This window comes from Aquamicrobium terrae, assembly GCF_040545735.1.
GTDB classification, from domain to species: domain Bacteria; phylum Pseudomonadota; class Alphaproteobacteria; order Rhizobiales; family Rhizobiaceae; genus Mesorhizobium; species Mesorhizobium terrae_A.
Genome location: NZ_JBEPML010000028.1, coordinates 1 through 54,332, shown reverse-complemented (window position 1 = coordinate 54,332; position 54,332 = coordinate 1). Strand labels below are relative to the sequence as shown.

The 54,332-nt window shown below is 60.9% G+C and carries 60 protein-coding genes and 5 pseudogenes (1 of these 65 running past the window's edge); 27 read left to right on the top strand and 38 right to left on the bottom strand.

The genetic code is table 11. The annotated features are described in order from the left end of the window. From ABID37_RS24855 to ABID37_RS24845, 3 genes and pseudogenes are all read right to left on the bottom strand, one after another. Positions 1 to 168, bottom strand: partial view of a type II toxin-antitoxin system HipA family toxin gene (locus ABID37_RS24855; protein WP_354199660.1) — the 5' portion only. The gene continues 1,161 nt to the left of window position 1, outside the view; only the first 168 of its 1,329 coding nucleotides appear in the window; its start codon is at positions 166 to 168; the stop codon falls past the left edge of the window. Continuing rightward, positions 168 to 422, bottom strand: a complete 255-nt coding sequence (locus ABID37_RS24850) for a helix-turn-helix domain-containing protein (RefSeq protein ID WP_354199659.1) — start codon at positions 420 to 422, stop codon at positions 168 to 170. Before ABID37_RS24850 ends, ABID37_RS24855 begins: the two co-directional genes overlap by 1 nt. A 340-nt stretch (positions 423 to 762) precedes the next feature. After that, positions 763 to 941 (bottom strand): annotated as a pseudogene (locus ABID37_RS24845) (IS6 family transposase); the annotation flags it as partial. A gap of 733 nt (positions 942 to 1,674) precedes the next feature. Between ABID37_RS24845 and ABID37_RS24840 the strand changes: the two are divergent. Both ABID37_RS24840 and ABID37_RS24835 read left to right on the top strand, forming a co-directional pair. After that, positions 1,675 to 1,950 carry a ribbon-helix-helix domain-containing protein gene (locus ABID37_RS24840; RefSeq protein WP_354199658.1) on the top strand — a complete coding sequence of 92 codons (276 nt, stop codon included), beginning with the start codon at positions 1,675 to 1,677 and terminating at the stop codon, positions 1,948 to 1,950. Continuing rightward, positions 1,934 to 2,290, top strand: coding sequence for a type II toxin-antitoxin system RelE/ParE family toxin (locus ABID37_RS24835; protein ID WP_354199657.1), 357 nt, complete (start codon positions 1,934 to 1,936; stop codon positions 2,288 to 2,290). The genes ABID37_RS24840 and ABID37_RS24835 overlap by 17 nt, the downstream gene beginning before the upstream one ends. 446 nt (positions 2,291 to 2,736) lie before the next feature. On the opposite strand, the gene ABID37_RS24830 is transcribed toward ABID37_RS24835, so the two are convergent. From ABID37_RS24830 to ABID37_RS24820, 3 genes are all read right to left on the bottom strand, one after another. Continuing rightward, the gene (locus ABID37_RS24830; RefSeq protein ID WP_354199656.1) at positions 2,737 to 2,922 is read right to left on the bottom strand and encodes a hypothetical protein; all 186 of its coding nucleotides are present in this window, start codon (positions 2,920 to 2,922) and stop codon (positions 2,737 to 2,739) included. Between the two features lie 3 nt (positions 2,923 to 2,925). Then, positions 2,926 to 3,699, bottom strand: a complete 774-nt coding sequence (locus ABID37_RS24825; RefSeq protein ID WP_354199655.1) for an IS110 family RNA-guided transposase — start codon at positions 3,697 to 3,699, stop codon at positions 2,926 to 2,928. A 352-nt stretch (positions 3,700 to 4,051) separates the two neighbouring features. Then, positions 4,052 to 4,891: an IclR family transcriptional regulator gene (locus ABID37_RS24820; RefSeq protein WP_354199654.1), complete on the bottom strand. Its 840-nt coding sequence runs from the start codon at positions 4,889 to 4,891 to the stop codon at positions 4,052 to 4,054. 47 nt (positions 4,892 to 4,938) lie between these two features. On the opposite strand from ABID37_RS24820, the gene ABID37_RS24815 reads away from it, so the two are divergent. From ABID37_RS24815 to ABID37_RS24790, 6 genes are all read left to right on the top strand, one after another. Beyond that, positions 4,939 to 6,483: a sulfatase gene (locus tag ABID37_RS24815; protein WP_354199653.1), complete on the top strand. Its 1,545-nt coding sequence runs from the start codon at positions 4,939 to 4,941 to the stop codon at positions 6,481 to 6,483. Then, on the top strand, positions 6,480 to 6,995 hold the full coding sequence (locus tag ABID37_RS24810; RefSeq protein ID WP_354199652.1) for a tripartite tricarboxylate transporter TctB family protein: 516 nt from the start codon (positions 6,480 to 6,482) through the stop codon (positions 6,993 to 6,995). The genes ABID37_RS24815 and ABID37_RS24810 overlap by 4 nt, the downstream gene beginning before the upstream one ends. A 17-nt stretch (positions 6,996 to 7,012) precedes the next feature. Beyond that, on the top strand, positions 7,013 to 8,506 hold the full coding sequence (locus ABID37_RS24805) for a tripartite tricarboxylate transporter permease (protein ID WP_354199651.1): 1,494 nt from the start codon (positions 7,013 to 7,015) through the stop codon (positions 8,504 to 8,506). Positions 8,507 to 8,528: 22 nt separating this feature from the next. Then, on the top strand, positions 8,529 to 9,479 hold the full coding sequence (locus tag ABID37_RS24800) for a Bug family tripartite tricarboxylate transporter substrate binding protein (protein ID WP_354199650.1): 951 nt from the start codon (positions 8,529 to 8,531) through the stop codon (positions 9,477 to 9,479). A gap of 83 nt (positions 9,480 to 9,562) precedes the next feature. Then, complete coding sequence (locus tag ABID37_RS24795; RefSeq protein WP_354199649.1) at positions 9,563 to 10,717, top strand: mandelate racemase/muconate lactonizing enzyme family protein; 1,155 nt, start codon at positions 9,563 to 9,565, stop codon at positions 10,715 to 10,717. Positions 10,718 to 10,727: 10 nt separating this feature from the next. Beyond that, positions 10,728 to 11,675, top strand: coding sequence for a D-2-hydroxyacid dehydrogenase (locus ABID37_RS24790; RefSeq protein WP_354199648.1), 948 nt, complete (start codon positions 10,728 to 10,730; stop codon positions 11,673 to 11,675). Between the two features lie 209 nt (positions 11,676 to 11,884). Here ABID37_RS24790 and ABID37_RS24785 read toward each other — a convergent pair whose 3' ends face one another. The 3 genes and pseudogenes from ABID37_RS24785 to ABID37_RS24775 all read right to left on the bottom strand — a co-directional run bounded on the left by ABID37_RS24785 (position 11,885) and on the right by ABID37_RS24775 (position 12,729). Next, the gene (locus tag ABID37_RS24785; RefSeq protein WP_354199647.1) at positions 11,885 to 12,130 is read right to left on the bottom strand and encodes a formylglycine-generating enzyme family protein; all 246 of its coding nucleotides are present in this window, start codon (positions 12,128 to 12,130) and stop codon (positions 11,885 to 11,887) included. Between the two features lie 102 nt (positions 12,131 to 12,232). After that, positions 12,233 to 12,433: pseudogene (locus ABID37_RS24780) on the bottom strand (DDE-type integrase/transposase/recombinase); the annotation flags it as partial. Positions 12,434 to 12,639: 206 nt separating this feature from the next. After that, a complete protein-coding gene (locus ABID37_RS24775; protein WP_354199665.1) occupies positions 12,640 to 12,729 on the bottom strand; it encodes a hypothetical protein in 90 nt (29 codons plus the stop codon). A 227-nt stretch (positions 12,730 to 12,956) separates the two neighbouring features. Between ABID37_RS24775 and ABID37_RS24770 the strand changes: the two genes are divergently transcribed. After that, complete coding sequence (locus ABID37_RS24770) at positions 12,957 to 13,772, top strand: IclR family transcriptional regulator (protein ID WP_354199646.1); 816 nt, start codon at positions 12,957 to 12,959, stop codon at positions 13,770 to 13,772. A 62-nt stretch (positions 13,773 to 13,834) separates the two neighbouring features. Here ABID37_RS24770 and ABID37_RS24765 read toward each other — a convergent pair whose 3' ends face one another. The 15 genes from ABID37_RS24765 to ABID37_RS24695 form a co-directional block, all read right to left on the bottom strand. Continuing rightward, the gene (locus ABID37_RS24765) at positions 13,835 to 15,505 is read right to left on the bottom strand and encodes a gamma-glutamyltransferase family protein (protein ID WP_354199645.1); all 1,671 of its coding nucleotides are present in this window, start codon (positions 15,503 to 15,505) and stop codon (positions 13,835 to 13,837) included. A gap of 24 nt (positions 15,506 to 15,529) precedes the next feature. After that, the gene (locus ABID37_RS24760) at positions 15,530 to 16,759 is read right to left on the bottom strand and encodes a CobW family GTP-binding protein (protein WP_354199644.1); all 1,230 of its coding nucleotides are present in this window, start codon (positions 16,757 to 16,759) and stop codon (positions 15,530 to 15,532) included. 4 nt (positions 16,760 to 16,763) lie between these two features. After that, positions 16,764 to 18,092 carry a metal-dependent hydrolase family protein gene (locus ABID37_RS24755; protein ID WP_354199643.1) on the bottom strand — a complete coding sequence of 443 codons (1,329 nt, stop codon included), beginning with the start codon at positions 18,090 to 18,092 and terminating at the stop codon, positions 16,764 to 16,766. 329 nt (positions 18,093 to 18,421) lie between these two features. Further along, positions 18,422 to 19,636, bottom strand: coding sequence for an acyl-CoA dehydrogenase family protein (locus ABID37_RS24750; protein WP_354199642.1), 1,215 nt, complete (start codon positions 19,634 to 19,636; stop codon positions 18,422 to 18,424). Continuing rightward, positions 19,633 to 21,090, bottom strand: coding sequence for an MmgE/PrpD family protein (locus tag ABID37_RS24745; protein ID WP_354199641.1), 1,458 nt, complete (start codon positions 21,088 to 21,090; stop codon positions 19,633 to 19,635). The genes ABID37_RS24750 and ABID37_RS24745 overlap by 4 nt, the downstream gene beginning before the upstream one ends. 21 nt (positions 21,091 to 21,111) lie before the next feature. Further along, the gene (locus ABID37_RS24740; RefSeq protein WP_354199640.1) at positions 21,112 to 21,954 is read right to left on the bottom strand and encodes an SDR family oxidoreductase; all 843 of its coding nucleotides are present in this window, start codon (positions 21,952 to 21,954) and stop codon (positions 21,112 to 21,114) included. Further along, positions 21,890 to 22,510, bottom strand: a complete 621-nt coding sequence (locus ABID37_RS24735; RefSeq protein ID WP_354199639.1) for a flavin reductase family protein — start codon at positions 22,508 to 22,510, stop codon at positions 21,890 to 21,892. Before ABID37_RS24735 ends, ABID37_RS24740 begins: the two co-directional genes overlap by 65 nt. Positions 22,511 to 22,557: 47 nt before the next feature. Beyond that, on the bottom strand, positions 22,558 to 23,511 hold the full coding sequence (locus ABID37_RS24730) for a Bug family tripartite tricarboxylate transporter substrate binding protein (protein WP_354199638.1): 954 nt from the start codon (positions 23,509 to 23,511) through the stop codon (positions 22,558 to 22,560). An 84-nt stretch (positions 23,512 to 23,595) separates the two neighbouring features. Continuing rightward, positions 23,596 to 25,101 (bottom strand): tripartite tricarboxylate transporter permease, encoded by a 1,506-nt coding sequence (locus tag ABID37_RS24725; RefSeq protein WP_354199637.1) that lies wholly within the window; start codon positions 25,099 to 25,101, stop codon positions 23,596 to 23,598. A 20-nt stretch (positions 25,102 to 25,121) separates the two neighbouring features. Continuing rightward, a complete protein-coding gene (locus ABID37_RS24720; protein WP_354199636.1) occupies positions 25,122 to 25,577 on the bottom strand; it encodes a tripartite tricarboxylate transporter TctB family protein in 456 nt (151 codons plus the stop codon). Positions 25,578 to 25,591: 14 nt separating this feature from the next. Then, complete coding sequence (locus ABID37_RS24715; RefSeq protein ID WP_354199635.1) at positions 25,592 to 26,992, bottom strand: MmgE/PrpD family protein; 1,401 nt, start codon at positions 26,990 to 26,992, stop codon at positions 25,592 to 25,594. Next, positions 26,992 to 27,966: a hydroxymethylglutaryl-CoA lyase gene (locus tag ABID37_RS24710; RefSeq protein ID WP_354199634.1), complete on the bottom strand. Its 975-nt coding sequence runs from the start codon at positions 27,964 to 27,966 to the stop codon at positions 26,992 to 26,994. The genes ABID37_RS24715 and ABID37_RS24710 overlap by 1 nt, the downstream gene beginning before the upstream one ends. Before the next feature lie 11 nt (positions 27,967 to 27,977). Beyond that, positions 27,978 to 28,472 carry a hotdog family protein gene (locus tag ABID37_RS24705; RefSeq protein WP_354199633.1) on the bottom strand — a complete coding sequence of 165 codons (495 nt, stop codon included), beginning with the start codon at positions 28,470 to 28,472 and terminating at the stop codon, positions 27,978 to 27,980. Then, entirely contained in the window at positions 28,469 to 29,008 is a 540-nt protein-coding gene (locus tag ABID37_RS24700; RefSeq protein WP_354199632.1) for an FAS1-like dehydratase domain-containing protein, read from the bottom strand. The genes ABID37_RS24705 and ABID37_RS24700 overlap by 4 nt, the downstream gene beginning before the upstream one ends. Further along, complete coding sequence (locus ABID37_RS24695; RefSeq protein WP_354199631.1) at positions 29,005 to 30,219, bottom strand: CaiB/BaiF CoA transferase family protein; 1,215 nt, start codon at positions 30,217 to 30,219, stop codon at positions 29,005 to 29,007. The genes ABID37_RS24700 and ABID37_RS24695 overlap by 4 nt, the downstream gene beginning before the upstream one ends. Positions 30,220 to 30,460: 241 nt before the next feature. Here ABID37_RS24695 and ABID37_RS24690 point away from each other — a divergent pair, with 241 nt between their 5' ends. The 8 genes from ABID37_RS24690 to ABID37_RS24660 all read left to right on the top strand — a co-directional run bounded on the left by ABID37_RS24690 (position 30,461) and on the right by ABID37_RS24660 (position 35,485). Further along, complete coding sequence (locus ABID37_RS24690; RefSeq protein WP_354199630.1) at positions 30,461 to 31,342, top strand: polysaccharide deacetylase family protein; 882 nt, start codon at positions 30,461 to 30,463, stop codon at positions 31,340 to 31,342. Between the two features lie 13 nt (positions 31,343 to 31,355). Further along, positions 31,356 to 32,135, top strand: coding sequence for an SDR family oxidoreductase (locus ABID37_RS24685; RefSeq protein ID WP_354199629.1), 780 nt, complete (start codon positions 31,356 to 31,358; stop codon positions 32,133 to 32,135). Positions 32,136 to 32,288: 153 nt separating this feature from the next. Further along, entirely contained in the window at positions 32,289 to 33,095 is an 807-nt protein-coding gene (locus ABID37_RS24680; RefSeq protein WP_354199628.1) for an IclR family transcriptional regulator, read from the top strand. 250 nt (positions 33,096 to 33,345) lie between these two features. Next, positions 33,346 to 34,131, top strand: coding sequence for an HpcH/HpaI aldolase family protein (locus ABID37_RS24675; RefSeq protein ID WP_354199627.1), 786 nt, complete (start codon positions 33,346 to 33,348; stop codon positions 34,129 to 34,131). Positions 34,132 to 34,198: 67 nt separating this feature from the next. Further along, on the top strand, positions 34,199 to 34,300 hold the full coding sequence (tnpB, locus tag ABID37_RS24670) for an IS66 family insertion sequence element accessory protein TnpB (protein WP_354199626.1): 102 nt from the start codon (positions 34,199 to 34,201) through the stop codon (positions 34,298 to 34,300). 152 nt (positions 34,301 to 34,452) lie between these two features. Then, a complete protein-coding gene (locus tag ABID37_RS24665; protein ID WP_354199625.1) occupies positions 34,453 to 34,584 on the top strand; it encodes a hypothetical protein in 132 nt (43 codons plus the stop codon). Continuing rightward, positions 34,545 to 34,712, top strand: a complete 168-nt coding sequence (locus tag ABID37_RS26275; RefSeq protein WP_435521634.1) for a DUF2026 family protein — start codon at positions 34,545 to 34,547, stop codon at positions 34,710 to 34,712. Before ABID37_RS24665 ends, ABID37_RS26275 begins: the two co-directional genes overlap by 40 nt. A gap of 203 nt (positions 34,713 to 34,915) precedes the next feature. Beyond that, on the top strand, positions 34,916 to 35,485 hold the full coding sequence (locus ABID37_RS24660; protein WP_354199624.1) for a hypothetical protein: 570 nt from the start codon (positions 34,916 to 34,918) through the stop codon (positions 35,483 to 35,485). A 99-nt stretch (positions 35,486 to 35,584) separates the two neighbouring features. Here ABID37_RS24660 and ABID37_RS24655 read toward each other — a convergent pair. Continuing rightward, positions 35,585 to 36,084: pseudogene (locus tag ABID37_RS24655) on the bottom strand (IS110 family transposase); the annotation flags it as partial. Positions 36,085 to 36,187: 103 nt separating this feature from the next. Here ABID37_RS24655 and ABID37_RS24650 point away from each other — a divergent pair. Beyond that, positions 36,188 to 36,325 (top strand): annotated as a pseudogene (locus ABID37_RS24650) (IS5/IS1182 family transposase); the annotation flags it as partial. A gap of 76 nt (positions 36,326 to 36,401) precedes the next feature. Here ABID37_RS24650 and ABID37_RS24645 read toward each other — a convergent pair. The 7 genes from ABID37_RS24645 to ABID37_RS24615 form a co-directional block, all read right to left on the bottom strand. Further along, the gene (locus ABID37_RS24645) at positions 36,402 to 36,845 is read right to left on the bottom strand and encodes a type II toxin-antitoxin system VapC family toxin (RefSeq protein ID WP_354199623.1); all 444 of its coding nucleotides are present in this window, start codon (positions 36,843 to 36,845) and stop codon (positions 36,402 to 36,404) included. Continuing rightward, positions 36,842 to 37,081 (bottom strand): FitA-like ribbon-helix-helix domain-containing protein, encoded by a 240-nt coding sequence (locus ABID37_RS24640; RefSeq protein WP_354199622.1) that lies wholly within the window; start codon positions 37,079 to 37,081, stop codon positions 36,842 to 36,844. Before ABID37_RS24640 ends, ABID37_RS24645 begins: the two co-directional genes overlap by 4 nt. Before the next feature lie 543 nt (positions 37,082 to 37,624). Continuing rightward, positions 37,625 to 38,332, bottom strand: coding sequence for an amino acid ABC transporter permease (locus ABID37_RS24635; RefSeq protein WP_354199621.1), 708 nt, complete (start codon positions 38,330 to 38,332; stop codon positions 37,625 to 37,627). Continuing rightward, entirely contained in the window at positions 38,329 to 39,114 is a 786-nt protein-coding gene (locus ABID37_RS24630; RefSeq protein WP_354199620.1) for an amino acid ABC transporter ATP-binding protein, read from the bottom strand. Before ABID37_RS24630 ends, ABID37_RS24635 begins: the two co-directional genes overlap by 4 nt. A 40-nt stretch (positions 39,115 to 39,154) precedes the next feature. After that, positions 39,155 to 39,937 (bottom strand): substrate-binding periplasmic protein, encoded by a 783-nt coding sequence (locus ABID37_RS24625; RefSeq protein ID WP_354199619.1) that lies wholly within the window; start codon positions 39,935 to 39,937, stop codon positions 39,155 to 39,157. After that, positions 39,918 to 42,011, bottom strand: coding sequence for a hydantoinase/oxoprolinase family protein (locus tag ABID37_RS24620; protein ID WP_354199618.1), 2,094 nt, complete (start codon positions 42,009 to 42,011; stop codon positions 39,918 to 39,920). The genes ABID37_RS24625 and ABID37_RS24620 overlap by 20 nt, the downstream gene beginning before the upstream one ends. A 2-nt stretch (positions 42,012 to 42,013) precedes the next feature. Further along, complete coding sequence (locus ABID37_RS24615; RefSeq protein ID WP_354199617.1) at positions 42,014 to 43,720, bottom strand: hydantoinase B/oxoprolinase family protein; 1,707 nt, start codon at positions 43,718 to 43,720, stop codon at positions 42,014 to 42,016. A gap of 81 nt (positions 43,721 to 43,801) precedes the next feature. Between ABID37_RS24615 and ABID37_RS24610 the strand changes: the two genes are divergently transcribed. The 6 genes from ABID37_RS24610 to ABID37_RS24585 all read left to right on the top strand — a co-directional run bounded on the left by ABID37_RS24610 (position 43,802) and on the right by ABID37_RS24585 (position 47,472). Then, positions 43,802 to 44,563, top strand: a complete 762-nt coding sequence (locus ABID37_RS24610; RefSeq protein WP_354199616.1) for an IclR family transcriptional regulator — start codon at positions 43,802 to 43,804, stop codon at positions 44,561 to 44,563. 685 nt (positions 44,564 to 45,248) lie between these two features. Further along, complete coding sequence (locus ABID37_RS24605; RefSeq protein ID WP_289896593.1) at positions 45,249 to 45,491, top strand: AbrB/MazE/SpoVT family DNA-binding domain-containing protein; 243 nt, start codon at positions 45,249 to 45,251, stop codon at positions 45,489 to 45,491. After that, the gene (mazF, locus tag ABID37_RS24600; protein WP_354199615.1) at positions 45,491 to 45,823 is read left to right on the top strand and encodes an endoribonuclease MazF; all 333 of its coding nucleotides are present in this window, start codon (positions 45,491 to 45,493) and stop codon (positions 45,821 to 45,823) included. The genes ABID37_RS24605 and mazF overlap by 1 nt, the downstream gene beginning before the upstream one ends. 10 nt (positions 45,824 to 45,833) lie before the next feature. After that, on the top strand, positions 45,834 to 46,181 hold the full coding sequence (locus ABID37_RS24595) for a recombinase family protein (protein ID WP_354199614.1): 348 nt from the start codon (positions 45,834 to 45,836) through the stop codon (positions 46,179 to 46,181). Beyond that, entirely contained in the window at positions 46,100 to 46,948 is an 849-nt protein-coding gene (locus tag ABID37_RS24590) for a recombinase family protein (RefSeq protein WP_354199613.1), read from the top strand. The genes ABID37_RS24595 and ABID37_RS24590 overlap by 82 nt, the downstream gene beginning before the upstream one ends. Before the next feature lie 38 nt (positions 46,949 to 46,986). Then, a complete protein-coding gene (locus ABID37_RS24585) occupies positions 46,987 to 47,472 on the top strand; it encodes a DNA resolvase (protein ID WP_354199612.1) in 486 nt (161 codons plus the stop codon). On the opposite strand, the pseudogene ABID37_RS24580 reads toward ABID37_RS24585, so the two are convergent. The 5 genes and pseudogenes from ABID37_RS24580 to ABID37_RS24560 form a co-directional block, all read right to left on the bottom strand. After that, a pseudogene (locus tag ABID37_RS24580) lies at positions 47,459 to 47,811 on the bottom strand (recombinase family protein); the annotation flags it as partial. The gene ABID37_RS24585 and the pseudogene ABID37_RS24580 sit on opposite strands and share 14 nt — an antisense overlap. Before the next feature lie 41 nt (positions 47,812 to 47,852). Continuing rightward, a complete protein-coding gene (locus ABID37_RS24575; RefSeq protein ID WP_354199611.1) occupies positions 47,853 to 48,185 on the bottom strand; it encodes a type II toxin-antitoxin system HicB family antitoxin in 333 nt (110 codons plus the stop codon). Continuing rightward, positions 48,182 to 48,607 (bottom strand): type II toxin-antitoxin system HicA family toxin, encoded by a 426-nt coding sequence (locus ABID37_RS24570; RefSeq protein ID WP_354199610.1) that lies wholly within the window; start codon positions 48,605 to 48,607, stop codon positions 48,182 to 48,184. Before ABID37_RS24570 ends, ABID37_RS24575 begins: the two co-directional genes overlap by 4 nt. Before the next feature lie 133 nt (positions 48,608 to 48,740). Then, positions 48,741 to 49,610 carry a hypothetical protein gene (locus tag ABID37_RS24565; protein ID WP_354199609.1) on the bottom strand — a complete coding sequence of 290 codons (870 nt, stop codon included), beginning with the start codon at positions 49,608 to 49,610 and terminating at the stop codon, positions 48,741 to 48,743. Positions 49,611 to 49,651: 41 nt separating this feature from the next. Beyond that, positions 49,652 to 50,134 (bottom strand): hypothetical protein, encoded by a 483-nt coding sequence (locus ABID37_RS24560; protein WP_354199608.1) that lies wholly within the window; start codon positions 50,132 to 50,134, stop codon positions 49,652 to 49,654. A gap of 452 nt (positions 50,135 to 50,586) precedes the next feature. Here ABID37_RS24560 and ABID37_RS24555 point away from each other — a divergent pair, with 452 nt between their 5' ends. After that, entirely contained in the window at positions 50,587 to 51,171 is a 585-nt protein-coding gene (locus ABID37_RS24555) for a helix-turn-helix domain-containing protein (RefSeq protein ID WP_354199607.1), read from the top strand. Beyond that, a complete protein-coding gene (locus ABID37_RS24550; RefSeq protein WP_354199606.1) occupies positions 51,164 to 52,396 on the top strand; it encodes a type II toxin-antitoxin system HipA family toxin in 1,233 nt (410 codons plus the stop codon). The genes ABID37_RS24555 and ABID37_RS24550 overlap by 8 nt, the downstream gene beginning before the upstream one ends. Before the next feature lie 564 nt (positions 52,397 to 52,960). Here the strand turns inward: ABID37_RS24550 and ABID37_RS24540 are convergent. Further along, complete coding sequence (locus ABID37_RS24540; RefSeq protein WP_354199605.1) at positions 52,961 to 53,215, bottom strand: type II toxin-antitoxin system ParD family antitoxin; 255 nt, start codon at positions 53,213 to 53,215, stop codon at positions 52,961 to 52,963. Positions 53,216 to 53,530: 315 nt separating this feature from the next. Between ABID37_RS24540 and ABID37_RS24535 the strand changes: the two genes are divergently transcribed. Next, complete coding sequence (locus tag ABID37_RS24535) at positions 53,531 to 54,241, top strand: transposase (protein ID WP_354199604.1); 711 nt, start codon at positions 53,531 to 53,533, stop codon at positions 54,239 to 54,241. The last annotated feature ends 91 nt before the right edge of the window (positions 54,242 to 54,332 follow it).

Sequence of the window (54,332 nt, the reverse complement as noted above, 5' to 3'; positions counted from 1 at the left end):
GTCTTCGCGCAGGGGCAGCGACAGCGACACCGGGAATGTGCCGCCCCAGTCCAGCCAGTCGCGTCCGTACTGGAAGTCGATTGCGCCTGTGGCCTCGCGGCGCAGCACACCGACATGGCGGCTGTTCAGGAAGACATTGAGAGGGACATGCGCCCGCTTGCGTGCCATCAGAACAAGTCCTCGATGTCGGCGGCGCTACCCTGGCTGCGCGGCCGGACGACCAGTTCCAGGTTGAGGGCTGAAAGGGCTTCCATCAGGGTGCGCAGCTGCACGGCGGGCTCTCCGGCTTCAAGGCGCGAGACCGTGCCCTGCCGCAGGTGAATTTGTTCGCCGAGCGCGCCCTGGCTCAGCCGCGCCTGCTTGCGCGCGCGGCGCAAGATAGCGCCTAGCTGTTTTTCTGTGCGGGCAATCTGTTCGCTCATGGTGGCCATCCAATGATGGATATACGCGATAGCGTATAGAATGTCAATATACGCGAATGCGTATAAGAATGAAATATACGCAAAGGCGTCTAAATAGTAAATATACGGGAGCGCGTATAGGAGGGAGCGTGTTCTCGCTGAATTTGTAGCGAGGGACCGGACCCAGCTTCAGCCCCTGCGTCCACAACAGGCCGTGGATCGTATTCTCGATTTTACAGCATTGCAGACATAAACTGGCGGCGGCCGATCAAGAGCGAGCGCACCATTTGAGATGCCCCGGCTCTTTACATGCACGGGTTTGAAGTGGCCGACGCGCATCAGGTTCTGTCGCCCGACGCCGTTATGCAGTGAGGATATCGAACTGCTGGGCGAGTGACGGTGCCGGATTGGAGACGAATCTTGCCTGTCGTTTGCGCATCATGTGGACAGGATTGTCGCGGCGCAGGCGGCTGACTTAAAGCCGAGCATGGGTTGGATCTGGCACTTGATGCCTCGATAATCCTACTCGATGCGGTTGTTATCAGGCATGTATAAGCGCGACGTACCAATCCGCATATCCGAAGCATTGACATAGCTCGTAGAACGCACCGAAGGCTCGCAGGAAACTGTTGAAGCAATCTGTTGCGAACATGTCGAACCGCTGCAAAATCTGAACATAGCAAGCCGTACAAGCAGCTTAATGCGAACAACCCTTGAACACCTGTGAGCAGGCGAGATCTCGTGATCGGAAATTCAGTGTGAACCGGATGCCAACTGCTCGAGGGTCACGCAGAGGTTGGCGACTTCCGGGGACGCCTTTTGATTAAGCACCCTGATTAGTCGCTCGTCGGCGGTGACGAACCGCCAGTTCCGGGCTGCCGCCAGACTGACGTAAATGCAGTCATAGGCCGGATGACCTATATCGACTGCCAGAACGGTTGCGGTTGCGAGTAATCCACGCATGCCGAATAGTTCAATGTCACTTTGTTCTAATAGCTTGGCAGCAAGCTTTGCCTCTTCGTGGTTGAGCTCACTCCGCTGAACTTTCTTCCAGAGGATGTTTGCGCATTCCACTGTGGAACACGATGCCGCTCCAACGCCCCCTTTACCCCAGCATCGTCATGTGAGCCTGGGATCAAGCAGCTAGGCCCTGCGCACTGTCCCAGCAGCAGGCCTGCCAGGACGGACAGCGCATGAGCCGGCCAACGAGACAATCATGATCACTTGCGTGATGCTACTGAGTAGTATATCGTGAGTCCGAAGGAGATCTGCGATGAGTGTCAAAGCATCAATCTCGTTAACGGAATCCCAGGACGCCTTTGTTCGCAGTCTTGTGGCCGAGGGACGGTTTTCCAGCGTGAGCGCAGCGATCCAGCATGGACTGGAGATGTTGCGTGATGAAACGGAAGCGCGACGATCGCACACTGAAGCATTGAAAATGCTGCTCGCCGAGCGGCGAGCTGGCAAATTCGTGAGCCTGGACGAAGGTCGCCGACGGACTTTGGCGATGATCGACAGGAAAAAGGCCGAGTATGGTCTTTCGGATTGAACGGTCTGAAGCTGCATCGGCCGATCTGGAGCTGATTTTCGATTTTCTCATCACTGCCGGGCTCGATTTTGGCGAGGATCGAGAGACGGCCTTTGAGCACGCATCAAATCGTGTTGGCGAGATCGAGCGAGCCATGGGGCGAATAGCAGATGCACCGTTTCAGGGCACGCTTCGTCCTGAACTTGGGGCAGGTATTCGCAACGTCACAAAACATCGGGCCGTCATCTATTTCGAAGTCTTGGAAGACAAGAGCCTGATCAGGGTTCTGGCTATATTCTTCGGCGGTCAGGATCACCAGCACCGCATGCTGGCAAGGATGCTGGGTGTCGGCAAAGCATGATCGCTCCCACGCAGGCAAGCGTTGCCGGCGGCGTGATGCTGTCGTCTTGCTTTTATCTTTTTGAGCCGTCCTGTCACTTGGCTTGAACAATCGCTGTTGATTTCCGCCGAGAGCTGATCCGGGATTGAGGGATTTTACCATTGAAAAGTGGCTCTGACTCACATTTGCTGCTGTTGCGGGCAACGCTTTGCTGATTCACTGAAGGATCAGCGCATGCGCCATCGATTTCAGCGCGCGAGGCTCGCGCCGGACGGCTTCATAGTGGACGGAGTGAAGGTTGTCGCGGAGGACGTTCAAATCCTGCTACGGTCGCGCCAACCCTTAGGAACTTGTCCAGACTGCGGGCGGCGGAATTGGCATGTCCAACTGCAAGGCATCAGCGACGCTGCAGGTAGAGGCAAGCAGGGGATACCACGCGATAGGCGTTCGTCCTCTAGCAACTGTGTTTACGCGATTGGGTTTGGTCGCCATGGTGTGCTGGTTTTGAGGATCGCATTTGCGATGATGACGAGCCTGCGCGCGATGGCGACGATGACGAGCTTGTGTGGCTTGCCGTGCGTCTTGAGGCGCTGCGCGACGGGCTTCAGAACTGGATTGTGACATGCCGCAGCCAGTGCGGCCTGGAACAGCACATGTCACAGCGCCCGCCGCCCCCCAGCGATTGCTCGCTTACCTCGCATCGTTCCACTGTCGTGTGGCACCGGAGCGAGGCCGGTCATGGCTGCGGCCTCACCCGATGTCATCCGGCCGAGTTCCGGCATTTCGGCGATCAGCATGGCTGCAGAGACCGGACCGATGCCGGGAATGGATCGCAGCAGCCTCGCCTTGGAGGCGGAACTCTCCTCCTGCGCGATGACGCTTTCGATGCGGCGCTCGAGTTCACCGATCTGGCTATCCAGGATGGTCGTGAGGGCATCATCCATGCCCTCGATATCCGCAAGGATGTCCTGCTTCTTTCGCGCTGCGATTTGTGCCGCAAGCCGCTTGCGCATGTCGACGGTCTGGGCCCTGCGTGTGGTCAAAGTCCTGAGAACACGCAAGTTCTCGCTCGGCAGCGAGCGTCCGGCATCTGGCCGGAACAGCATGAAGCGGGCAATAAGCTCTGCATCGATCCGGTCTGTCTTGGCGCGCGTGCCCCGGGAAAGGGCAAAGGCCTTGATCTGCGCCGGAGGCAATTGCCTCGCGTCGATCCCCGCCGCAACGAGCTTGGCCCAGAGTACCCATTCCTGACCACCCGTCGCTTCGAAGCCAACCTTGACAGGACCTGGCATCTCTCGGATCGCTAGGATCAGCTGTTCGTGACCGTCTGCCGAGTTCGCCAGTCGGAACCTCTTCTGGCCGGGAAAATCCAACCCGTCCAGCCAGTCGCGGGATACGTCTATACCGACCACGGTCGTTGCTGCTATCATCTCACTCTCTCTTCCTTATGGTTCGCGGTCCCGGAAACGAGCCGCCGTCAACTGTTCGAGACGGTAAGGAGAGGCGGGATCAGCCTGCTAGAAAACGTGGTCAGGCCACAAGATGTTCAGCGCTGCATTCCACCCCGTCGCCGGTCCTGGCCGGGATCGGTGACGGGGCATTTATAACAAGGCCGAGACTGAACACTTAGGTTGTACCGGCGTGAGCCAGACGAGAGTAGCCGATATGAAGTCGGGTTATACTCTACCACAGGACGCCGGCTGTGGCCCTTTCGGCCGCGTCGTCTGCCCTCTCGGAACGTAGCCTTCAAGCCGTAGGAACATCAGACGCAAATTCTGGCTTTCACGCTTCCCCTACGCTACGCAACCTCCCTCCGAGAGCGGCAGTTGCCGCCGCAGCAGCTTCGCGCACCATCGGGGCAAATGCTTCAAGCTGGTCGCGCGAAACGCGGAAAACGGGCGCAGTGATGCTGATTCCGGCCACCGGATGGCCGCGGAAATCGAAGATCGGCGCGGCCACGCAATGCACCCCCTGCTGGTGCTCCTCACGATCGAAGGCGCTGCCGCTCGCCCGCACGGCCTTGAACTCGTCCGCCATCCGGGCCGGGGTGACGATGGTAGCCGGGGTGAAGCGCACAAAGGAAAGGCCTGCCAAAAGATCGGTGCGGGCCCGCTCGGGCAGAAAGGCAGCCATCGCCTTGCCCACCGAAGTGCAATGCACCGGCCCGCGCTTGCCGATCGCCGAATAGAGTCGTACCGGATGCTCGCTCTCGACCTTGTCGAGATAGACGACCTCGCGGTCGACCAGCGTCGCCAGATGTACCGCCTCGCCCACCCGCGCCGCCAGTTCCCGTAGCGGCCCGCTTGCCGCCGCCCGCACGTCGGAGCGCTCCCAACTAAGGCGCGCCAGCTCCATGAGCCCGATTCCGGGCACGAAACCCTGCCCGGTGATATCCCGCGCAACCAGCCCGCGCGCCGTTAGCAGTATCAGGATGCGGTGTAGCGTGCTACGCGGCATCCCGGTGGAAGCCATCAGGTCTGCAAAACCCTGCGGCGCGTCGGCCCCAGCCACCATCCGAAGCACGTCGAGCCCCTTTTCCAGCGCCGCGGTACCGGTAGACGTGCTGCCACCTCTGCGGCCAACGCGCTTGACATCTGGGCTGTCTTGTTCGAATGTTTCCATATAATGGATTTATATCCCATATGTTGGGAATATCAAGAGGGGCTGTCGTGAAAGCGGTTTTCGTCCTGTACGATTCCCTCAATCGCCATGCGCTGGGCTGTTACGGCGGCGGCATGGAGACGCGGAATTTCGATCGGCTGGCGGCGCGTTCGGTGCGCTTCGACAATCACTATGTCGGCTCGCTCCCCTGCATGCCGGCGCGCCGCGACATGCAGACCGGCAGGCTGTCGCTGCTGCACAGGGCGTGGGGGCCGCTGGAGCCCTATGACAATGCCTTTCCCGACCTGCTGGCCGAGCATGGCGTCTATTCCCACCTCGTCACCGACCACTATCATTACTGGGAGGATGGCGGGGCGACCTTCCACGGCCGCTACGACACCTTCGAGCTGGTGCGCGGCCAGGAACGCGATCCCTGGCAGGCGGTGGTGGAGCCGGACTGGGCGGCAATCGAGGCGCACACCCACCCCCGCCAGTTCAGCCGCAAGCGGCGCGAGAAATTCGCCCAATACGCGCTGAACCGCGAGCGGTTCGAGCGGATGGAGGACTTTCCGTCCTACCAGTGCTTCGCGCACGCGCTGCGTTTCCTCGATCGCAACCGGGACTCCGACAACTGGCTGCTGCACCTAGAGACCTTCGACCCGCACGAGCCCTTCCACGCTCCGGACGCCATGCGCGAGGGGCTGGACAGCGGCTATCAGGGCCCGCGTTTCGACTGGCCTCCCTATGCCCGCGTTTCCGAGACCGTGGCGGAGCAGGCCGAGCTGCGCGCCAACTACCATGCGCTGGTGCGTCTATGCGACCACGAGCTGGGTCTGCTGCTCGACTATTTCGATGCCCATGACCTATGGTCGGACACCGCCATCATCCTCACCACCGACCACGGCTTCCTACTCGGCGAGCACGGCTGGTGGGCAAAGCTCACCATGCCGTGCTTCAACGAGGTGGCGCATATTCCCCTGCTCGTCGCCCACCCAGATTTCCGCAGCAGAGCCGGAGAGTCGCGTCGGGCGCTGACCCAGACCATCGACCTCATGCCGACCATCCTGGATATGTTCGACGTCCCCGTTCCCGAGGAGGTGCTGGGCCACTCGCTGCTGCCGCTTCTCGAGGCCGACCGGCCGTTGCGCGAGGCGGCGATCTACGGGGTCTTCGGCAGCGCCCTCAACGTCACCGACGGGCGCTACACCTATTTCCGCTACCCCGCCGACATGCGCGCCGAGAATCTGTTCCAGTACACCCTGATGCCTGCGCACATGAGGTGCATGTTCTCGGTGGAGGAACTGCGCGACGCCGAACTGCACGAGGGCTTTGGCTTCACCAAGGGCGTGCCGCTGCTCAAGGTTCCCGCCACCCCGAAGTCGCCGGTCTATTTCGGCCATGGGCCGGGCGCCCAGCAGCAGACCGATACGGTGCTGTTCGATCTCGCGACCGATCCCGGCCAGCTGAATCCCATCGCCGATCCCGTGGTGGAGGCGCGCATGGCCGCCCTCGCCACCCGCCTGATGGCCCAGAACGATGCACCGCCCGAGGCCTATGACCGGCTCGGCCTGACCCGCCCCAGCCCGGCCGCTTTGGAAGGAGCCGCATCATGAGCACGCCGGAGCCGGAGAAGACGCCCCGCCTCGACCTGGCCGATCTCGTGTTCGGCATCGTCATGCTGGCAGGCTCGCTGGTGGTCCTCCTGTATGCGATGGCGCTGCCGCCGTCACCCTACGACCCGCTGGGGCCGGGGGCCTTTCCCAAGGCGCTGTCCGGCATGCTGGCGGCGCTCTCCCTGGTGCTGATCGCGCGCGTGCTGCTGCGCCGGACGGTTGCCCGTTCCGAGACCAGCCTCGTCTACGGTGTCGAGGAGGGAGAGCGCGTGCCGCTCGCGCGCTATCTGCTGGCGATCGTTCTTGCAGCGGCAACCGTCGCCTATTCGGCCCTGCTGATCTTCACCGACCTGCCCTTCCTGCTGCTGACCATCGTCTACATCGCCGCGCTCGGCTTCGTGCTGTCGGGCCGCACGCCGCGTGATCTCGCCATTGCGGTAGCGGTCGGCATCGGGCTGGGCCTGGCGACCGATCTGATCTTCACCCGCGTGCTGCTCATCGAGCTGCCCTGAACGGAAGGGGGACCGTCTTGCTCGAGGCCTTCGCCCACCTCCTGACCTCCTCCGCCTTCTTCGTGATGGCGGCCGGGGTGCTCGTCGGTATCGCGGTCGGCATCCTGCCCGGCATTACAACCGGCATGATGATGGCGCTGGTCCTGCCCTTCACCTACGGCATGTCGAGCACCGACGCGGTGGTGCTGCTGATCGGCATCTATGTGGGCGGGGTCTCGGGCGGGTTGGTGACGGCCACCCTGATGCGCATGCCGGGTGAGCCGAACGCGATCATGACCTGCCTTGACGGCTATCCGCTGGCCAAGGCCGGTCATCCGGGGCGCGCCCTCGGGCTCGGCAACGCCGGCTCGATCGTCGGTGGGGCCATTTCCTGGGTCGCGCTGGTGCTCATCGCCCAGCCGCTTTCCCGCGTCGCCATCGTTTTCGGCCCTTGGGAGCAGTTTGCTCTGGTCTGCGCGGCCCTGGTGATGATCGTCTCGCTGAGCGGCAAGTCGCTGCTCAAGGGCCTCATCGCCGCGATGCTAGGCATGCTGCTGGCCATGCCCGGCATCGACCCGAGCTCGGGCCTGCAGCGTCTGACCTTCGGGGCCGGCTGGTTGACCGCCGGCCTCGACATCCTGCCCGTGATGATTGGCATGTTTGCACTGAGCCAGATCATCGCCGACACCCTGCATCTCGAAACGAACCAGGCGGTGATCCGCTCGAGCATGCGCGGCATTCTCATTTCGTTGCACGACTACGTTCGTCACGGCCGCAACATGCTGCGTTCCTCGCTGATCGGCATCGGTATCGGCATCCTGCCGGGAGTGGGGGCGAGCGTCTCCTCGATCGTCGCGTACACCACCGCGAAGAAGGTCTCCAAGGAACCGGAGAAGTTCGGCAAGGGCAGCGAGGAGGCGATCGTCGCCGCCGAGAGCGCCAACAACGCCACGACCGGGGGCACGCTGATCCCGGTTTTGACGCTGGGCATCCCAGGGGGGCTCGCCGATGCGGTGCTGCTGAGCGCCCTGATCCTGCACAACCTTCAGCCCGGCCCGATGCTTTACGTGCGCAGCCCCGAGATCGTGAACACCATCCTCGCCACGCACCTCGTCGCCCATGTGATGATGTTCTCCTTGATGACGGTGGGCGTGCTGCTCTTCGCCCGGCTGATGACCATATCGCGGGCTTGGATCTTCCCAGCCGTGCTCGTCATCTGCGTGGTCAGCACCTTCGCGCTGAACAACCGGCCGGCCGATATCTGGGTCATGCTCGCCTTCGGGGTGGTTGGCTACGCGCTCGAATACGTCAAGGCGCCGCTCGCCCCGCTGCTGATCGGGTTCCTGCTGGCGCCCCTCGCCGAGGCCCAGCTGCGCACCGGCCTGATGGCCTCGGGCGGGGATTTCCTTGCCATTTTCGACCGGCCGATCGCCGTGGCCTTCCTGCTTGTCGGAATCGCCATGCTCGCCTGGCCTCCCGTCGCGGCAGCCATCCGCCGCCATCGCCAGGAACAACCTCTCGCCGGAAGCTGACAACAATAAGGAGGAGAACCCAATGAAGCTGCCATCACTGATCCTGACCATCGCGCTCGCCGCCGCGATCGGCCCGCTGCCCGTCCTCGCACAGGCCTATCCCGAGCGCCCCATCCGGGTGATCGTACCGAACGAGGCCGGCGGCAGCACCGACCGCAATCTACGGGTCATCGCCCGCTATCTCGATAAGGAGCTGGGCACCGCCATAGCCGTGCTGAACGTGCCAGGCGGCGGCACCTCCATCGGCTCGCGCCAGGCGATGGAGGCGGCGCCGGACGGCTATACCGTTCTGTTCAACCACCAGGCCCTGCTCGTCGCCGCGGCCATGGGCGTGATCGAGTTTGGCGCGGATGACGTGACCCTGGCCGCCCAGACCGGTTCGGAATACCTCGCCGTCGTCGTAAACGGCAGCTCCGAGATCAAGAGCTTCGATGAGCTGATCACTGCGGCCACCGCCAATCCCGACACTGTGCGCTACGGCGTGCAGGTGGGCGCCTTCAACCATTTCGCCGCCCTGGATATGGAAGCGGCCACGGGCGCCGACTTCCGCTTCGTCAACACCGGCGGCGGGGGACCGACCCGCACCGCCCTGCTGGGCGGGCACATCGACGCCTCTTTCACCACCACCGGGGACATCGAACAGTTCGTCACCTCCGGCCAGCTCCGTGTCCTCGCGGTGAACGCCCCCGAGCGCTCCGCGGCGCTGCCCGACGTGCCCACCTCCTCCGAGGCGGGCCATGAGGTGCTGACCGAGCTGCGCTACTGGTGGTGGCTGCCGGCGGGTGTGCCGGAGGACCGCAGACAGGTGCTCACCGACGCCCTGCGCGCGGTGATGGCCAATCCTGAGCTGGTTGCCGAGCTGGCGGCGCTCGAGGTCCGCGCTACCTTCGAGGATGCCGGACAGGCCCAGGAGGCCGTTGAGGCGCAGCTGGCCAGAATGCAGCAGCTCGCAAAGGACGAGGGACTACGCTAGACGTCCTGCCCCGCGTTTGCCACGGCCGCGGGGCGGCACATCCAGTTACCCGGTCGGCGGCCGGCAGGAGCGTTCGGACGGCAATGAACAGCACAACCATAGCCCGCATCAGCCTCGACACCGTGCAGGTGATGGAGAAAACGCGCTGGCTCTTCCTCACGGTCGAGACCGCCGACGGAGAGACGGGCCACGGCGAGGCGACCGAGCAGAAGCTCGAGGCCGCCATCTACGACAGGGCGCAGACGCTCTTGGCGTCCTTCGTGGGGCGGCAGGCGGAGCCCGCGGCGGTGCGTCCGCCCGAGCCCGAGGATGATATCCCCACCTCGGCGTTGCTTTCGGCCCTGAGCCAGGCGCTGCACGATCTCCATGCGCGGCGCCGAGGCATCAAGGTGGCCGAAGCGATGGGCGCGGTTACGATTTCCCCTATCCCCCTCTATGCCAACATCAACCGTCGGACCCTGGAGCGCACCCCCAAGGCCTTTGCCGAAAGCGCCCGGCTGGCCCTCGCTGCCGGCTTCGAGGCGGTCAAGATCGCGCCCTTCGACGAGGTGACCTCGGAGGCGACTGCAACCCTCTCTGATGCTCGGCTGATCGGCCCCGGCCTGGCACGCATCGCCGCAGTGCGCGAGGCCATCGGGCCCAAACGCGACCTGATGGTGGACTGTCACTGGCGCTTTTCCCCCGATGGCGCGCGGGCTGCGCTCGCCGAGGTGCGTCCCTTCGATCTCTACTGGTTCGAATGTCCCCTGCCGGAAAGCGATGCGACCCTTTCGGACATCAGGGTGCTGCGTACTATCGCAAACGGCTTCGGCATCCGGCTTGCTGGATGCGAGAGAGAGATGGGCGTCGCGGGTTTCGCCCGGTTCATCGAGGCCGAGGCCTATGATGTGGTCATGCCGGACATAAAATATGTCGGCAGCATGGAGGAGATGCTGGCCTTGGCCCGCTATCTCGAGCGCAGCCGGGTGGGCTTCTCACCGCATAATCCGAGCGGACCGGTGTCGCATGCGGCGAGCCTGCATCTATGCGCGGTGGCACCGGGCCTGACCCGCCTCGAGATGCAGTTCGACGAAACGCCGCTGTTCTGGAGCCTTGTGGGGGGCGCCCTGCCGCGGCCCCGAAACGGAGCCTCGGCCCTGCCCGTCGGCTCGGGGCTGGGTCTCGCGCTCGATCCTGCCATCCTTGCCGCTCACCGCCGGCGCTCGGCCGTGTTCGAGCCGGGCTCAAGGTACCCTTGAGGAGTCTGCAATGCCCGCTCTCACCATCGTCATGACCGGCCAGGAAATTCCGACCCTGGTCGAGGAGGTCCAGGCCGCCGCCCCCGGCGCCCAGGTGTTGCACTTCAAGAGCCAGGCCGAGTTCGAGGCCGCCCTGCCCGAAGCCGACATCGCCGCGACCGTGCTGATCGGCCCGGAGGCCCTCGCCCGCGCCAGGAAGCTCAAATGGGTGCAGAGCTGGTCGGCCGGCCCCGACCACACTCTCACCCCCGAGCTGATCGCCAGTGACGTCCTTGTCACCTGCGCCAGGGGCAACGGTGCTATACCGCTCGCCGAACATGCCATCATGATGATGCTGATGCTCGACCGGCAGATGACGCGCTCCTTCCGCGCCCAGCAGGAAAGGCGCTGGGATCGGTTCTTCCATGGCGAACTCAATGGACGCACCTGCGGCATCGTCGGCACTGGCTTCTCCGGGATCGAACTCGCCCGCAAGGCTAAGGCCTTCCACATGCGGATGATCGGCCTACGCCGCACCGCGCAGTCCACTCCATCCTTCGACCGCATCTATGGCCAGGGCGAGCTGAAGGCGTTCCTCGCTGAATGCGACTTCCTGATCATGGCTGCCCCGCTCACCCCTCAAACGCGCGGCATGATCGGGGCCGAGGAATTGGCCGCGATGAAGCCCTCGGCCTTCTATGTCTGCTTCTCGCGGGGCGGGATCGTCGATGACGACGCTCTGCTCGAAGCGCTACGATCCGGCCGACTGGCCGGGGCCGGACTCGATGCCCACAATGTCGAGCCGCTGCCGCCGGACAGCCCATTCTGGGGGCTCGACAACGTCATCATCACCCCTCATCACGGGGCAGTCACCATGATGAGCCGCCGACGCGGACTCGATATCTTCCTGGAAAATCTCAAACGCTTCCAAGCCGGCCAGCCCCTCCTCCACCTCGTCGACAAAGAGACCGGCTACTGAGAACCCGGTGAGCTGCGAAGAATCCAGCGTTGCAATTGCTCGCCGTGAGCGGACCACGATGGCAATTCATCCGCGGAGATGATCCATCAGGACGGCGCGAACTGCACCATCCGTAAAACCCGCAGACAAAGCCACCCACGCCGGTTGGGACTGCGGTAGGATAAGAAACTTACCAACCAGTCCTGCAAGATACTCGAGAGCTGAGGCCCCTAAAGATCGGCAGCAACCCGAAATCCGCTGTTTCCAGCTGAACTGTCAGGATCGTTCCTTGTTCGAGAATGCACATGATAGCGATCACAGTAGCTAACATGGCATAGAAAGGAACCGTCCCGCTGGGTTCGAGCATATCCCTCTTCAGGTCCCGTAGGATCGAGTTCAGGCATGAGGGTCGACGCGGTGCGTTCGCCATAAAAATCCTGAACCCATTCCCATACGTTCCAGATCATATTGAACATCCCGTACCCATCGATTTGAAGGCATCAACCGGGCAGCTACCGATCCAACCGGCCTCTGTCGCAAACCTGTAACTGGGGCGTAGAGAGCTACTCCCGTAGTGCTCACGCGGCCAGGATTTCGAACTGTTCGAACTGTGATGGCGCTGGAACATAGGCATAGTTCGCCTGTTGTCTGCGCATCATGTGGATCATCTCAATCTCAATGCCTGAGCAGATCGTCGCCGCGCAGGCGGCTGACTTAAAGCCGAGCATGGGTCGGATCCGGCGCTTGATGCGTCGATGATCCTGCTCAATACGGTTGTTGTCAGGCATGTATAGGCGCGACGCACCAATCCGCATTCCCCTGCATGGATGGATCGACTACCGTCCACCTACCGGGATTGGGGTGTCGGGAGCATGCATGGCGGGCAGGCCGAAGTACTTGATGAACTGAGAGTTCGAGTTGTTATCTGGCCGCCCCCTTCGACTTGCCAGCCCTGACCTTGCTGCACACGACGCTTTCTCGGCCGTCACCGGGATGGATCGGAGAACCGCTCAATGTCGCCGACAGCGGCAACGACACTCAGTGCCACCGTGACATTCACGCCGGTTATCGTCATCAGACGCTTGACCTGCGGCTCCTGTAAGGCGGCGGTCGACAAGGTTTGCAATTGCCGAACCAACGTAATCTTTGCCCGCCAGTTCAGCGATCGACACGATGTCCTCTTCAGATAGCCTCTGCGAGCTCGAAGCCCGATGAAACAGTGTTCGGGGCCTGATTGTCACTTTTCGTCCAAGGGATTAGAAGACCAGCAACTTACCGGTTCCCTGGACGAACGGACGATACATGCCCCAACAGCACAAAAACCATGAGCGCTACCTGGTTCCAGGCCTGATGCGAGGGCTGGAACTTCTTCAATCGTTCGACCATGAAACGCCCGCGTTGCGTCTTTCCGAACTGGCGCAGAAGGTCGGCATGTCGCGCTCATCGGCGTTTCGCATAGCATATACCCTGGAGACCATGGGCTTCCTTGAGCGGGAAACCAACGGGACAAGCTATCGACTCGCCAGCAAGGTCCTCAACCTGGGCTTCGCTTACCTAGATTCGCAGGAAATCGTCGATATTGCACGACCCGCACTGGAGGAACTGCGCAATGCGATCAATCTGACGACGCATCTGGCGATCCTGGAAGGTCGGGAGATCGTGCATCTGGTCCGCGTCGCCGGCAACACGCCCATGACCAGCAATGTGGCAATCGGGACCAGGCGCCCGGCTTACGCGGCACCGCTCGGCAGGGCTTTGCTCATGGACAAGTCGCCGGCGGAACTGAGGACGATCTTCGGCGCGGGAAAACTGAAGAAGTATACCGACTTTACCCCCGGCGACGTAGCGGAACTGGCAAAACTGGTGGCTGCCGACGCCGCCCAGGGCTATGTGATAAGCCATGGAAGTTTTGTACCCGGTGGCGGCTCTGTTGCCGCACCCGTGAGGGACCGGAAAGGCGAGATTGTCGCGGCAATCAATGCATCCGGCCCTGTGGAATTGTTTGAACCTGCCGCAGAGACCAAATTCGTGGAAAAAGTCCTGTTTGCGGCAGGCAAGATTTCCAGCCGGCTCGGCTATGATGGTATGAGGAAGGGACGAGTCAGTTCGGAAACATAGAGGCCGCACGCGCCGGTAGCTCACGGTTTCCGAGGCTGGTGCAATGAACCGGTCCGCCGGAATCAATAGCCCAAGGCAAGGGAGTTGCGCCTGACGTCCCATCCGGACAGGAAACCGTGCTGGCGCTTTTCCACACCTACGACCCCGCCCATCCTGTCCGTCCAGGCCGGATAGGTGCTTATGGAATGCCCCATCGTCCTCAAGGCGTCGAGGATCGTGGGATGAATGCGATCCTCAACAGCCACCGCGAACGCAAGGTCGTTAATCCGGAAGCGAGGCATCTCGATCGCAGCCTGAATATCGAGGCCGTAGTCAATCATGTGGACCAGCGTCTGAACGACATACTGAACGATGCCGAAACCACCGGGGCTGCCGAGGCTGCAAATTGGCACGCCGTTTTGGAACACAATCGTTGGCGCATGACCGATATTGGGTCTATGACCCGGCGCGACGACGTTGGGGCCATTCTTCAGCGACATCCACCAACTGCGCTCGTTCATCACCAGGCCGGTTCCCGGCACGGTTTCCCCACAACCATAGTCCCCACCGATGGTCTGTGTGGCATTGACGATGTTTCCGTATTGGTCGGCGACCGTGAAATGCGTGGTGGATCCGGCTGTCGACGAAAAATCCGGCTCACGGGATGTAGCCTTGTTCTCGTCAATGCTGCGCGCCTGTTCGGCGGCGTGATTTTTTTCAAGGCTGGCTTCGATATCCATTTCGAGGAAATCGGGGTCCCCTCCGAACCTGCGCCGTTCGCCAAGAGCGATCTTTACGGCTTCGATCAGGAGATGGAGCGATGCAGGCGAATGGCATCCCAGGTCCCGGAGTGGGAACTGATCCAGGATACGCAGCGCCTGCAAGACGTGGATTCCGGACGTCGGCGCGCCCGTCACCATAAGATCCAGCCCACGATAGCTTCCCTTCAAACAAGGCCGCCAAACGGGCTTGTACCCTCCAAAATCTTCGAGAGAGAGAAACCCCCCGGCCCTTCTGGAATGATCGACGATGGCGCGTGCGGTGACACCATCGACGAACTCGCTTTCCATGCACATGGCAAAGCGCTCGATCGTCGATGCCAGATCTTTCTGTACGAGAAGATCCCCGATCTGCAGGGGACGATCCCCGTCGAAATGGATAACGCGCGACGCCTCGAACGAGCCCAACTTGCCGGCGCATTTCCCCAGCGATCCGGTAATGTAGCTGTTGACGACGATACCTTCGCGCGCCAGCTCAATGGCCCGCGAACAAAGGTCGGCAAAAGGAACGGTCCCGTATCGACGCCATGCAGCGCACAAGGCGGCTGGCGTGCCGGGAACGAGCGAAGTCGCGATGCCCTTGTCGCGAATGCCGGTAGGCTCTTCAGCAAATGCGTCCGGCCCGACGTCCAGCCTGTCGATCAGGGCGTCGGCGGTCATTGATCGAGGACATATGCCATAGCCGTCGAGATGCTCCGTTGTGCCTTCCTCGGCCCAGTGGATCTGCCATGCCGAGTCACCAGCCAGGCCCGCCCAATTCTGGCTGGTCACCGCGATCGTTGTCGCTACGGTGATCGCCGCGTCAACGGCGTTGCCGCCGGCTTTCAGAATATCCAATCCTGCAAGGGTTGCGTTGGGGTGCATGGATGTCACCATGCCCTTGCGTCCCCAAACCTGGGTTGAAGGTCTGCCGTTGAGTTCCGCGCTTACCACTCGCAGCGTCTCTTCGCTCGGCTCATGCATGGGGTCAGCCATCTCGTTACCTCCTCCGAACCAGGATCAAAGAGCGGCGGTCATCGCCTTGGCGAAACGCTCATAGCCCTGCGGATCGAGCATGAAACCGGTATCCTTGCCAGAATGAAGGCTGAGGGCAGAAAATGTGGCTTCAATCTCGTCGCGGCCAATGCCGCGCGTGATGAAGACGAAACGCGAGCGCCGCTCATTATCGGGCCATTCCTTCAGCTCGACGGGTGGATGGAACAGATGTTGCACCGCCTGGATGACGACGGGAAGGCCCTCGACATTGATCAGGCCTTTGATCCGAAGCATATCCGGTCCGCGCAACCGTGCGATCGCGTCCATCCATACTTGAAGTCCGTCCGGAGTGACCGGCCCCTCATAGAACATCGAATAAGACTGGATGTCGTGCGAATGAGCAGCGCCGAAATGCCGATGATCATGTCCGCATCCGGCATGTGAATCACGGCCGTGGTGATCATGATCACTATGACAGTCACACTCGTAGGGATGGCCGCAGGCTTTCTCACCTTCCTCCAGACGCAACCACTCGGCCACCTTTTCAGGACTATCGGTTCGACCGTCGGGATGAACATTGAAGAGAAGTTGCGGCTCGATCTTGCCGTGCTCGACATTATGCAGCGTCGCCATCGGATTGAGCCGTGCAATCCGTCGGCATAACTTCTTTACGATTCCGTCTTCGGCAATGTCGTTCTTCGTCAGAAGAATTCGATCGGCGACGATAATCTGGCGGACGGCTTCGGGATGCTCGTCCATCTGGGCGAGGCTCTGCACCGAGTCGACTACCGTGAGCACCCCGTCGAGAACGTAGCGGCGGGAGATATCCTCGTCGGATGTCACGGTCAGCATGATCGACGTCGGGTCGGCGAGGCCCGAGGTCTCGATGACGACCTTGTCGAAGGGCGGAACATTCGCGCTTGCTCGCTCGCGCCACATCAACGCCAGCGTGTCGGCGAGCTCGCCTCTTACCGCACAGCACAGACACCCGTTGCTCAGCACCACCATGTCTTCCTTGGGCTTGGTGACAAGCAATTGATCGATGCCGATCTCTCCGAACTCGTTGATGATGATCGCCGCCCTGGCCATGGACTGATCCCGCACAAGGCGCGACAAAAGCGTCGTCTTCCCGCTGCCGAGAAAACCGGTAAGAAGCGTGACAGGGACCGGAGCCTCAGCCGAATTGTCGGTCGTCGCGTCGGTGAATACCTCGCGAGCGGACGGAATTTCCGTCTTTCCCTTATGCAACGTCATGGTCTCAGTCCACGATTTTCCATTGCTTCTGTTCGCTGTGGATGACGTACTTCTTGTCCTTCGATATCTTGTCTACGAAGGCCGTGCCGTCCTTCATCACGAGCTTGATGTTGTCCTTTTTCTGCAAGACCGTGATGTCCTTCGAGGGATCCCCGTCGACAACGATGATGTCGGCGAGCTTGCCGGGCTCGATCGTGCCGATATGGCGGCCGAGCTTGATAGCTTCGGCCGCCGTCTTGGTGGCCGTCGTGATGGCCTCGAGCGGTGTCATGCCGAGCTTGACGTAGATCTCCAGTTCCCCTGCGTTCTCGCCCATATGCGGATCGACACCGAGGTCGGTGCCCATGGCGAGCGTGATGCCCGCTTGATGCATTTTCTGGAAGGACTCGAAAGTGTAGGGCTGGATCTTCTTCATTTTGGTCAGGATGAATTCGGGCGTACCGTGCTGGCGTCGCACTTCGATCGCGTGGTCGGTGCGATGCGACAGCGTGGGAACTACCGGGATCCCGGCGTCGCGTATCATCTTGATGGTGTCGTCGTCGGTGAAGACGATGTGTTCGATGGTGTCAACCTTGGCGCGGACGGCCATCCGATGCGATTCCGAGGTGAAACAGTGGACGGCCGTATGCTTGTGGAAGGCGTGGCTCTCATCGACCACGGCGTCCAGCTCTTCCTGGGTCATGTTGCGAACGTCAGGCTCTTCCTTGTCGGTACCGCCACCGCCCGACGCGGCCGTCTTGATGCAGTCCACGCCATGCCGCAGTTGCTGACGCGCCAGCTTGCGAAGCTCCCAAGGGCCGTCCGCGACCAGATCGGTCATGTAGTCGCGATAGGCCGCCCGCGGTAACGTCAGGTCGAGGTGGCCGTTTGAGATCGATGCGCGGCCGCAGACCACAAGGCGGGGACCGGTCAGAACACCGTTGTTGATAGCGTCGCGTAGCGCCACCATGGCCGCAGTGTTCTGTCCTCGGGTCGTCATGCGCCCGAGGTCGCGCAGCGTCGTGAAACCCATCTCGAAGCAAAGCTGGGCATGGAACAGCGTGTAGTAGCTCTGCAATTCCGGCGACACTTCAAAAATCGAAACGCGATAGTTCTTGAACGTAGCCGGATTGAAAGCTGCGATATGAACATGTGTATCGATAAGGCCCGGAAGGATGGAATAGTTGCCGGCGTCGATCACCTGCATGTCGGGGGTCGCCGGGAGCGAAGCGGCAGTCCCCACGGACTTGATCTTGTCGTCTTCAATAACGACCGCGGCGTCCTGGACCGGCGCACCGCCATGGCCGTCGATCAACCGCGCACCTTTCAAATATTTGGTATTCTTCGACACCATCTGGTCCCCTCCGTTGATGTACCAATGAGCCTACCGCAGCGCCATTCTACTATTTTATATGCAAAACTATGTTTCTAATGCAAAACTAAAGGACGCTTCCTACCTTGTCAAATCGGAATTGCCCTTCGTCGAAATCGGATCTGATCGAATGCAGGATTGTTCGATTGCATCGCGTGGATGGGAGATCCCATCGAGCACGGAAAAGGCACCGCATCGCAACCCATTCAACCAACTGGCGATGTCCGATGACATACACGCCCTGACACGGTGGTGTATGTTCTGCGGTGGTCAGGGAGGCTTTGCGTCAGGTGTGGCGCGGCTGCTTGCGACTAGTCTTGCAGGATACTTCGTGCAATCAGCATACGCTGGATTTCGCTCGTCCCGCCGCCTATCTGGAAGTGTCTGATGTAACGGAAGAAAAGCGTCAGCGGCAATTCGAGCGACTCGCCCATGGCGCCATGGATCTGGATCGCGTGGTCGAGGCAGCGCGTTCCCCAGTCAGCCGCGCACATTTTAACGAGAGCTGCCTCCGAGCGCACATCCTCGCCTGCGTCCGCGCGCGCCGCGGTCTGGTATATCAGTGCGCGCAGCGATGAGATGTCCACGAACATGTCGACGAGCTTCCACTGGATCGCCTGTCTATCCGAAATCGGCCTGCCGAAGGTCACCCGCTGCTTGGACCATTCCACCGACATGTCGAGGGCTCGCTGCATCTTGCCGAGCGAATAGGGCCCGCGCATCAGCCGGTCGTGGATAGTCAGCCACTTCTGACCGAGATTGAACCCTTTGCCGACCTCGCCAAGAACAGCATCGTTCTTGACCCGGCAACCATCGAAGTGAACCACATAGGTGGACGGTGTCGCGCCGAGCCAGGTGGAAATGCCTGGCGTTTCGATGCGCAGGCCGGGATTGTCGCGGTCGACCAGAAACATGGTGATCCCGCCGCGCTGCCTCAACTGAGGATCGGTGACCGCTTGCACCAGAAGGAAATCGGCCTCGTCGGCTCCGGAAATCCACATCTTGGTTCCATTGAGTTCCCAGCCGTCATCCGTCAACACCGCGCTCGTCTTCATCATGCCGCCGGGATCGGAGCCCGCATCGGGCTCCGTCTGCGCAAAGCAATGGATCTTCTCGCCCTCGATGACGGGTTTCAGATAGCGTTCGACCTGCGCACCCCGGCATTCGTAAAGGATGTTCGGCACATTCACGAAGGGGAATGGCACAGCCGTGTACATGAACTCTTCAACGATGGCCATCTTCGCCAGCGTGCTGAGTTGGCTGCCGCCGAATTCAGGCGGCACCATCAGGTGCCATAAGCCGGTCGAGCGGGAGGTCCCCACCAGCCTGTCCACGACTTCCGGCTTGAAGACCCGCCGCAGGTTCGTCATCGGTTGAAGGCCGTATCCGGCTCCCTTGTGGGCCAGATATTCGCGTTCGAGCGGCAATAGCTGTTCGGCTACGATCCGTCTGGCGACATCCCGGAACTCAACGATTTCGGCGGGTAACCCGTAGGAGCCATCTTTGACGCGCGCTGCATAGCTCATGTGACGTCCTCCTCAGCCGCCCGCATCCTGGCGTTGACACCATCAGGCTGCCTGATCAGATCGATCAGTGAATGGATCCGCGATACCGTTTCCAGCCTGGACAACAGGTCGATCGAGCCGTCGATAGCCTCATCCGACAGGACCAGTTCCGCGCAGCGCCGATATTTCTCGGACAGATGCTCCCATGTGGGCGGAGTGGTCGGCTCCCACGGACCCCTGTTTTCCTGCTGCACCAGTTCCAGTCCGGACTTGAGGTGTACATGCACCCGGCAGCCGTGCGGCGCATGCGGCGGCAGATAGCCGTGCCGCGCGAAATCCTCCGATATCTGCATCGTGACCTTCTTCATCAGCGCGATAACCTGCGGATCGCCGACTTTCTCGTCCGTGACATTTGCCAGCGTCACACGCCCCTCGATCAACGCCAGAGCCACACAAAAAGGCAGGCTGTACTTGGCTTCCAGCTTGGTTGTCGCCACGCCGAACTTCAGGTAGTCGGCAACTGCGGGCGCTACATTGCAAACAATATGATCGATGTCGTCCAGCCCGAACTTGTATTGGGCTCTCAGCTTGAGGGCCGCGTTGATGCCCGGATGAGAGCGGGTGCAGGTCGGGTAAGCCTTGTAGGTCATGCCGGGATTCGTGAATTCGTAGGGATCGCCGAGATTGTCTAGAATGCCGGCACCGCTGGCACCGTCACCGAAGGTCAAGAGGAAACCGTCTCGCGCCTCGATGACGGCGGTTGAACCGGTGAAGCCCATTTTGGCCAGCAACGCCGCTTCGAGCCCATCCCGCGCCGCCCTGCCTGCGCCGAATGCCTTGCTCATCGTTCCGTTTCCGGCACGCATTCCGCTTGCCATAACGCCGGCAATGCCCAGCGCGTTCGCCATCTTGTCGGTGTCGAGCTTCAACAATCGTCCACAGGCGGCGGCGACGCCGAACGTGTTGAGCACAGCCAGGGGATGCCACCCCTTGATCTGTAGCTGCGGCTTCACGCCAACGCCGATCTTGTCCGCGACTTCCACGCCGATCAGGTGAGCGAGGATCACGTCCGCCCCGCTCGCGTCCCGTTCTTCGGCGAGCGCCAGCACCGCGGCGCACACGGAGCCGGAAGGGTGGTTCATGTTGTCCACCACGATATCGCTGAAGCCCAGCACATCGGCCGCCGTTCCGTTGACAAGCGCGGCAAGCGGTGCGGCCACCTTCTGCCCCTGCCCGATCAAGCTGGCTTTTCCGATACCGTAGGAGCAGGCATAGCGGGCAAGCAGACGCGGCGCAGGCTCGCCGCAGCCGCCCAGCATCACCCCGATCGTGTCGAGGAGCGATCGCTTGGAACCTTCGATCACGTCCCCGGGCACACGTTCCAGGCTGGCGTTCGCGGCAAACTCGGCAAGGCTCCGGGTAATTCCGGGAAGCTGGGCCGGCACATGTTTCGTCACCTCTTCCGCAAGGGCCATCGTCAATCTCCAGAGTTGCTTTCACCAGGCGGTGACGCCCCCGTCCACGGTCAGAATTGCGCCGGTGACGAAATCCGAAGCGTCGGAAGCCAGAAAGACCACCGGGCCTTTCAGGTCATGGCCGCTCCCCGGTCTCCCGAGAGGGATTTCGCCCAGAATCAGGTCTTTGCGCGCTTCGAAGCGATCCCGGTTGCGGCTTGCGAGGAAGAAGCCGGGGGCGATCGCATTGACGTTGATCCGATGGCGGGCCCACTTGACCGCCAGATCCCGGGTCATGTTCACCACCGCGCCCTTGCTGGTGTTATAGGCAAGGGAATTATGGATTTCCGGACGCTTGCCGAGCAGGCCCGAAACGGAAGCGATGTTGATGATCTTGCCCTTGCCCTGGGCGATCATCATCCGGCCGAAGTGCTGGGAACAGAGAAATGTCCCTGTCACGTTGACATCAAGCACCTGTCGCCAGCGGTCGAGCGGCATCTCCTCGGGCAGCGTAAACCAGGCCCTGCCGGCATTGTTGACCAGTACATCGACACGGCCGAACCTCGCGGCGGCGGCTTGCCGCAGTTCGTCGATGTCTTCAGGTATGCCGATATCGCAGCGTACCGGCAGCACATCGACGCCGATCTTGTCGAGTTCGTGCGCGGCGTCTTCGCAGGCACCAAGTTTCCTTCCGCAGATGACCAGCGACGAGCCGGCCTCCGCCAGGGCGGTTGCCATCTGCAAGCCCAGGCCGGCAGAACCGCCCGTAACGACGCTGACGCGCCCGTCGAGCGAAAGAAGCTCCTGGACGGTCGCCATTTCAACCGCCTCCACCGCCCGACAGGTATGGCCTGACCAGCGTGAAAGTTTCGCCGAGCCGGGCATACAGCGAACCAGACAAGCGGCCGATCGCCTGCAATTGCTTGAAATCGACATGATAGCGTTCGTTGATGATGCCGTCCTGGAAATGGAACCAGACCACCTCGCCTATGATGATGTGATGGCGGCTGCCGATGTCGATGATATTCAAGGTCCGGCATTCAAACAGCGCGCGGGCTTCGCGGATGCGCGGCGGCGAAACCTTGAACGCAGGCTCCGTCGAGAAGCCCGCCTGTTCCAACTCGTTCACATCTGACGGAAAATCGGTCGCGCAGACGTTCATCCGGTCGGCCATCGTTTCATCGACAATGTGAACCACAAATTCCGGATTGTGCCTCAAGTTCCGGATCGTGTCCTTTTCCGAGCCGTCATCCTGGTCGCCGACGCAGAGATAGACCATCGGAGGTGCCGTGCCCGCGATATTGAAGAGGCTGAATGGCGCCGCGTTCGGTCCGCATTTCCCCAATGTCGTCACAAGAGCGATCGGACGCGGCACGATAGCGCCGGTCATCAGCTTGTACTGCTCCCTCTCGGAAAGGGAATTCGGATCGAGTTCCATCATGGCTCCCCTGATTGCGGATTCGGACCACTTATCGACGGCAAGCAGAGCTATTGCGGGGTCGCCTCCAGCGTGATCCTGGCCTTCTGCGCGGTTTCCTTGGTCTGTTGGATGAACGTGGCCAGCAACTCGGCGAGCCCTTCCGGCGTGGTTGGCTCCGCATCGAAAGCCTGCTTTTCCAGATCGGCCACCACCTGCTCGTCCGAAAGCGCTGCCTTGAATGCTCCGTTCAGGCGATCGACGACCTCCTTTGGCGTCCCCTTGGGCGCAAACGCCGCATACCAGGTCACGGCTTCATAGCCCGGAACGGTCTCTGCGACAGGCGGCAGGTCGGGCATCACGGCAGCCGGTCTCGACGATGTCACCGCGATCGGGCGCAGCCTTTTGGCCGTGATCAGGGGCAACGCCGGCGAGGCACCGGCGAACATGACGTCGATACGACCGGCAGCGAGGTCGAGCAGGGCCGGCTGCGTTCCCTTGTAGGGGATATGCAGGATATCGGTATCCGTCATTGTCTTGAACAATTCGGTGCCAAAATGGGTGCCGGTTCCCACACCGCCGGAGGCATAGCTCAGCTTTCCGGGCGCAGCCTTGGCCGCATCGATGAGATCCTGAATCGACATGATCTCACTGCTCGCGGGAACGACGACGATGTTCGGAGTCGCGGCGACCTCCGTCACAGGCTCGAAATTGAGCGGATCGAAGTCAAATTTGTCGGTCAGGGCCACGTTGTTGAAGTAGCTGTTGGAAAGAAGAAGGATCGTATAGCCGTCCTTCGGTGCCTCATGCACCACGCCCGCAGCAATGATGCCGGATGCGCCCGGGCGATTTTCAACGACCACCTGTACTCCCAGATCCTTCTCCAGGCCCCGCGCGACGGAGCGGGCCAGAATATCCGAGGCGCCACCGGCTCCGAACCCGAGAACCCAGCGGATCGGCTTGTTCGGGAAATCGGCCGCCGATGCAACGGATACGGGGAACGTCAGAATTGCCGTAAACAGCAAGGCCTTGCATACATGTTTCAACGATCTAAGCATGACATTTCCTCCCTGGTGGTAAGCCCCACGGGCTTCTGATTGTTGTGTGCGTCAGTCTTCCTCCAGCGCCGCCTCGTCGCGGATATGCCGCAGGTTCGGTATCGCGATCATCAGGATCAGCAAGGCGGCCACAGCCAGAAATGCCGCGCTCAGGGGCTGCGTGAAAAAAATCGATGGATCGCCGCGGGAGATCAGCATCGCTCGCCGAAGATGCTCTTCGATCAATGGACCGAGGATGAACCCGAGGATCAACGGCGGCAGTTCACAGCCGAGCTTGTGGAGCACATAGCCCGCGATCCCGAAGCCAGCCGCCAGCATGACGTCGAGGTGATTGTTGTTGATGCTGTAGATGCCGACGACCGCCACCAGAAGGATCAGCGGATACAGCAGGCGATAAGGCACCTGAAGAAGCTTCACCCAAACACCGATCAGCGGCAGATTGAGGATCACGAGAAACAGGTTGCCGACCCACATGCTTACTATGAGTCCCCAGAACAGGTCGGGGTTGGTGACCATGACCATCGGCCCCGGCGTGATGCCGACGATCGTCATGGCGCCCAGCATGACCGCCATCGTGGCCGTCCCCGGAATGCCCAGGGTGAGCAGCGGGATGATCGACGTCTGCGCCGCTGCATTGTTCGCCGATTCCGGTGCGGCCACGCCCTCTATGGCGCCATGACCGAAATTATGCGGTTCATGCGAAAGCTTCTTCTCCAGCGTATAAGCGGCAAACGAACTGATCGTCGCGCCGGCACCGGGAATGGTGCCGAAAAGAGAGCCGAGAGCCGTGCCGCGCAAGATGGGTTTCCAGCTTCGCTTCCAATCGTCACGCGAGGGAAGAAGGTCATGGATGCGGGTGGAATAGGTCTCGCGCTTCTCGCTCTTTTCAAGGTTGCGCATCACCTCGGAGAAACCAAACAGACCAAGCGCCGCGACAGCGAAATCAACACCATCCGTCAAGGCGATCTCGCCAAAGGTGAAGCGGGCTATGCCTGAATTGGAATCGGTGCCGACGATACCGAGGACCAGCCCGATCAAGACCATCGCTATCGCCTTGATCAGCGACCCGTGGGCGAGCACCACTGCCGCCACCAGACCCAGAAGCATTAGAGAGAAATACTCTGGCGAGCCGAAATCGAGTGCGAACTCTCCAAGTGGAGGTGCAAAAATGGCGATGACGAATGTGGCGAAGGTCCCCGCGATGAAAGAACCGAAGGCGGCGATCCCCAAGGCCGCTCCAGCGCGGCCCTGCTTTGCCATTTCGTGCCCGTCTATACAGGTGATGACCGATGCCGATTCACCTGGAATGTTGACAAGGATCGCTGTCGTGGACCCGCCGTATTGCGACCCGTAGTAGATGCCCACTAGCATGATGAGAGCCGGTACTGGCGGCAGATAGTAGGTCATCGGCAACAGAATGCTGATCGTCGCAACCGGACCGAGTCCGGGTAATACGCCAATGAGAGTGCCGAGTGTCACCCCGATCAGACAGTACAGTAGCGTCACGGGATCCAGGATGACCCCAAAGCCGTAGAAAAGGTTATGAAGGAGTTCCATGTCCTATGTCCTCCCGGCCGTCAACGAGGAAAGATCGGGAATGGGATGTTGAAGCCGTAGGCGAAAACGATCGACACCACGGTCGCGGACAGGATGCTCAGGACGGCGATCTCAACGAAACGTTGTGAATCCAGCCCCCCTATTCGTGCGAGGACGATCAATATGATTGTCGAAACGACTAGGCCCAGCCTGTCTACTTGCCAGCCGAATATGAAAATTCCCAGGGTGACGAAGAACAGGGGACGCAGATGTATCCGGGCCATTTCCTGCTGGCCGCGTTTGATAAAATCTCTGCCGACGGTCAGGGCACCGAGAATTATTATCAGGTAGCCGACGAGCTTGGGAAAAAGCCCGGGGCCCATCGAAGCCGCGGTCCCGGTGGAATAGGGTGCCGAGAGATACAGCGTCAGGCAGCCGAAGGCGATGAAGAACACTCCGGCGAGAAAGTCCTGACTCCGAAAAAATCCGTTAAGCATATCCTCTCACTCCATCATTTACTCGCGGCCTGATATCGCTGCGATGGAATCGAAGAAGCGGCGATCGCTGACAAATCAGCTGCGGAACCCAGTCTAGGAAGCGACTGCAATTGCTCGAAAAGATTCTTTCGGGTGCTGGCCGTGAATGCGTTTCGAGTGCAGTCTTCAAACTTGGCGCGCAGTTCTGCTGCGCTCATGGGCATGTTGGCGTGTCCCTTGCACCGCCTTATCTGCGGGCTCTCGAAACATTCCCCGGTCCGCATGCGGACACGGACTTGATCGTATGGAGCGTAGTTTGAAAAGGCCGGGTCGACCTCCGTTATCGTTTCATATGTGATCTTGGATGTCAGGTCCTCGATCAAGCCGCTGCCGATCAGGTCATCCCGCAGTTCGGCAATGCCGACATTACCTGCGACCAGCGCCGCCGCGGTGCAGAATCCCGCGCTGAACTTCGCTTCCAGAGGCGTGGAGGGCCGATCAATGCGCAACATGCGCTTTTGGATGTCGCCGAGATGAATATGGATGCTCTCTATTTCGGCCAGCCTGGCTTGCAGCGCCGGTCGCATCTCGATGATGGCATCGATCACGCGGTGGATCGCATAGCAAACCGGGTAGCGCTTGATACTTATGCCATGCTCCAATATCCGCCAGCGGCTTCCCAGTTCATCCGCCGGCTCGCTCAGGCCCTGCGGCTCCGCGCCGTAGGCAGCCAGGAACCCTGCCGGGTTTTCCAGTGCATCCGATGATGCCGTCATGCCGCGGGCTGCCAGTCGTGCACAGATCAGGCCGGCGGCGGCCGCCGACCCGACGTGAAACGGCTTGGTATCGCTTCCGAAATTGACCGTGAGGCCCGATGCCTGGGAGGCCGCCATGGCAACCGCGCTTGCAGCCCGTTCAGCCGTCAGATTCCGGAGATTGGCACAGGCGGCAGCGACGGCGAGCGTGCCGAAGATCGCCGTCGGATGATAGCCCTTCGTGTGAAGCGGTTTCGGCAACCGACGCCCGAGTTCCGCCCATGTTTCATAGCCCGCCACATAGGCCGCAATCATTGCAGGGCCATCGGCATCGATTCCTTCCGCTTCTGCGAGAATGGCCGGAACCAGGACCGCACTCGGATGTCCGCGCAGCGCGACATCGTCATAGTCCAGCACATGCGCGGCCGTTCCGTTTATCAACGCCGCCGTCGCCGGGTCGGCATGGAGCCCGGAAAGCAGAACCGAGGAGCGACCGTCTCCCGCCTTTGCCAGAAACTCTTCCCTGACCGCACATAGCGACGGCTCATCGCGCCCTGCCAGCATTACACCTATGCAATCGGTGAATGCGGTTACGACGGTGTCCGAAGCGCCTCCCGGAAGCCGATCCGGGCTCAGTTCCGCAATGAAGTTCCCTATCTGGCGCGTGAGCCCGGTTTCCATCAGCCCCCCGCCACCGCCTTGCGCGCCTGGCGCAGTGCCGAGAGCTTGCCGCCCTGCATCAAATGTCCTGGCAAAGAGTGGCCGACGATATCGCGCGCAAGGTGTGCGGCCTCGATCAAAGCCCCGAGATCCACCCCCGTCTCGATGCCCATTTCCTCACACATGAAGACGAGGTCTTCGGTGCAGACGTTTCCGGATGCACCGGGATGAGCGGCGAATGGACAGCCGCCCAGTCCGGCCACGGAGGCGTCGAATGAGTCCACCCCCATTTCCAGTCCGGCATAGGCATTGGCGATGCCCATGCCGCGCGTATCGTGCAAATGGAGATTGATTCTCGCATCCGGGTATCTGTCCCGCACGGCGCCGACCACGCGCTTGATCGATCGGGGCGTGGCCCAGCCCATCGTATCCGCCAGGGCGATTTCATCAATCTGGAAGGCATTTTCTGCGGCGACGGCAAATATAAGATCGACCATCCGCAGGACGGTCGCCGGCGCTATGTCACCCTCGAAGTTGCAGCCGAACGCCGCCATGACGCTGCCGCGATCGACCGGAACGCCGGCATTGCGATATGCGTCCGCTACATGCCGCTGATAGGCTTCGTTCTGCGCGAGGTTCCGATTCTGATTGCGTCGCAGAAATGCTTCCGACGCGCAGGTCTGGAGCGTCCCCCTTACCGCCAGCCGGGCACGATGGACGAGCGCACGCTCGAATCCCTGGAGATTGAGCCACAGCGCATAATAATCGACGCCTTCGGCCTTCCTGAACGTCCGCACGACATCGTCGGCATCGGCCATGCCCGGCACACGCCTGGGATTGACGAAGGACACGATCTGGATTTTGCGCAGGCCGGTTCCGGACAGCGCATCGATCAGCGCCACTTTCCGCTCAGTCGGGATGGCAGCGGATTCGATCTGGAAACCCTCACGCGGGCCCTCCTCTTTGATCGATATGCGGTTTGGCAGATCGGACATGGGTTCCGAGCCTAAAGATCGATGTCTGGTGGTGTGAATGGATAGGGCACTCCGGCCGCCTCGCGATCACGATAGGGCAGCGCGACTACCGCCCTGCCCGGCGTCGTTTCCACATCTTCGTCGTTCAATATACCGATATCGAGCGCTACGAGGCCGTAGTCGCCAAGCTCGCGCTTCTGCGCCGGATTCGACCATACACGCAGCGTCTCGCCAACCAGATTCATGCCTCTGAACTGGAATCGCGCCTTCCATACCCAACCACGCACGCCTGCGGACCGGCGCAGCGCCTGCATGATGAACTGCTGCTTGAGCGTGCCGTTTACCAGCAGATCGGGAAGGTGATCATGCTGGATCGCGAACGGGCGATCGTAGTGGATGCGATGCCAGTTCTCGATCGCGGCCGACCAGCGCATCAGGATCGGCGCGGTCAATGGCCCGAACGTGAGATCGGGTAGCGGGTTTCCCTCCTGAACATCCTCGAAGAACAGCTGTTCGGTCACCATCATATCCGCCGCCGAATTTGTGTTTTTCTGACACGTATCAACGGCGTTCCGGCCTGATTCACATAATCCGTGACGATCTCGACGAACAGAATGGGACCGGACTTGCCGGCTTTCTCATAGATATTCTCGTAGCGGGAGCGCGCCTTGACCTGCTCGCCGTGCCTCACATACGAAAAAATCTCGACTTCCGTTCCGCCGTTCAGAAGCGACGTGGGCGGCAGCGGCAGCGGTGGCAGGCCCTGGGTTGCCGAGCCGACCAGGCCATCGAAATCGGGATCGAGCGCACGTTCCAGCAGAATATCTTCGCTGCCGAAGTCACGCCGAAACATGCTGGCCGGAAACAGCGCGGGCGCGACCGGCCCACCGTGGCGCCCGGCAGCGGCAATATCGTGGAACAGGGGATCATCGTCCAGCGAAGCCTGGACAAAACGGCGGACCGCGCCCCGCTCGACGACATCGCAGGCGATTTCCTCGGTCGATTGCACGCCAACAAACGCCTTCACCTCGGGCGTCAGAAGGCTGTTCTCCATCGTGCTCATGCGCGCGCCATAGCGGAATACATCGCGATGATCCCGTCCTGTTCGAGTTCGTTCATCGTCGCCTCTTCTATCCCCAGGCCAGACAGCACCTCATGAGTATGCTCCCCCAGCATGGGAGGCGGCATGCGGATCGCGGCTGGCGTGTGCGAGAGCTTCACAGCGGGGCCGGGCATCCTGACCTCGCCGTAAGCGGGATGGCGCAGTGTCGCGATCAAGTCCCGCGCCAGAACTTGCGGGTCGCATGCCACCCGGTCCACGCTGTTGACGCGAGTCACCGGCACCCCCTCGGCCTTCAATCGTGCCTCCCAAACTGCGACAGGCCGGGTGCGAAAGATCTCGGCCAACCGCGCTACCAGTTCATCCCGGTTGGCCAAGCGCACTTTTGCATCGGCATAGCGCGGGTCGTCGCCCCATTCGGGCTTGCCTACCGCGCGCGCCACACCGCGCCACATGCGTTCGGTGAAAGAAGCGACCACCATCCAGTCGTCACTGGCTTTGAAGGCCTGGTAAGGAACCATGCCCGGACCGGAAGAACCACGCCGGACGGGTGCAGCGCCCGTTGAAAAGAAGGAGGTAAAGTGATTGGCCAGCATGGCTACCTGACCCTCCAGCAGAGACGCGTCCACCAATTGGCCAGTACCTGTTTCGGATCGAGCGACAAGCGCGGTCAGGATACCGATCGTCGCGAACATTCCGGCACCGATGTCGGCCACGGAAATTCCCATTCTCACAGGCCCACGATCGGCCTCGCCGGTGAGGCTCATGCCGCCCGAATAGGCCTGGATCGCCAGATCATTGGCGCGTTCGCCGGCAAGCGGCCCACTCGCGCCGTATCCTGTAATCCTGCAGTAGATCAGCCGCGGATTGTCCTTGCGCAGCGCCTCGTAGTCCAGGCCGATCCGCTCAAGGGCGCCCAACCTGAAATTGTCTATGATAACGTCGGCCTGTTGCGCCATCCGCCGCAGAATGACGATACCGGCTTCGCTTTTCAGATCGATGCAGACGCTCTTCTTGTTGCGATTGGCCGCAGCGAAATAGTGAGAAAGCTTTCCATCGAAAAACGGGGGCCATGCCCTGCTTTCGTCGCCGAATCCCGGGCGCTCGACCTTTATAACTTCAGCTCCGAAGTCGGCCAGAAGCATGCCGCAAAACGGGCCGGCCATTGCCACGCTGAATTCGAGAACCTTGATGCCGTTCAGCGCCGCTTTCATGTGACCGCAGCCTCATGACGATCCACTGCAACTACGGTTGCAGCGATGTACGCATTGTCGTCGAAGAGCCTCAAAAGCAAACCTCTCTCCTCCCCAGGCGAGGCCGGCGTCCAGCTAGCGTGCTTCCCCAGCAGTTGACAACAACGCTAGTGTTGTTCCATAGGTAAGTCAATAGTTCATATATAAAATTCTCAAGCAAAAAACGGCTGCTGAAAACTGGTAGGTTTTGGATGGAGGAACAATGCACGCTCTCGATATCCACGCCGGAGGAACAGAAGCGCTATTGCCGCCCGGTTTCAGGTGGCGGGACCAGAAGCGTATCGCGGTATTTTTCCGCGTGTCGTTCGAATGGTGGTCCGATGATCATTGGCCCGGCATCGGCCCGATGGGCAATCCCCTCAAGCCGGGCGTGCCCGATCTCAACGCAGTCGGCTGGGCTGAATACGGCCACCGCCGGGGCATCTTCAAGATCCTGGACATGTTCGACCGCCAAAGCGTCAAGGCGACAATCAATGTCAGCGGCATCATGGCCGAGCGATATCCGGAGATCGTTCGCCAGATTTCCGAAGCCGGTCACGATATCGTGGCACATTCATATACAATGGACCAGATACCGGCCTACCTGACGGAAGAGGAAGAGCGGGAGGTTATCGAACGAACCGCCGGCATCATCGAGAAGTCCACAGGGCGGCGCCCGCAAGGCTGGATCAGTCCGCGCAGCACGCCAAGCTTGAGAACCCCCCGGTTGCTGGCCGAAGCCGGCTTCGCGTGGCACGGCGACACGCTGAATGACGACCTTCCCTATCTGGTAAAGTTTAGGGAAGGCTCGATCATCGCCTTCCCGAACAACACGGAGGTAAATGATCTGCCGCTCTACATGCGGCACGGAAATTCGCCGCGCGTGATGGTGGAGATATTCCAGGACTGGCTGGAAAGTGCCAGGCAGCCGGAGGCGGGTCTGGTGCGCATGGACCCGGCAATTCATGCCCATGTATTTGGCCGCCAGCCGGGCCTTTCCATGTATGAACGCATTGTCGAAATTTGCAGGGATTCCGATGACATCTGGATAGGGACGCGATCCGAAGCGGTCTCCGACATCCGTGCGGCCATGGGCGTCGAATAGCGAAGGCAAGGCTATGGATCTTGGAATCGACGGCCGCAGAGCACTCGTTTGCGCATCGTCCGCAGGCTTGGGTAAGGCATGCGCAGTCGCGCTCGCGAGAGAGGGCTGCGACGTAACGATCAACGGGCGCAGCGAAGAGCGGCTTCGCAAGGCCCGGGAAGACATCCTTTTGAAGACCGGGCGAACGGTTCGCACCATCGTCGCCGATCTCAATGTCGAAACAGAAAGAACCGCTCTGATGGCCGCATGCTCCGACCTCGACATTCTGGTCAACAACAACAAAGGGCCTGAGCCGGGCAGCTACACAGGCTGGAGCCGCGACGATTGGCTGGCGGCCGTCGAGGCCAACATGCTGGCGCCGATCTTCCTGATCAGACAGTGCCTGCCCGGCATGCGGGATCGCAAATTCGGCCGCATAGTCAACATCACGTCGGCAAGGGTCAAGACACCAACGGCGCGAATGGCGATCTCATCGGCCCCGAGAGCCGCGTTGACCGCGTTCAGCAAGGCCGTTTCCGTGGAAGCCATCGCCGACAATGTCACGCTCAACAATCTTCTGCCGGAACGGATCGACACGGACAGGCAACACTACATGGCCCAAAGGATGGTGGAAGAACGCGGTGGCTCGCTGGCAGAGGCCAGACAAAGGATCGGGGCATCGGTTCCGGCAAAACGTATGGGAACTCCGGAAGAATTTGGCGATGCCTGCGCATATCTGTGTAGCAGGCAGGCGGGCTTCATTACCGGTCAGAACATTCACGTTGACGGAGGCAGCTACGCTGGTCTGATCTGATCTGGCCAATGTTGAAGACGGCAATCGCGGCTGGCAAGCGCCGCCGCACCGATCACGGACCGGAGAGCCAGGCATGCAAAAAGTGGTAGGCACTGTCAGCCGGATATACTTAGTAGACGCTGGGTATCACGGTTTGCAGAAGAAAGGCGATGAATGGTGAAAGACGAACCCGACGATGATCTGGAATCCGATCGTTACATCGTGCCTGCGTTGAAGCGCGGCCTCGATATCCTGCGCCTTTTCACCCAGGAGAGAACCGAAATCACCATAGCGGACATGGCTCGCGAGATCGGTGTCGCACGCTCGTCCACCTTCCGTCTCGCTTATACGCTGGAAGCTCTGGGATTCCTGGAGCGGAAACCCGACCGGACCAGCTTCCGGCTCGGCAGCGGCATCCTGAGCGCCGGCTTTGTCTATCTCTCGTCACTTGAGATCACGCAAGTGGCCTTTCAACCTCTTGAACGCTTGCGTGGGCTGACCGGACTTTCGGCTCATTTGGCGATCCGCGACGGCCGGGACATCGTTCACCTCTTGCGTGTGGGCAGCCTGGAAGGGCTTACGAGCAACGTCAAGATCGGAGAGCGCAGGCCCGCCCACGCGACGCCAATGGGACGCGTCCTGCTTTGCGAACTGGATGACGCCGCGCTGGACAAGCTGTATTCCTCAGCAAAACTGGAACGCACAACTCCCGCCACACCAGCGAGTTTGGCCGAACTCAAGGCACAGCTGAGAACCGACAGGCAACTCGGTTACGTCGTCAGCCACGGTACCTATTCGCCGGGCGGATGTTCAGTGGCGGCGCCAATACGTGATCGGAGCGGCAAGATCGTCGCGGCGATAAACGTCGTCGGTCAACGCAATAGTGAGATCGACAAGCTGCTCGAAACCACCATCGCCGACGAGGTTCTGGCCGCTGCGGCGGAGATATCGCTGCGGATGGGTTTCGATCCCAAAGACTGAGCAACTGCAAGAAAGTTACGGCCTGGCAAAATGACAATTCAAGCGAGAGGGGGGAACGATCACGCGAAAACGACGCCGTGCCTTCCTGTTCGCTCATCACGGTGCGTCGGACGATTTCGAGGTATTCCCGTTCTTTGGGTCGCTCGGCTGGCAGATGTTCAGCGGCCTTGCCCGGATGCTGGATCATGCTTTCGGCTTGGGCCGCATGGCTCGATTGCGGCCCAGTTCATTTGAATGAGGAGACATCCGGATGGACCTTCCCGACAATTCGTTCAAAGCGGCGTTGAGCCGCGGCGAACTCCAGCTCGGACTTTGGAGTTCCCTTTGCAGCAACATCGCTGCGGAAGTCGTCGCATATAGCGGCTTTGACTGGATACTGGTCGATACTGAGCATTCGCCGAACGAGCCACCGGCGGTGCTTGGGCAATTGCAAGCCATGCAAGCCGGCACCGCAGCGCCGATCGTCCGTCCAGCCTGGAACGATCCGGTGCTGATCAAGCGCCTGCTCGATATAGGTGCCACAGGAATACTCGTCCCATTTGTCCAGAATGCGGAGGAAGCAGCCAGGGCCGTAGCCGCCTGCAGGTATCCGCCTACTGGCATTCGGGGCATCACGGCGTCGGGCCGCGCCAGTCGGTACGGCCGCATAAACGGCTATCTGGAAAAGGCCGGTTCCGAGATTTGCGTGCTCGTTCAGATCGAGACTGCAGCCGCTCTCGAGCAATTGGAAGCCATTGCGCAAGTTGATGGTGTCGATGGCATTTTCATCGGCCCGTCGGACCTTTCGGCCTCGCTAGGCTATATAGGCAAGCCAGGACATCCCGAGGTCCAGGCAGCGATACGGTCCGCCGCCGAGCGCCTGGCTGCGCTCGGCAAACCCGGTGGCATCCTGACCTCCTCCGAGGCAGAGGCGCGCAGATATATCGAATGGGGTTTCCGGTTCGTCGCCGTGGGGACAGACTTGGGCCTGCTCGCAAGGGGGGCCGACACGCTTGTTCGTTCATTCAAACAATCACAGCCAAGTGCTTCCGGCTGATCGTGGCGGAGGCCAGGGGAGTATCGTCGGAGGCACTGCGGCGCGTGCTGGAAGTGCTCGGGTCCCGATGATCCCGGTTCCGAGCAGCGTGCGGGTGTGGCTGGCGACCGGCCACACCGACATGAGGAAGGGCTTTCTGGGCCTGGCGCTGGTCGTGCAGGAACGCTGAAGCGTGATCCACACAATGGTCACCCTGTTTGTCTGCCGCGGCCGTAGCGGCAATCTGATCAAGGTTCTGTGGCACCACGGTCAGGGGGCGCCTGCCTGTTCTCGAAGAAGCTCGAGCGCGGCCGCTTCATCTGACCGTCGCGGGCCGACGGCGTGGTCACGATCACACCAGCGCAGTTCGGCTATCTGCTTGAAGGCATCGACCGGCGCATGCCGCAGAAGACCTGGCGGCCGACGGCGACCGTTTGGACGATTTCCTCGCCAAACGGTTTAACCGAGATCTGATCAAGATTGCGATGGCCTGGTACGGAGAACGGCGCGCGAAACAGGTGTCAACGTTTGCGATGCACGACGAGAGAGGCCATGTAACCCGGCTGTCACTTGAGACGACGGTCGCCACGGGCTCGTGGTAATCGGCGCAGTGTCGGACCGAAGCATGAACCGCTATGTTGGTGTGCGCCCCAAGCGCCTCCGTCCACCGTCCCGGGACTGAGGACGAAGCTGAACGCGGTTGCGCTACTTGCGCCGCCCGGACCAACCCGTCTTGCAGCCGTGCTCGTTGACAGAAAGGGCTGCGAAGTGCTTAGTGTCCTCTGTCCGAGGACACTAAGCACTTATGATGAAAGGCCAGGATATTGTCGTCCTGCTCAAGCTGGCAAGCTTGGACGACGACATAAAGGATAGCGGTCATGACTTTCCATCGACCGGGTTGGCTGCGGGCGTGGATCCCTATTCCGTGCGCGCTCTCGGGGCAGCACTCAGAATCAGCAAAACGGAGATCAGTGCTTCGCTTAAGCGCAGTATCGCGTCGGGCCTCGCGATCAAGGACAGGAAGACGGGGCGGCCCAAACCGAGTCGGCACCATCTGCGGGAGTTCATCATACACGGTCTGAAATTCGTCTTTCCGGCGAAACCTGGCGCCATGCAGAGCGGGTTACCGACGGCATGCGCCGCCCCCGTGCTGCGTGAATCCCTGCACAGCGCCGGCAGTCTCATCTACATTTGGCCCTACGCGCCCGCAAAAGAAATGGGTCAATCGGTCGATCCGCTGTTTAAAAGCGTACCGGAGGCCTGCGAGACAGATAGCCGGCTCTACGCCTATCTCGCCCTCGTCGACGCAATTCGCATCGGCAATCAGCGCGAAAGCATGCACGCCGCTGACCTGCTCGCACAGAGGCTGGGATGACAGTTCAGGGTCAGTTGAAGGCAATGTTGAAGGACGTCGCCGAGACGCTCGGCGATGAGCTACGCGCGCGCCTGGTCTTCGTCGGCGGCTGCACGACGGCACACGATTCTCGAATGTACGAACCATTCCCTTACCGGCCATCGGGCCGAATGTTTTTAGCGTGCTTCGGATCCGATTGGAGAGATCGATAGATACACCCATCAGCTGCGCACGAGCCCCGACGAGATGGCGAACGGCGTGAGCGGCGAAACTCTTGACACGTGCCTCGCGATACCAGCCGGTGCGCAACAGCTGCGCCAAGGTCTCGGCATCTCGGGCATCTGTTTTGTTTCGCTGCAAGGCTGTAGCAGCACGAGCATGGCGCGCGTCCAAGCATACGATGGGAAGGCCGAGAGCTTTGCAAGTACGACAGAGCCAAGGCGTCAGGTCCAGTTTCCAATCCAGCGCGAACCGGATCGGGGGCATGGCGGCGAAGCGTAGTGGTCAGCACTTCGGGATCGCTTGCCCGCTTGCCGCGCCAGACCGTGGCGCCCGTTTTCGTCAATGATGTGGATGGCTGTTTCGCTGTTCGAAACGTCAAGTGCAGCGTAATGGGGCATGCTATTCCTCCGTCTTAAAAGTTGACGCAGTCATCTGACCGCATCGTGCCCCCTTCGTCAGCCTCAATGAAATTCGCCTGCAGCCGGGTCGCGATCAGCGCATGTCGAGCGCTTCTTCGCCTGGATCAGTCGCAACCGACGCTTCTGGAAGGACGCCGAGGCCACCATCGGATCCGCCACCGCATTCCTCTACGCCGCAGCCGTCATGATCCTCGTCAGGCGCATCGCCCGAAACTCATGAGCAGTTTCGGTACGGACTCTTAATGGCGAACAACCCTTGAACACCTGTGAGCAGGCGAGATCTCGTGATCGGAAATTCAGTGTGAACCGGATGCCAACTGCTCGAGGGTCACGCAGAGGTTGGCGACTTCCGGGGACGCCTTTTGATTAAGCACCCTGATTAGTCGCTCGTCGGCGGTGACGAACCGCCAGTTCCGGGCTGCCGCCAGACTGACGTAAATGCAGTCATAGGCCGGATGATCTATATCTACTGCCAGAACGGTTGCGGTTGCGAGTAATCCACGCATGCCGAATAGTTCAATGTCACTTTGTTCTAATAGCTTGGCAGCAAGCTTTGCCTCTTCGTGGTTGAGCTCACTCCGCTGAACTTTCCTCCAGAGGATGTTTGCGCATTCCACTGTGAGCAGCTCGGGTGCTGCGAAGCGATAGTCCCGCCGTAAGCCAAGGGCGAAAGGGGTTCCTTCTTCCTCGACAACCCATTTTATCGCGATGCTGGCATCAATTATGATTGTTTCAGTCACCGCTCGTCACGTCCTTCGCGCTGAAGGACTTCTGAGGGCGTCTGCTTCCGCCGGGCGCTCAACCGCCGCAACTGTGCCGCCAGTTCATCGAAAGAAGGCTCGATTTCCGTTTCCAATGCCTGCCTGAGAATCTCGCGATGTTCAGCTTCAGCCGAACGCCCATGTCGCGCGGCCCGAGTTTTGAGCTTGGCAATTAAGTCGTCGTCCAGATTACGAACGTGCAGATTCCCGGCCATCTGGTTCTCCTTGATCTCATTGAGCACAATGATAGCATTGTGCTCAATGAGATCAAGGTTTCGGGAAAGGGAGGAGGAAAGGAAAAATCTCTTCGCGGCTTAATAAACCCGGCAACGCTTCGCTCAATCGCAACCACCGCGATCTGCTGTCCTTCGCTGGGCCGTGATCTCCGCTTGTCGGGCTAGGCAGCAATGCGAAGGTTACTGGATGGGCCAAAGAGCCTGCTTCGAGTCAATGCAACGTTCGGCCTTGTGAAACTCGATAAAGCACGATCGCTGCTTGCAGCCATCAGTGCGGACAGATCCTTGAAGCCCTCAAGGAAAACACCGCCAAGCTCAATAGATTACAGATTCGTTTCCCCTGCGCTTTTTCCTGAATCGTTTCCTCACGGGTCCGGCTTTCGAAAGGCTGCACAGACCCAGTCTGTCCCACTCGCAGGTTTCGAATGTCAACCACCAAGAATGCCGGCGAAACCGGTGAGGTGCAGCCAACCGGATTCAATACCGCCAGGACCAGCTACGAGACCCGGTCGGCAGCACAGCTCAACCTGATGCTCGTGCGGCACTCCCGCGCCCGCCCATCCAGCGCTCAATGCGGGTGGAGGCGAGTTGGAGCAGGATCACGAGCACCACATAGAGAAGTGCGGCAAGCACATAGGCCTCGAGGTTGCGGAAGGTCGCGGATGCCACCATCTGGGCGTTGCGCATCAGTTCCGTGACGCCGATCACCGAGGCCAGCGAGGTGCCTTTCAGGATGATGATGAATTCGTTGCAAAGCGTTGGAAACGCCGTGCGGAAAGCCTGCGGCAGGATGATGCGGAGCATGGCCTTCGGATAGGTCATGCCGATCGAACGGGCCGCTTCCATCTGGTCGGCGGGTATCGACAGGATCGAGGCACGCACGATCTCTGCCACATAGGCGCCGGCATTGACGGAGAAGGCGAGCGTGGCCGCCAGCAGTCGATTGTCCAGCGGCGAAAAGATCGCGATCAGCACGTCGCTCTCCATCGCCACCGCCCATGCAGGCAGACCGAAATAGACGATGTAGAGCAGGACCAGCGGCGGCACGGCCCTGAAGACCGCGACGTAGCTGATGGTCAAATATCTGAGGACCGGGTTCTGCGACAGCCGGCCCATCGCCACGGCGACGCCGATGACCAGCGCTCCGGTCATGGCGGCCGCCGTCAGCCCAAGGCCCACCAGTGCGCCCTTCAGGTACAAGGGCAGATATGCGATGGCGAAATCGATCATTTTCCCAGGCTCGCTGCAATGAATGCCGCAATCCTCGGGGTGGGCGGCTCCTCGAAGAAAACGGATGTCGGAAGGTCGGCGACGATTCTGCCTGCCTCCATGAACACGATGCGGTCGGCCGCCTCACGCGCGAACCTCAACTCGTGCGTGACCACCAGCATCGTTCTCTTTTCATCCGACAGCCGCCGCATCACTGCCAGCACCTCGCCGACCAGTTCGGGGTCCAGCGCGGAAGTCGCCTCGTCGAACAGCAGCAGCAAAGGTTCCATGCAGAGCGCCCGTGCTATGCCGACCCGCTGCTGCTGGCCTCCGGAAAGCTCCGCCGGATAGGCATCCGCCTTGGCGCTCATACCCACGGAACCCAGAACCGCCATGGCGCGCTCGGTCGCGACCTGGCGCGGCTGGCGCAGCACCTGCACCGGCCCCTCGATCAGGTTTTCCAGCACGGATTTATGCGGAAACAAGGCAAAGCGCTGGAAGACCATTCCGGTCTTCTGGCGCTTGAGGCTGATTTCCGCATCGCTTTGCAGCTTCAATCCCGCTGCCGTCTTGCGGTAGCCGACGAGGTCGCCGTCGACGATGACCTCGCCCCGGTCGTACGGGACGAGGAAGTTGACGCAGCGCAGCAGCGTGGTCTTTCCCGAGCCGCTGGGACCGATGATGGCGACGGTCTGCCCGCGCTCCACATCGAGATCGATGTCCTTCAGCACCTCGACGTTGCCATAGGACTTGCCAAGCCCACGGATGCGCAGCACCGGACGGTTTTCACTGGTGTCGTGCAACGGGAAGACCTTTCTTACCTGCCGCGCCGGTCATACGCGCTCATTGCGGTATGCTGGAGGCGTTTCCGAACCATTTGACGGCAATGGCCTCCAGGGAACCGTCCGCCTTCATGGCGGCAATCGCCTCGTTGATCTGGCGCAGGCCCTCAGTCTCATCCTTCCGCAACGCTATGCCGTTCAGCTTCACGTCGTCGCTCAAGGGCTTTTCGACGATATGGAGCTTGTCCTTGAACTGGTGAGCGGCAATGAAGGAGCCATTGACGCTCTCGACCACCACCACATCCAGCCTGCCGAGCATCAGGTCGTTGTAGGCGTCCACCACGGTGTTGTAGGTAACCGGCTCGACTCCTTCGGCCTTCTCCAGAAGCGTGGCCGCGGCAGTGCTGACCATCACGCCGGTGCGCAGGCTCTTGAGATCGTCGAGCGTGACCGCCTGTTTTTCGGCTCCGGTTTTCACCACCGCCACGATGGTTTGCTGCATGATGGGATCGGAGAAATTGACGATCTGCTGCCGTTCCTCGGTGATCACCATATTGGTGATGGCGTCAATCTTCTTCGCCTGCAACGCCGGAATAATGCCATCCCAGGCCATGCCCTCATATTTGACGGGAATGTCCAGATGCTTTCCAAGCGCATTGGCGAAGTCAACGTCGAAGCCGACGATCAGGCCGCTTTCATCGACGAACGAGATCGGGCGGAAATGCGGGTCCGCGCCGACGGTCAGCGATGTGAACTTCTCCTGCGCCTGAGCGGGCGCGAACGAGAAGGCCGCTAGCAGGCATGCGCCTGCGAGTCCCGCGAGATTACGAAGTCGAAAGCTCATTTTCCTTCCTCCCATTGGTTGTCATTGTTTTCCTGCTATCGAAGTCGATCGAGACAATCATGGCCCTTGAAGCGGGCAACACCTCGATCCTGTCGCCGCGACCGATCACGGTCGCGGAATCGAACTGCTCGATGACCAGCGGCCCCGTGCCCTGCCATCCCACCGGCAGGTCCTGACGCCGGTAGACCGGGCACTCGACCTCCTCGTTCTCGTCCAGCCAGATGGCTCGGAACCCGACCGGCGCGATTTCGGCTTCCGCCGAGGCCTGTTCCTGGCCTCCGAAGGAAGCTCTCGGCCTGCTGATCTTGAGGCGCAGATTGACCAGTTCCACGGGCGCGCTGTCGGAAGCATGGCCATAGCGCTTCAGATGCTCGGCGACGAACAGCTTGCGGCTAGCCTCGAGCCCCTGGAGATCGGGGCTGGACAGGGACACCGTCAGGGCGTGCGACTGCCCCACATAACGCAGATCGACCAGCCAGCGCGTATCCAGCTCGTCACCTTCGAACCCGTCCCCGGCGACACGAGACATCAACTGGCCGGCAAGCTCGCCGGTGATGTCGGCCAGATCGTCCGCGTCCACCTGCGCCAGCGGCTTCAACCATGTGCGCTGCGCATCATAGGCAATGTCGACCGCGGCGATGCCATGGGCGGAAAACACGCCGCAATAATAGGGGATCAGGACCCTGGACATCTCCAGCGACCGTGCCACCTCGATCGCGTGCAGCGGGCCGGCGCCGCCGAAGGCCACGAGCAGCATATTGCGCGGATCGTCGCCTCTTTCGGTGGAAATGGCTCGCACTGCCTTGACGATGTTGGCCGTGGTGACTCGCAGGATGCCATGCGCGGCGCGTTGCCAGCTCGTCGCCAGCGGCGCGGCGAGTTCCTTCTCGATTGCGGCGATCGCGGCGGGACGGTCCAGCCGGAACTCGCCGCCCAGCATGCTGCGCTCGCCCAGGCGGTTGAGCGCGACATGAGCGTCCGTGACGGTGGGCTGGGTCCCGCCCCGGCCATAGGACACCGGACCAGGATCGGAGCCCGAGCTGCGGGGGCCGACCTTGAGCAGGCCGGTCGCGTCCATATGCGCGATGGAGCCGCCCCCGGCCCCGATCGTCTCGATCTCGGCCGAGGCGATCGCCACCGGATAGCCGCCGATCACGCGCTCGTCGGTCACGGTGATCTCGGCGTTATGCAGGACAGCGAGATCCGAGCTGGTGCCGCCGACATCGAGGGTCAGGACGGATTCGAACCCGTGCTGGCGGGCGAGATCGCGCGTGCCGACCACACCGCCCGCGGGGCCGGACATGGCGCATTTGATCGGGAAGCGGGCAGCCTCGGAAAATGTGAGGCATCCGCCAGCCGATCCCATGATGTAGGTCCTGGCTATGCCGCCGTCATTGACCTTGCCGAGACCGTCGAGAAAGCGGGACATCACCGGAATGGAAGCCGCATTGAGTGCCGTCGCCGCCGTGCGCTCATATTCGCGGAATACCGGCAGTACCTCGGACGAGATGGAGACCGGAACGCCGAGTTCCGTCAGCCGCTCGCGTGCCGCGGCCTCATGCTCGGAATCGACATAGGAATAGAGGAAGCTGACGGCGATCGCCTCCACCCCGGCGCTCCGCACCTCCTCGATGCAGCGTTCCAGATATTCCAGGTCGAGGGGCTTCAGCACCGCTCCGGTATGGTCCAGCCGCTCGGGAATATCGAAGCGCAGGTTACGCGGCGCAACCACCGGCGCCCTGCGCTTGTGCAGATCGTAGGACGACGGCCGGGTCATGCGCGCAATCTCGATCACATCGCGGAAACCCTCGGTCGTAAAAAGGGCGGTCTTCGCCAACTGTCCCTCAAGCAAGGCATTGGTGACGACCGTCGTTCCGATCACCAGCGAGGCGATGTCGGAAAGCTGCCGGTCCATCTCCTGCACGAGCTGGCGCAGGGCGGCGAAAATGTCCTCGCCCTGCCTGCCTTTCCTGTGCAGGACCTTGCCGATGCGCGTGCGGCCGGTTTCCGGATCGGCCAGCACGATATCGATGAACGTCCCGCCGACATCCGCGGCTGCCAGAAGATGCGGCATGCTCAACTCCGTTCTTCCATGAGTGCGGCCAGAGGCTCGCTCTGCGCCCTCATGCCGTAACCGAGGACTTCGTCCAGCGCCCCTTCGCTGTCGGGGCGCAAGGACGGATCGCCATAGCCACCGCCGCCGGCGGTTTCGATGGTGACGAGCGCCTCGGCCGGAACGGAAGCCTCCGTGAAACGCATAACCGTCTGACACTGCCCATCGGCATAGTCGATCGTTGCCGTAGTCGGCTTTCCGCGGTGGCCGCCATAAAGGCCGTTCGGTCCATTGGCCGGCATGCTGATCTGGAAAGAGCAGCGCACCGGGGAAAGCATGCGGAAGGCGCGTCGCAGGCCGAAACCGCCGCGATACCGGCCCGCGCCAGCCGAGCCTTCGACCAACTCGTAGCGCTCTATACGAACGGGAAGGCTCGTTTCCAGCACCTCGACCGGTGTGTCGTGCAAGTTGGCGACCGGCGGGATCATGCCGCTCTCGCCATCGGCGACCGAACTGGCGCCGGAGCCGCCGCCCAGGGCTTCGCCATAGGCGAACAGCCTGTGGGTTGCCGGATGAACGCCGCCGAAAGAGAACACGCCCCCGCCGCCCGTCCCGGCAAGGACCTTCTCCGGGACGATATCCGCCAGCGCGGACATGAGCGCATCGAAGGTGTGGTAGGAGACCTGCGTCGCGGCGGAAATAGCACAGGGAAAGCGCGGATTCACGATGCTGCCTTCGGGTATGACGACATCGATGTCGCGATACATGCCCGCATTGGCGGCTATGCCTTCGGCAATGGTGATGCGCACCGCCATGTAGACACAGGCAAGCGTGTTGGCCAGGCAGGAATTGAACGGGCTGAGAGTCTGGGCTCCGGTGCCGGTAAAATTCACCAGCAGCCTGCCGTCGCGCTTGCGGACCGTCACACGGATAGGAATGCCTTCGCCGCCGAAATCCGCCAGCGACTCGCCTTCCCACAAACGGTCGGGAAGCGCCTCGACGCGTTTTCTGAAGGCGGTTTGCGAAAGCTCGATGATCCGGGAAATCGCAAAATCCAGATCGCCAACGCTGTGCTTCCGGGAAAGCTCGTCGAGCCGGTTCTGGGCGACGACGACGGACGCCACCTGCGCGCCGAGGTCCGCCTGCCTCTCTTCCGGAAGACGGGAATTCGCACGGATGATCCGCTCGACGCCGGATTGCAGGACGCCGCCGTCCACCAGCTTGACGGGGGGAATGCGTAGCCCTTCGTGGAATATCTCGGTCGCGTTTGCCGGCATGCTGCGCGGCGCCATGCCGCCGACATCCGTGTGATGGGCCATGCTGGCCGCGAATCCGACAAGCTCGCCACCAGCAAAAAGCGGCCCGGCGACGATGAAATCCGGGAGATGGTTGGCCCCGTGATAAGGGTCGTTGACCAGAAACACATCGCCGGGGCGCGCGTCCTGCGCCGGGAAGTCCTGCAATATGTGAGACAGCGCATTCGCCATGACCCCGAGGTGGATGGGAATATGTTCGGCCTGAACGGCCATTTCCCCGTCACGACTGTAAAGGCAGCACGAACAGTCCCGCCGCTCCTTGATGTTGGGCGAGTGGCTCGAACGCACCAGCGCCTCGGCCATTTCCTCGCAGATCGACTGGAGACTGCTGCGGATCAGCTCGATCTCGATCCCGTCCAGCGAGCTGGACGCCTGGCGCGCATGGCGGCTGTGTTCTGGAACTGGAGCTTGCATGGACCTGTATTTGTCTCGAAAGCGTTGCCCGGCATTATGAGCGATGCTACAAGTCCATCAATATGAAATTGGTTCACATATATGGACAATCAGGTCAAAAGCGCAGCCAGGATTCTGGAACTGCTCGAACTGCTGGGGAGGGCGACCAGGCCCGTTTCGCTCAAGAACGTCACCGATGAGCTCGGCTACCCGAAGAGCAGCGCGCATATGCTCATGGGAACGCTGGTGGCACGCGGTTACGCGGTGCGCGACGAGAACGACAGGTTCCAGCTCAACCCGGCTCACCGCAACGGTCCGGGCTGGGTGACGGGGCCGCATGCGCACCTGATAGAAGTCGCCACCCCGGTCCTCGGCATGCTCCGCGACCGTAGCGGCGAGACGGTCATGCTCGGCGTGCTCAACCGGGATCTTCGGCTGCGCACCATCGCCACCTGCGTCGGCAAACAGGCCGTCCGCTACGACTCTCCCCTTTCCGGCAGCATACCTTCCTATTGCACCGCCATGGGAAGGATGATGCTGGCCGCCCGGCCGGCACGGGAGGTCGACCGCTATCTCGCGGGCGAACGCATCATAGCCCATACCCCCCATACCGTGATCGACAAGGGAATGCTGAAACAGATGATCGTGCAGGCGGGCCAGGACGGCTATGCCGTGTCGGATCAGGAAATGGACATAGGCGGCTCCGGCGTCGCCGCACCCGTTACCGACGCCTCAGGCAAGATCATCGCCGCCCTGGACGTCGCGGCCGTCTCCAGCCGGTTTCACATCGACCGCGACAGGATCATTACCGAGGTCTGCAAGCACGCGCGCATGCTGAGCAAGAACCTCGGCTTCCACGGATGAATGGAAGCGGCTGTGGGACTGCGGCGATTAGCGGTCAGTCAGCCCACAAAACCACCACGCCTTTCGATCCGGGGGCAACGAACTACGAGCTGAGAATTCTCCGGTTTTCCATCCGTGCCCAGAAATAAACGGTCGATGGAATGAGCAGGATGAGCGTCACAACCACTATAAACGCGATCCATCCGATGCTCTTCATCTTGCTGTAGACGAACACGCACAGGACAATCGAGGTCGGGAAGATGATCGGCCACATGCCGCCACTTCAGTCCCTGAGTGGGCACTGAGTTTACGCCACTTCCCGCCACAAGCGTCTGTAGCAACCGGGACTTCGATCCCATGATACGAACCTCGCCCTCCGCGACCTCGACGCGCTGCGCGAGCGCGCGAAGGTGGTCGCGGCGACAACCGCCCGCCCGATGGACGAGATGCCGGGAGCGAGGCCGATGCCGCCGAACGGCTAGACGCGGTAGTGCTGACCATCGCCCGCCTGATCGGCAGGCGGATGGCGCGCGAGGACTTCGAGAAGGCCATGCGCGCCGCCAACGACAATGGCGCGCCATCGGAGGAAGAAAGAACATGATGCCTCGCGCTCGCTCCCATCAGGGCCGGATGATGTATCAACGCTGTTGACACCCATCGCGCGGCGCACTACTGTATCGACACTATAGATACAGGAGGCAAGGCCATGCAAGTGAACATCAAGAAATGGGGCAATAGCGCCTCTGTTCGGATTCCGCATTCGGTGATGACCGCCGCCAACCTGCATGTCGATCAGGCGGTGGAGGTGCGCGAGGAAGACGGCCGGGTTGTCATCGAACCCGTCCAGAGCCTTTCCTATGATCTGGACAAGCTGTTGGCCGGGATGACGCCCGACACCTTCCATGACGAGGTTGATTTCGGCGCTCCGGTCGGCAAGGAAGTCTGGTGATGGCCGCATGGGTGCCTGACAGCGGCGACATCGTGTGGGTGAACTTCGATCCACAGGCCGGGCACGAGCAGGCCGGCCATCGCCCCGCTCTGGTGCTGTCGCCTGCCCGCTACAACGGGATGCGGGGGATGATGTTGTGCTGCCCGCTGACAACGAAGCTCAAAGGCTATCCCTTCGAGGTCGTCATCAGCCAGAACCCGCCAAGCGCCATTCTGGCCGATCAGATCGAGAACCTTGATTGGCGCACTCGCAAGGCCAGACGCAAAGGCGAGGTTACTGCTGCCGTGCTGGCTGATGTTCGCGCCAAGCTCAAGGCATTGCTGCAAATCTAGGGAGACCGCCATGCTTCGCATCGCCCTTTACGCCCGCTATTCGTCCGAGGACCAGCGCGACGCCTCCATTGAGGACCAGTTGCGCCAGTGCCGCGAGCGTGCGGAGCGCGAGGGCTGGACGGTGGTGGAGACCTATTCCGACCGCGCCATCTCCGGTTCTTCCATGATCCGGGCGGGCATTCAGGCGCTTATGGCCGACGCGCAAGCGGGGCGCTTCGACATGGCGCTTCCGAGGCGCTGGACCGCATCAGCCGCGATCAGGAAGACGTGGCCGCCGTGTTCAAGCGCCTGCGTTTCACCGGCGTCCCCATCGTCACTCTCTCCGAAGGCGAGATCAACGAGCTTCATGTCGGCCTGAAAGGCACGATGAACGCCCTGTTCATCAAAGACCTCGCCATCAAGACCCATCGCGGCCAGCGCGGGCGCGTGGAGGCAGGAAAGGCAGGCAGCGGCAAGGCAGCTTATGGCTATCGTGTCGTCCACCAGCTCGACGCTGCTGGCGGACCGATCCGTGGCGAGCGGGCCATTGTAGAGGACGAAGCCGAGATCGTTCGCCGCATTTTCCGCGAATACGCTTCCGGCAGAAGCCCGAAGGAGATCGCATTCCAGTTGAACCGGGAGGGCGTCCTCGGTCCCGAGAAACGCCCGCGGATCGACGCAATGATCCGGGGCAATCCCGCCGCCGGCACCGGCATCCTCAACAACGAGCTTTATGCGGGCGTGCTGGCATGGAACCGCCAGAGGTTCATCAAGAACCCCGAGACAGGGACGCGCATATCGCGCGTGAACCCCGAAAGCGAATGGATCAGGAGCGAGGTTCCGCATCTGCGGATCGTGGACGATGCGCTCTGGCAGGCCGTGCGCGAACGCAGGCGCGGCATTTCCGCGATGTTCGCCCCCAACCTCGCCAACACACGCGAAGGTCGGGCCAAGCGGTTGCATCTGACAAACAGGCCCGTCACCCTGCTTTCCGGCCTGCTCACCTGCGGGTGCTGCGGTGGCAGGATCAGCATGGTCATGACCGACCGCTATGCCTGCCGCAACCATCTGCGCAAGGGCATCTGCGACAATGCCCGCACCATCCGCCGCGACGAGATCGAGGCGCGCGCGTGCTGGCGGGATTGAAAGAGAAGCTGGTATCGTCCGAGGCGGTCGCGGAGGCCGTGCGCGCCTATGCCAAGGAAACCAATCGGCTGAACCGTGACCGGCGGGTGCAGGCGGACGCGGACCAGAAGGCGCTCCAGAAGATCGACAAGGCCATTGCCGGGATCATGGCGGCAATCGAGGATGGGCTGTATCAGCCTTCCATGAAGGCGCGGATGAACGAGCTTGAACGCGACAAGGCCGAGATCGCCGCCCGCATGGCACAGGCCCCCGCCGATGTGCCCGATGTGCATCCCAACATCGCCAGCATCTATCGCCGGAACGTGGAGCGGTTCACGGAAGCCCTCAACGATCCCGATGGCGGCAGGCAGGCAGCCGAGGCGCTGCGTTCACTCATTGGTGAGATCGTGCTGACCCCCGGCCCGAAGCGCGGCGAGGTCCATGCCGAGTTGCGCGGAGAGCTTATTGGCATCCTCGCCTTCGCCACCGAGCAGAAGCCCAAGCAGAACATTCGTTTTATGGCGCCAGTTGCATCTTGTGTGTGATGGAAACCAGCTTTACGCCGTTCTTCGCCAGCTTGCGAACATAGAACTCAAGCTCGAAGTGATCGCGAAAGAACCGGCTGAACGAATGAACCACGACCACGTCGAAGGGCGCGGGTTTCGACGTTCCAGCCTCGATCATGCGCTGGCACTCTAGGCGGCGGTCGTTGGTCGCCGATGCGCCGGGTTCATGAAGGTTTCCATCAGTTTCAGGCCGCGTGTCTCGCAGTAGGCTTCGCCCTGCCGCTTCTGATCGGGAATGGAAACATCATACTCGGCCTGCCGCGCCGTCGAAACGCGCAGGTAAAGGGCCGCGCGCAGCGGCACGGTGGAAGCGGTCATGGCGATATCTCCTTTCAATCCGGTCGAACCGAACGGGGCCGCTATTCAGCGGCCTCCCGGATCGCCCCGACGATCCATTCATTCAGGCTCTTGCCCGATGCTGCTGCGGCAATGACTGCTGCGGCATGGTCGTCAGGCGTGAGGCGGACATTGAACTTGCCAGAGAACTTCCGGCGCGGCTCGATGCCCTTCTCCCGGCACATTTCGAGATAAACGGCCAGCGACTTGCGACCTTCCTCGATCAGATCGTGGACGCTCTCGGCATAGAAGTCGGCCCCTCCATTCAGGCCGACAAACTCGCCGCGTAGCATCTGAATCTCGGGGTCGAAAGCGATGACCGCCTTCTCACCATTGATTTCCACGACATTGTTCATGACTTTACTCCGTGTTCGTCCAGCCATTTACGGATGCTGGCAACCGCACCTTTGTCCGTATCCGGTGACGGATGCGGACGATGAAAGACGCGCACTTCACCGAACAGGAACACGCCGACGCGCGAACCTTCCCGCTCGCTGACTTCCGCCCCGAGGGCTACAAATAATGCCTCTATGTGGGCCCAGCGGATCGAACCGTTGACAGGGCGGGCGAAGATCAGTTCCAGCGTGGCTCTGTGACGCTTTTTCATAGAGTATTCAGTATCATTTTTTAGTACCGTTTTCAAGGTCGATCTTGGCCCCGGTATCGGGGGTCCGGTGTCGGGGCCAAAAAGTTCGTCGAACAGGTCGCCGAACCAACGCTCGAACACCTCGATCTCGGCTTCCGTGACCGGAACGGGATCAGGCCAGTCGTCGGTCACGGCCCATGTGGTGAGATCGTGTTTGGGCCGGCCAGCCAGTCGCGGACGGATAAGACGCGCCGGAGAGGATGAAACTGGGAACGCGTATGTCATTGTAACGTCTATCGATTCTTAGCCACGCACACCCCCTGAGTCATTTGGCGGGCGGCTCGGTGACGAAGATCAATTGCGCGCCGGAAGACCACGCCTCCGCCCCTACCGCGAGCGCAACCGCTTCCTCCCGGCTGCGGCCGGTGCCGAGAATACGCTCCAGACGCTCGCGGCGCAGCTTGGGCTGACGCCCCTGATCGGATGGAATCTCATAGACAACGCGGTCGGGATCATCGCGGTCCTCAGAAGCACGAGGCGGCCGGATGGCAGAGCGATTTTCAAAGCCTGCAAACACCCCCTCCAAAACCTCGCCAATGGGAGTCTCCCGGCTCTCCACATGAACGCGCAGCTTTCCCGCGAGATCGGAGGGGCGTATCGACGCGAGTTCCAGCGGCTCCGAACACAGGTAGGCGCTGCGCGCGTCATAGACGATCTTGTGCGCGCCATCCGGCACGCTATGGGCGTCCAAAGTGCGCCGAATCTCGCCGGGGCTCACGATCAGCGATGATCGGACAACACGCCGGTTTTCAAAGGCATCGAGATAAATTTCCCAATCGTGAAATTTCGGGGCGAGATAGAAAACGTCGGCCCCGTCCTGTTCGGCCTTAAGAAGAAGCTCGAACTGGCCGTCCGGTTCGGCCGTGTCGATATGGTATCGCCAGAACGGTTGCCCGAGAGTCGGACGCGGCCCCGGCACAAACCGGCGCATGGCCTGGCCAAGCTTGAACTGGAGCAGAAGCGGCGTTCCCGGCCGATCGAAGGCCACGTCGAAGCCCAGGCTTGCTTCGTGAAGTAGACTTGGCAGGAACGGTGTCGCCCTCAGCCCTTGTTGCCGCAGCCGCCGCTCGACTTCCCTCGTAACTCCGTATCCATAAGAAAATTCAGATAGGCGCTCATGGAGTTCGACAGGCATAGGGAAGAGCTCGCGGGAAACAGGGGTAGGATGGACGATTCCTATTTTCTAAAATCGCCCGAGAATAGTTTACCCGGCCGCATCGGCAAGGGTGGCTGACATGCCCCAACTGTAGATCGGCCATGAACCGTCGGCTCATCCTCCAAAGTGAAGTGAAAATTCCTCAGGCGCTTCGTTTCTAGCATCCGCAGCATGTCCGAAAATTGCCCGCGTGTGACTTCAAGCGATAGGTGCAGCGGAGGAAGATGCTTGGCCTTGAAAAGGCAGCCTGCATCGGGGAATTCGGTCTTCATTGGAGTTGGCGTCATAATCATGATGACGCCCAGCCACGTGAAGCGCGCCTCCGGCATGGTAATGGCCGCAGGCATTATCATGTACGTGAACTCGACGGATTGCCGCGGCGGGCCGGGCTGAACAACCTGCCCGAAATTTACAGTGCGGCTACCGAGAATTTCACCGCGCCAGTTACCGGGCTTTATATCCGGCAGCATTATTGCGGGCTTCTTCCCCTTCGATTTCGGCATCGAGCTTGTCCTTCAGCTTCGTCGTTCATGACGCGCCCGAATCCTGCTACCCTGAGGCGTGTAAATTGCGGAATGATTGAGGAGAGTATGGGCTTCGGCGCGGCAAACCTTGTTCGTACAGCTCAGCCTTGAAGCCGTCTTTGATCCAGTATGCTTCTTCAGCCTTCCTCATCCTAAACCACCTAAATCCAGCATATCACCGATGAGATGATCTGCGCCGGGCGTTGCCCGATCCAGGCCACATGCTGGACATTCGGCCGGGGACGCATGGCCCTCAGGCATTTGTCCCGGCTACCGGATGGTTGCATTTGTGGCCGCTGACACTGATATGTATTGGTAGATCAAGGACGTTCTTAGATATGCAGAAACATATCTATCAGGGTTGCTATTGCGCTGAAATTATGATATGGTAAAACATATCAATTTAATTTCTAGATATGTAAAGGCATATCATGCCCTACGCAACCGACGACATTCTCCAGACCCTCCGCACCGCCCGCGAGCAGACGGGCCTGAGTCAGCGCGACCTTAGCGCCCGCATCGGCGTGCCGCAGAGCCATATCTCGAAAATCGAGAGCGGGGGGACCGATCTCCGGCTTTCGAGCCTGGTCGAGCTTGCGCGCGCGCTCAATTACGAGCTGGTGCTCGTGCCGCGCAAGCTGCTGCCCGCCGTCGAGGCTATGGTCGGCGGCACGTCCACGACTCTTTCCGGGGAAGCCCGCCAGCGCGCGACCGTGCTCAACCGCGCCCAGGTCGCCCTCGCAAAGCTGAACCGCGCCTATCCCGAGGCGACCGAATTCAAGCGCCTTGACCAGACGCTGCGCGAGCTTGCGAATTTCCAGCTTGGTAAAGCCGATCTCGATACGCTGCGCGCCGTTACCGACAAGCTCCTGAAACTGCCCACCGGCCCGGCCGCGCTCCCGGCCGCTGAGCGCGCCTCCCGTCAATTAAGGGAGCTTCGCAACAGGATCGCCCATGCGCTGCCGGAAGCGCCGCGCCCCGCCTATGAGCTCGACGAGGAGGAGGACGATGCCTGACGTTTCCATCCTCGATGTGCGCCTCTATGGCGATAAGATCGGCACGCTCACTCTCATTCCGGGCGACCGCACGCTATTTGCCTTCGACAAGGCGTATATCGACAATCCCGAGCGGCCGACGCTGAGCCTGTCCTTCAAGGATCAGTTCGGGCAGCTCCTGACAGAGTTCAAGCCGGTCAATGTCAGGGTGCCGCCCTTCTTCGCCAACCTCCTGCCCGAGGGGCCGCTGCGCGCCTATCTCGCCGAGCAGGCTGGCGTGAACGAGAAGCGCGAGTTCTTTCTCCTATGGGTTCTCGGCCGCGATCTTCCCGGCGCGCTCACCATCGTTCCTGCGGACGGCGAAGCGTGGCCCGACCTCAAGGATAAGGGCGACGAGGAAGATCGCCGCAGGCGCCGGACCAACGCCCTGCGGTTTTCGCTCGCGGGTGTGCAACTGAAATTCTCGGCGGTGAAGAACGCGGGGAAAGGCGGCGGTCTCACGATCCCGGCGGACGGCGTCGGCGGCTCGTGGATCGTCAAGCTGCCCTCGCAGCTCTATGACGGCGTTCCCGAGAACGAATTCTCGATGATGAGCCTTGCGGCCCGGCTAGGCATGGACGTGCCAGAGCTCCAGCTCCTCGACAGTGACGCGATCGGCGGCCTGCCCGAAGGGATCGGCAGGCTCAAAGGCCGGGCGCTTGCCATCCGGCGTTTCGACCGCGCGGAAGGCGGCCCGGTGCATATCGAGGATTTCGCGCAGGTGTTCGGCGTCTGGCCCGATGACAAATACAAGCGGGCGAGCGCGCGCAATATCGCGGCCGTGATCGGCGTCGAGGCGGGTGACGAAGCCGCCGCCGAATTCATCCGCCGCCTCGTCTTCAACACGCTGATCGGCAACGCCGACATGCACCTCAAGAACTGGTCGCTGATCTATCCCGACCGGCGCACGGCGGCGCTTGCGCCCGCTTATGATTTCGTATCGACGATCCCGTATATCCCCGACGAGTTCGCCGCCATCAAATACGCCCGCACGAAGCGGATGCGCGAGCTTTCGCTTGATGAACTGCGCTATCTCGCTGCAAAGGCGCGTCTGTCTGAAAAGCTCGTCGTCGATACCGCAAAGGAAACCGTCTTCCGCTTCCGCGACGAATGGCCAGAAGCGAAGAAGGCGCTGCCGATCGCCAGGCCGGTCGCGGACGCCATCGACGCGCATCTGAAAGACCTCACCCTAATCTCCGACACATAGAGCACGCACAACCCACGATCGACTTTAGGACCGATATCGCTTCAACCTGCGCGCTGCTTTCGCCGCTGCTCTTTGTCCTTAAGTCGTAATCGTCAAGCTATCGGACGAAAGATCAATGAGTGAGGCAAAAAACGCTCGGAACAACACCTGATCGACCAAGCAGGCCAGCAACTTTTGCGGTCGAAACTGCCCTCACATTGGGTGCTTCGGGAATATCGGCCCGACTACGGACTTGATTACTCTCTGGAAGTCTTCAAGGAAGCCGACACGGGGGGAAAATTTCCGACATACGAGACGCTCGGGGAACATCTCTTTATCCAGCTCAAAAGTGTCGCCTCTAACGAGCTATGGCGACAATTGGCATTGCTGCCGAGGACGTATGAGGATGTCTGTCGGGAATGGTTTCTGCCTACGTCACTCGCCCTCATCGCCTCGTATCCAGAGCCGTTGCCACCAAAGTAGGTTGGGTCTTTTCTACTTCTCAAGCCAACGTGAACAGGCACACTCCCTCCTCGGCAATGCCGATAATGTCATCTTCCGCCGCCAGTGAGAGGCGAAAAGCCATTATCCGTTGCCGCGCGACATCTCGGCGCGTTTGACTGCCTCTGCAAATAGCGCGTTCCTGGAACGATTGCCGGTGTCGCTCTTCAAGCCGTCATCGACAAAGCGCTGCATGGCTGCAATCTTGTCGTTACGTTCCTGGTCCCTGCGGATCAGATCGCGCACGTAATCGCTCGCATTGGCGTAGCGGCCTGCTTCGGCCTGGACTTCGACCCATTCTTCCATAGGGTCAGGTAGGGAAACATTCGTCGTCGCCATGTCGACCTCCATCTCTATCGGCCAGTTGCAGGAGTCAGACTTGCTTGCAATTCCCGGAAGACCCAGCAATCCCGTCCAGAATGACCGTCGATCCATTCGATCCTCCAGCTTGTATGCCCACCGCTTCTCTAGTCAACTCAAACGGACAAGAACGCTTTCTGACGCTCTGGCAGGTCTTCAGTCTCGCGAGGCCCGCTGTGCCAGACTGGCAAATTGTGCATTGATGCGATAAGCAACCCTGAAGTTCGGTTGCCATCCAACGTCATGAGCAGGCGATCTTCCCTTAATGTGAGACAAAGAGAACAGAGAAGGATTATGCGGCGCAAGATCCAATCATTTGTTGTCGAAATCAAACGCAAGCGCGGCAACAATCAGGAAACCCGACGCTCCCTGTGGAGCGATGTCGACCTGGCAGCTTTCAGTGAAAGAACAGCCCAAGCTGAAACGCCGCAACATCAAGGTTTGCGGCATGTTGACACCGATCGGGTACACAACGATGCTGGTGAAAGAATTCAAACGCAAACGGAGCATCTAATGGAAGACCCTCAGGAAGTTCAAGCGGTGCCGGCCGTCGCCGAAGCGCCTGCCAAGGTGGAAACACCTAAAGAGCAACAGAAAGCCCCTCGCCAGAAGAAGGCCAAGGCTGACAAGATGAAGACGGCAGCTTCCGAGAAGCCGGTCCGCAAGAGCAGCGCCAAACAGGCTGTGAAAGCGGTCGAGGCTCCGGCCGCGGTGAAGGGCAAGCGCAAGACCTATTCCGAAAAGGAACGCTCGCAGAAGCTGACTCAGATCGATCGGTCGGTCGGCCGCGGCGAAAGCATCAGGAACGCCGTCAAACAGGCTGGTATCTCCGAGCAGACCTATTACCATTGGAAGAAGGACGCTTTCCCGACGCCGGTATCGACTGGCGGAGATCTGCAGGACCTGCTGGCTCTCGAAAAAGAGAATGAGCGCCTGAAGAAACAACTGGCCGACCATCTGCGCAAGGAAAACGCCGATCTCAAGAAGAAGCTGGGACTCACTTAGTGTCCGTTCCAAAAAGGAGCGAGTGATTTCGGCGAGTTATGATTCAGTCGGATTCCTGAGATTCGACGGAGATCACGATGCCCTGGACCGA

What these genes read in the sequence shown, in the direction of transcription:
- ABID37_RS24850 (WP_354199659.1), bottom strand. Translation starts at nt 422, where the DNA reads ATGAGCGAACAGATTGCCCGCACAGAAAAACAGCTAGGCGCTATCTTG.
- ABID37_RS24840 (WP_354199658.1), top strand. Translation starts at nt 1,675, where the DNA reads ATGAGTGTCAAAGCATCAATCTCGTTAACGGAATCCCAGGACGCCTTT.
- ABID37_RS24835 (WP_354199657.1), top strand. Translation starts at nt 1,934, where the DNA reads ATGGTCTTTCGGATTGAACGGTCTGAAGCTGCATCGGCCGATCTGGAG.
- ABID37_RS24825 (WP_354199655.1), bottom strand. Translation starts at nt 3,699, where the DNA reads ATGATAGCAGCAACGACCGTGGTCGGTATAGACGTATCCCGCGACTGG.
- ABID37_RS24820 (WP_354199654.1), bottom strand. Translation starts at nt 4,891, where the DNA reads ATGGAAACATTCGAACAAGACAGCCCAGATGTCAAGCGCGTTGGCCGC.
- ABID37_RS24810 (WP_354199652.1), top strand. Translation starts at nt 6,480, where the DNA reads ATGAGCACGCCGGAGCCGGAGAAGACGCCCCGCCTCGACCTGGCCGAT.
- ABID37_RS24800 (WP_354199650.1), top strand. Translation starts at nt 8,529, where the DNA reads ATGAAGCTGCCATCACTGATCCTGACCATCGCGCTCGCCGCCGCGATC.
- ABID37_RS24795 (WP_354199649.1), top strand. Translation starts at nt 9,563, where the DNA reads ATGAACAGCACAACCATAGCCCGCATCAGCCTCGACACCGTGCAGGTG.
- ABID37_RS24790 (WP_354199648.1), top strand. Translation starts at nt 10,728, where the DNA reads ATGCCCGCTCTCACCATCGTCATGACCGGCCAGGAAATTCCGACCCTG.
- ABID37_RS24785 (WP_354199647.1), bottom strand. Translation starts at nt 12,130, where the DNA reads ATGTTCAATATGATCTGGAACGTATGGGAATGGGTTCAGGATTTTTAT.
- ABID37_RS24775 (WP_354199665.1), bottom strand. Translation starts at nt 12,729, where the DNA reads ATGACGATAACCGGCGTGAATGTCACGGTGGCACTGAGTGTCGTTGCC.
- ABID37_RS24770 (WP_354199646.1), top strand. Translation starts at nt 12,957, where the DNA reads ATGCCCCAACAGCACAAAAACCATGAGCGCTACCTGGTTCCAGGCCTG.
- ABID37_RS24765 (WP_354199645.1), bottom strand. Translation starts at nt 15,505, where the DNA reads ATGGCTGACCCCATGCATGAGCCGAGCGAAGAGACGCTGCGAGTGGTA.
- ABID37_RS24760 (WP_354199644.1), bottom strand. Translation starts at nt 16,759, where the DNA reads ATGACGTTGCATAAGGGAAAGACGGAAATTCCGTCCGCTCGCGAGGTA.
- ABID37_RS24755 (WP_354199643.1), bottom strand. Translation starts at nt 18,092, where the DNA reads ATGGTGTCGAAGAATACCAAATATTTGAAAGGTGCGCGGTTGATCGAC.
- ABID37_RS24750 (WP_354199642.1), bottom strand. Translation starts at nt 19,636, where the DNA reads ATGAGCTATGCAGCGCGCGTCAAAGATGGCTCCTACGGGTTACCCGCC.
- ABID37_RS24745 (WP_354199641.1), bottom strand. Translation starts at nt 21,090, where the DNA reads ATGGCCCTTGCGGAAGAGGTGACGAAACATGTGCCGGCCCAGCTTCCC.
- ABID37_RS24740 (WP_354199640.1), bottom strand. Translation starts at nt 21,954, where the DNA reads ATGCCCGGCTCGGCGAAACTTTCACGCTGGTCAGGCCATACCTGTCGG.
- ABID37_RS24735 (WP_354199639.1), bottom strand. Translation starts at nt 22,510, where the DNA reads ATGATGGAACTCGATCCGAATTCCCTTTCCGAGAGGGAGCAGTACAAG.
- ABID37_RS24725 (WP_354199637.1), bottom strand. Translation starts at nt 25,101, where the DNA reads ATGGAACTCCTTCATAACCTTTTCTACGGCTTTGGGGTCATCCTGGAT.
- ABID37_RS24720 (WP_354199636.1), bottom strand. Translation starts at nt 25,577, where the DNA reads ATGCTTAACGGATTTTTTCGGAGTCAGGACTTTCTCGCCGGAGTGTTC.
- ABID37_RS24715 (WP_354199635.1), bottom strand. Translation starts at nt 26,992, where the DNA reads ATGGAAACCGGGCTCACGCGCCAGATAGGGAACTTCATTGCGGAACTG.
- ABID37_RS24710 (WP_354199634.1), bottom strand. Translation starts at nt 27,966, where the DNA reads ATGTCCGATCTGCCAAACCGCATATCGATCAAAGAGGAGGGCCCGCGT.
- ABID37_RS24705 (WP_354199633.1), bottom strand. Translation starts at nt 28,472, where the DNA reads ATGATGGTGACCGAACAGCTGTTCTTCGAGGATGTTCAGGAGGGAAAC.
- ABID37_RS24700 (WP_354199632.1), bottom strand. Translation starts at nt 29,008, where the DNA reads ATGAGCACGATGGAGAACAGCCTTCTGACGCCCGAGGTGAAGGCGTTT.
- ABID37_RS24695 (WP_354199631.1), bottom strand. Translation starts at nt 30,219, where the DNA reads ATGAAAGCGGCGCTGAACGGCATCAAGGTTCTCGAATTCAGCGTGGCA.
- ABID37_RS24690 (WP_354199630.1), top strand. Translation starts at nt 30,461, where the DNA reads ATGCACGCTCTCGATATCCACGCCGGAGGAACAGAAGCGCTATTGCCG.
- ABID37_RS24685 (WP_354199629.1), top strand. Translation starts at nt 31,356, where the DNA reads ATGGATCTTGGAATCGACGGCCGCAGAGCACTCGTTTGCGCATCGTCC.
- ABID37_RS24680 (WP_354199628.1), top strand. Translation starts at nt 32,289, where the DNA reads ATGGTGAAAGACGAACCCGACGATGATCTGGAATCCGATCGTTACATC.
- ABID37_RS24675 (WP_354199627.1), top strand. Translation starts at nt 33,346, where the DNA reads ATGGACCTTCCCGACAATTCGTTCAAAGCGGCGTTGAGCCGCGGCGAA.
- tnpB (WP_354199626.1), top strand. Translation starts at nt 34,199, where the DNA reads ATGATCCCGGTTCCGAGCAGCGTGCGGGTGTGGCTGGCGACCGGCCAC.
- ABID37_RS24660 (WP_354199624.1), top strand. Translation starts at nt 34,916, where the DNA reads ATGATGAAAGGCCAGGATATTGTCGTCCTGCTCAAGCTGGCAAGCTTG.
- ABID37_RS24640 (WP_354199622.1), bottom strand. Translation starts at nt 37,081, where the DNA reads ATGGCCGGGAATCTGCACGTTCGTAATCTGGACGACGACTTAATTGCC.
- ABID37_RS24635 (WP_354199621.1), bottom strand. Translation starts at nt 38,332, where the DNA reads ATGATCGATTTCGCCATCGCATATCTGCCCTTGTACCTGAAGGGCGCA.
- ABID37_RS24625 (WP_354199619.1), bottom strand. Translation starts at nt 39,937, where the DNA reads ATGAGCTTTCGACTTCGTAATCTCGCGGGACTCGCAGGCGCATGCCTG.
- ABID37_RS24620 (WP_354199618.1), bottom strand. Translation starts at nt 42,011, where the DNA reads ATGCCGCATCTTCTGGCAGCCGCGGATGTCGGCGGGACGTTCATCGAT.
- ABID37_RS24615 (WP_354199617.1), bottom strand. Translation starts at nt 43,720, where the DNA reads ATGCAAGCTCCAGTTCCAGAACACAGCCGCCATGCGCGCCAGGCGTCC.
- ABID37_RS24610 (WP_354199616.1), top strand. Translation starts at nt 43,802, where the DNA reads ATGGACAATCAGGTCAAAAGCGCAGCCAGGATTCTGGAACTGCTCGAA.
- ABID37_RS24605 (WP_289896593.1), top strand. Translation starts at nt 45,249, where the DNA reads ATGCAAGTGAACATCAAGAAATGGGGCAATAGCGCCTCTGTTCGGATT.
- mazF (WP_354199615.1), top strand. Translation starts at nt 45,491, where the DNA reads ATGGCCGCATGGGTGCCTGACAGCGGCGACATCGTGTGGGTGAACTTC.
- ABID37_RS24595 (WP_354199614.1), top strand. Translation starts at nt 45,834, where the DNA reads ATGCTTCGCATCGCCCTTTACGCCCGCTATTCGTCCGAGGACCAGCGC.
- ABID37_RS24575 (WP_354199611.1), bottom strand. Translation starts at nt 48,185, where the DNA reads ATGAACAATGTCGTGGAAATCAATGGTGAGAAGGCGGTCATCGCTTTC.
- ABID37_RS24565 (WP_354199609.1), bottom strand. Translation starts at nt 49,610, where the DNA reads ATGCCTGTCGAACTCCATGAGCGCCTATCTGAATTTTCTTATGGATAC.
- ABID37_RS24560 (WP_354199608.1), bottom strand. Translation starts at nt 50,134, where the DNA reads ATGCCGAAATCGAAGGGGAAGAAGCCCGCAATAATGCTGCCGGATATA.
- ABID37_RS24555 (WP_354199607.1), top strand. Translation starts at nt 50,587, where the DNA reads ATGCCCTACGCAACCGACGACATTCTCCAGACCCTCCGCACCGCCCGC.
- ABID37_RS24550 (WP_354199606.1), top strand. Translation starts at nt 51,164, where the DNA reads ATGCCTGACGTTTCCATCCTCGATGTGCGCCTCTATGGCGATAAGATC.
- ABID37_RS24540 (WP_354199605.1), bottom strand. Translation starts at nt 53,215, where the DNA reads ATGGCGACGACGAATGTTTCCCTACCTGACCCTATGGAAGAATGGGTC.
- ABID37_RS24535 (WP_354199604.1), top strand. Translation starts at nt 53,531, where the DNA reads ATGCGGCGCAAGATCCAATCATTTGTTGTCGAAATCAAACGCAAGCGC.